Genomic DNA, 57,671 nt, shown 5'->3' with positions numbered 1-57,671 from the left:
TTCAGTCACAAAATTATACCAGTCAGTTATACTATGTTCTTCACTATCTTTCAGGTAGTCAAAAAACAATCCGCCAATTCCTCTGGCTTCATCACGATGTGCATTCCAAAAATACTCATCGCATTTTTTCTTGTATTCAGGATAAAATTTAGGATGGTGTTTATCGCAGGCATTTTTCGATGTTTGATGAAAATGAATCGCATCTTCCTCAAAAAGATAATAAGGTGTAAGATCCTGCCCGCCGCCAAACCACTGGTCTAGCGTGTTTCCTTCTTTATCGTACATTTCAAAATAACGCCAATTGGCATGGACGGTAGGGACCATAGGATTTTTAGGATGAATCACTAAACTTAATCCGCAGGCAAAAAAGTTAACATCGCCAACATTAAAATATTTTTGCATCGCAGGATTTAAAGGCCCATGAACTGCTGAAATATTAACGCCACCTTTTTCAAAAATATTTCCGTTTTCGATCACTCGCGTACGGCCACCGCCACCTTCTTTACGTTTCCAAAGGTCTTCTTTAAACTTTGCTTTTCCGTCAATTTGCTCCAGTTTCGAAGTTATTGTGTCCTGGAGATCCTGTATATATTGATAAAATTGGTCTTTCATGCTAATCATTTATCCAACTTCTAGCTTCATTAATTTTTTGTGTGAGACTAAACGAAAAAGTGCGACTTACCTCTTGTGCGGTTTTATAAATTAGAAGCGTTTTTTGTGCAAGATCGGCTTGTTTTTCTTCAGCTTCTAACTCGATACTTTTAAGAAGAATATCACCAAGCGCTTCGTAATGCGAAAACTCTAAGTCAAGATTCGCTAAAATTTCCATTAATTTTTCTTCAGGAAGATTTTCGATCTCATCTAAGCCAATGCTAAGTGCCTCTTTTAGTTTTCGGTCTAAATTAAGCCGAATTTCCTCCCATTCTTCAGGAATATGGCCCATTTCCATGATCGATCGCAGCTGCTCGTCGATGCGCTCTTTTTCTTCGTCCCTGTAATTTTTGTTCAGCATAATCTTAGGTTATTCCTCTATAAAAACAAGTTGATTTTTATCGAATTTCGATAGCTCTGGTTCTGTAATTTTTACTGCGGAAATCATTAAATCCTGAAGTCTTTCAACGGCATTTTCTTTAGGATTATTGCTGAAGATATTCCGTCCCACATCATTATTATGAAGATCCATTGCTCGCGCTAAGGCTTTATTTGGAGCCATTCGCTCATGCAGATCAGTGATTTTCTTTGCCCAGATTATCGATTCTTCAACCGAATTATTTTTCTGAAAAACTTTTTCAGCAATTAGAAAGTTCCAGTAGGCGTGCCTAAAAGCGTTTTCCCGATTATCCTGATAATGTTTTTTCCCAAAAAGCCTGTCGCAAAGCTTTAATGTTTCTCTGGTAGCGCGATAGGTTGGGAAAATATAAAATGGTTGGGGCAGGAATAACTTCAGCAGAATAAAGATCTCTTTAAAATTAAGCTGCCGTATTCTTGCCCCAATTGCCATTATCTAGGCTTGTATTCTTTCACCGCGTCTACAAATGCCTGCGCATTTCTAACCGGAATATCTGGTAAAATGCCGTGTCCCAAATTGGCGATATAACGATCTTTACCAAATTCGTCGATCATTTGGGTGGTCATTTTCTTAATTTCCTGTGGGGTAGAGTATAATCTTGAAGGATCAAAATTTCCCTGAAGCGTTATTTGTCCACCACTTAAATATCTTGCGTTAATAGCAGAGCACGTCCAGTCTACACCCAAAGCAGCAGCGCCAGATTGTGACATTTCCTTTAGCGCAAACCAACAACCCTTACCATAAGCGATTACCGGAATCTCATCTTTTAAAGCATCGATAATCTGCTGAATATATTTCCAGGAATAAGTTTGATAATCTGTTGGAGAAAGTAAACCTCCCCACGAATCAAAGATCTGTATCGCATCGACACCAGCTTTTACTTTACCTTTAAGGTAAGCAATGGTAGTATCGGTAATTTTTTGAAGTAATACCTGTGCCGCATCTGGGCGTTTAAAACAAAATTCTTTTGCTTTATCAAAATTCTTAGAGCCCTGTCCCTGCACCAGGTAACATAAGATCGTCCACGGTGAACCTGCAAATCCAATTAACGGAACTTCATCATTAAGGCGTTCTTTGGTTAATTTTATAGCGTCGTATACGTAACCTAACTCCTCGTACACATCTGGAACAATTATGTCGTTAACATCAAGCGGACTGCGAACCGGGTTTGGTAAAAAAGGACCAACACCGGGTCTCATCTCAATTTCTACGTTCATTGCCTGTGGTACCACCAAAATATCACTAAATAAAATGGCAGCATCTGTACCAACCTGCTCTATCGGCATCGTCGTAATTTCTGCAGCAAGTTCTGGCGTGCGACAACGTGTAAAGAAATCGTATTTTTCTTTTAGCTTCATAAAATCTGGTAAGTAGCGACCTGCCTGGCGCATCATCCAAACTGGTGGGCGTTCTACCGTTTCTCCTTTTAAAGCTCTTAAGAAAAGATCGTTTTTAATCATGTTTTTGTTGTTTATCTTCAATGTATTCCCCACTATAAAGAGGGTAAGATTTTCCCTCATCGAGGGATTTAAATTTAACCTTTATTCTTCAAATTAAGCCTGAAGCTATTGTTTATTATATTTCTTCACTACCTGAACAATTACATTTTCAATGCTTGGCTGGGTAGCTGTTATTATGTTTTTGGTATATTTTTTTACTGAATTTTCAGTGGTTGTTCCAATGCAAAATGCAGTAGCTTCTCCTATTTTATTTTTGCTAAAATAACTTTCTACACCACTTGGGCTAAAGAATAAAACACCTTCAAATTCCTGCTTAAATTCGGCAAAATTAAGGCTTGTTTTATACACCTGAATTTCTTTAAAAAATACTCCTTTTTGCTTTAGCTGAAGTGGTAGCTCGTCTCTACGTTTATTTCCGCAGAAAAAAATAAAATGCTTATTTTGATGATTTCCGATAATTTTTTCAGCTAATATTGAAGCATTATCGGCAACTTCAGCAATTTCAACGTCATTTTCTTTTAGCAAGGCTGCAGTTTTAGATCCTACCACAAATGCCTTCTCGATCTTTACTTTATCCTGAATAGCTTTAAACGCATTTTTACTCGTGATAATGGCATTTTCCGCCAGGTCGATATTCGATGAAAATGGGATAAATTCTATATTTATAGCGTTGTATTCCACTAAACCAATTTTAGCACCAAGCAATAATTGCTTTTGCGAAACGCTAAGTTTTTTTGTGGAAAGTACAGTGGCCATAAGCCTTAGTTTAAAACTTCCTTGATTTGTTTCATCAGTTCAGCGCCACCTTTGGCAAGAATTTCTTCAGCACAAAATTTTCCAAATCCGGTAACATTATCGGCAGCGATTCTTTTTTCTACTTCGATCTTTTGCGAACCATCCAAGCTAAAAAGAGCACCCTTAAAATGTAGAATATCGTCATTATCGATCTTTGCTAAAGCCCCGATAGGTGCGGTACAACCACCTTCTAAAGTCCGTAAAAATTCACGTTCTACATGAACTTCAAGATCTGTTTGATAATGATTTAATGCGCCAAGAGCTGTTCTGGTAAATTCATCTTTCTCTAAAGCCACAACCAGCATGGCACCCTGCGCTGGTGCAGGAATCATCCAGTCGAGATCGATAAAATTTTCAGGTTTTATTTCGATTCTTTCTAATCCGGCAGCGGCAAAAATGGCTCCGTTCCAATCATTATCTTCAAGCTTTTGCATTCGCGTATTAACATTTCCGCGAAGATCTACCACATTATGATTTGGATAGCGATTAAGCCATTGCGATTTTCTACGTAAACTTCCGGTAGCGATTGTTCCTTCAGCCTCTAAAAAGTCGGTACCTTTATGAATAAGAATATCCTGCGTATTTGCACGTTTTAGAACGGCCGCTTCTACAATTCCTTTGGGTAAAGCCGTTGGAACATCTTTCATAGAATGAACCGCGATGTCTACTTTGCCAGTAAGCATGGCAACATCAAGCGTTTTGGTGAAAATCCCGGTGATGCCCATTTCGTAAAGCGGAACATCCAAATTTAGATCTCCGGTAGATTTTACGGGAACAAGTTCGGTTTGATGCCCTAATTTTTCAAGTGCAGATTGTACAGTTTTTGCCTGCCACAAGGCCAGTTCGCTGTCTCGTGTTCCTATGCGTATCACTTTATTCATCGTACTTGTTCTTCTAACTGAAAGACTTTTTGGATAAGTTCTAAGCTTTCGTCTGTAGTGTTGCTGTCTTCTTTAAGATGATTGGCGAAATGCTTCATGATCTTTTGAATAATCCTGTTGCTTACAATTTCGGCCTGCTCATCGTTAAAATCAGCTATTTTTTTACGCTGAAAATCAAGTTCAGCGTCTTTCATCATTCGTAGTTTTTTCTTCAGTGCTTTAATGGTTGGCGCAAATTTGCGAGTTTCCAGCCATTTGTTGAATTCACTTTCTACTTCAACAATAATTGCTTCAGCTTCAGGAATAAATTTTCTACGACGTTGAAGGGTTTCATCAGTAATCTGAGAAAGGTGGTCTAAATGAACCAATCTTACATTGTCCAGTTCTTCAACATCCTCAGCAACATTTTTAGGGATAGAAAGATCCAGGATCAACAAATCCTTTTTACAATAAATAAGTTCTTTACTAATCGTTGGATTTTGTGCTCCTGTAGCTACGATAAGAACATCTGTATTTCTAATTTCAGCCTGTAGATCGGCGTAGTCTTTAACTGTTAAACTAAATTTTCCAGCAATTTTTTCAGCCTTATCTTTAGTTCGGTTAATTAGAGTGATGTGCTTATTTTGAGTGTGTTTAATAAGATTTTCGCAGGTATTTCGGCCAATTTTACCTGTTCCGAAGAGCAAGATATTCTTATTAGAAATATCTTCTACATTTTTTAATATATACTGAACGGAAGCAAAAGAAACAGAAGTTGCTCCTGAAGAGATCTCGGTTTCATTCTTAATACGTTTACTGGCCTGGATCACAGCATTTACCAAACGCTCTGTAAAGGCATTGGATAATCCTATTTTTTTAGACTGGGCAAAAGCAATTCGTAACTGACTAATAATCTCGAAGTCACCAAGAATCTGGCTATCTAAGCCAGTTCCTACTCTAAACATATGAGAGATCGCCTGTTTGTTTTTGTAAACATAGGCTACTTTCTCAAATTCTTCTACCGTACCGTGGGTGTGCTCACATAATAGTTTGATGAGCTGAAATGGATGTGCAGCAAAGCCATAAACCTCTGTACGATTACACGTTGAGGTTGCCAAAACTCCGTCTATACCTTCTTTCTTCGCCTGCTCTAACAACCTGGTTTTAGCTTCTTCATTTAGACTAAAATGTCCTCTAATTTCAGCATCTGCTTTTTTATAGCTAAGACCAATGATGTAAAAATGTCTTCCTTTAGAAATCGAACTTTCCATGAACTTTTAGGGATTGCGAGGCAAAATTAAAATATTGTTAACGTAAAAAATAACGCTCAAAGTACTATTTGTGTCGCTAACAGGGATTTTAGTATATTTATGGTCGTAAATGCTTGAAATAGCATAGTTTTGTAGTAATGATGAACGCTAAGAACGTATTAGTTTAGATTGTTTCTAAATAAATAAACGAAATTTTAAATGATGGAAGAGGGAAAAAATATCGCTGTAAGTCTTACTGAGGAGACTAAAGTAGAAGAAGGTTTTCATATTTTAAAGTTTCAGAACGAAACCTCTGATAAACAGATTGTTGAACGTGAAGTAGATACTAGTTTTATTCAGTTTCACTTTAATGTTAAGGGAGAAAGTAAATTCTTATTTAACGAAGGTCGATACGAACTTCCGTTGGCTGAAGAGAAATCACTCATTTTATATAATCCGCAGCGAAATTTACCGCTAAATCTGGTTTTAGGACCTAAATCCTGGTTGATTTCACTGGTTATTTCGATCAAGAAATTCCATGCGTTATTTTCTGAAGAAGCTAATTATATCTCTTTTTTAAGCACAGAAAATAAGGATAAAAAATACTATAAAGATACACCAATATCACCTTCTATGGCGATCGTTCTAAACCAGGTGATGAATTTTAATCTTACGCCAACCATAAAAAGTCTGTACTTTAAAGCGAAAGCTTACGAATTACTAAGTCTTTATTTTAATAGAGCAGAGGATGCTAATGTAGAGCAATGCCCGTTTTTAAGTGATGAAGAAAATATCCTGAAAATTAGGAGAGCAAAGGATATCGTCATCGCCAGGATGGCCGAGCCACCATCTTTACAAGAACTTTCAGACGAGATAAACCTGAGTTTAAAGAAATTGAAAGAAGGCTTTAAGCAGATCTATGGTGATTCGGTTTACAGTTTTCTATTTGATTACAAAATGGAATATGCTCGCAAATTATTGGATACTGGCGAATACAATGTGAACGAAGTCGGTTTAAAAGTAGGTTACAGCACCGCTAGTCATTTTATTGCAGCTTTTAAAAAGAAATTTGGCACTACGCCAAAAAAATATTTAATGTCTTTACCGGCAACGCATTAATTAAGAAAATAGACTTTTTTCAATTTGAAAAGGCGGTGATGTGTCGATCAGATAATTGAGAGTCAGAATATAAAAAATCAGGATGAAAAATTAAATTTTGAATTTTAGCTGAAAGCTGATAATTGTTCGCTTAAAGCTTTTATAATCCGTCAACTTCAATACAAAATGAAACTTCAAAAACTCTTTTTTCTGCTCTTAGTTTTCAGTGTTACGCTGGTAAATGCACAGGAAAAATTATCGATTTTCTATAAAACAGCTGGTTTTAAGCATGAATCTATTCCAACGGGAATTGCTGCTTTAGAAGAAATTGCAGAAGAAAATAATTGGACGATCAGTGCGACAGACGATGCAGAAAAATTTGTTTCAGAATTATCGAATATCGATGCAGTGATTTTCCTAAGTACAACTGGCGATGTTTTTACTGAAGATCAGCAGGAAAAATTCAGAAAATATATTGATAATGGCGGTAATTTCTTCGGAATTCATGCCGCTTCAGATACCGAATACGATTGGCCGTGGTACGGAAAATTTATTGGTGCTTATTTTGAAAGTCATCCGCATATCCAGGAAGCTGAAGTTGTTGTAGAAATGCAAGATCATCCTACAGTTGCTCATTTACCCAAAGTTTGGAAGCGTACAGACGAGTGGTATAACTTCAAAAATATAAATCCGAATCTCCAGGTGTTGCTTCAGCTAAACGAGACATCATATGAAGGTGGCAAAAATGGCGAATTTCACCCGCACGCATGGTTTCAGGAATTTGAAGATGGCGGAAAAATGATCTATACGGGTGGGGGGCACACTGCAGCATCTTATAACGAGCCGCTTTTTAGAGAACATTTAGTGAAATGTATTCAGTTCCTATTAAAATAAAATTCTTCCAAAAACATCGAATATCAGCATTGTGTGATATTTCATCTAAATTTTTTAGAACTCAATAGTTTTAAGGCTTCATCTAAGGAGCAAAATTTTAGCTATTGTTTAATAAAAAAGTATAATACTAATTTATAGTTGAACAAATTTATAGACTTAACTTTGTAATGCAAAAAAGAGAAAGACATGAGCAAAGGCGTACTTTTAGTTAATCTGGGATCCCCCGATAGCACAGATCCAAAGGACGTAAAAAAATATCTTGGTGAATTTTTAATGGACGAGCGGGTAATCGATGTGCCTTACGTGTTCCGTTCGCTGTTGGTAAAAGGAATTATCCTGAATACCCGACCAAAAAAATCTGCCGAGGCTTACCAAAAAATCTGGTGGGAAGAAGGTTCGCCATTAATTGTTCTTTCTGAAAGGTTGCAGGAAAAAGTAGACGAGATGACCTCGGTGCCAATTGCTTTGGCCATGCGCTACGGTACGCCAAGTATTTACGATGGTTTAAAAGAACTTAAAGAAAAAGGAGTAGACGAAGTGTTGCTTTTTCCGTTGTATCCACAATTTGCAATGGCAACAACCGAAACTATTTTGGTACTGGCTGAACAGTTACGCCAAAAGCATTTCCCTGAGATGAAATTTACTTCGGTTCCGGCATTTTATAATCATCCAGATTATATTCGTGTTTTAGGAAATAGCATTCAGGAGCGATTACAAAATCTCGATTTTGAGCATCTGTTGTTCTCCTATCACGGAGTTCCGGAGCGCCATATCAGAAAAAGTGATATCACAAATTCGCATTGTAAGATCGATGGTAGTTGTTGCCAAACAGCTTCTTCTGCACACCAATTTTGTTACCGTCATCAATGCTACGAAACCACAAGACTAGTAGCTGAATATTTAAATCTAAAAGAAGGAACTTACAGCGTAAGTTTTCAATCCAGATTAGGATTCGATCCATGGTTAAAACCTTATACCGATAGAACGATAGAGCGTTTTGGAAAACAAGGCATCAAAAAAATGGCCATTGTTACCCCTGCTTTTGTTTCAGACTGTTTAGAAACTTTGGAAGAAATTGCGATGGAAGGAGAAGAAATTTTCCACGAAGTTGGCGGAAAAGAATTTACTGTAGTTCCTTGCTTAAATGATCGTGAAGACTGGGTTAAAATGCTGTCTCGCTGGGTAGACGAGTGGGCGCATCAAAAACCCGTTGAAGCATAATGGCAAAAGTAAGCTCTGAAGCGCTAGGAAATGAATCCATAGGTAAACTTTTAATTCGCCAGGCATTACCCGCATCTGTTGGGATTTTGGTAATGTCACTTAATATCCTTGTAGATACCATTTTTGTTGGAAACTGGATTGGTTCTACTGCGATAGCCGCCATCAACGTTGTTTTGCCTATTTCATTTTTTATTGCTGCTTTAGGGATGAGTATCGGGATTGGAGGTTCTTCAATTATTTCCCGTGCACTTGGTGCAGATAACGATAAAAAAGCACGTAAAACCTTTGGTAATCAAATTACACTAACACTTTTGTTATGTGTTAGTTTGGTGATTTTGGGCCTTATTTTTATCAATGAGCTTATTCCTGCTTTTGGTGGGAAAGGTGATATTTTTGAACCTGCAAAGATCTATTACCGCATTGTCCTTTACGGAGTGCCAATTTTGGCGCTTAACATGATGGGGAATAATGTGATTAGAGCTGAAGGAAAACCAAATTTCGCCATGATCTCGATGATTATTCCTTCCGTAGGAAATATTATAGGCGATTACCTTTTTATAAATGTAATGGATCTTGGAATGTATGGCGCTGCCTGGGCAACTACAGGATCTTATATGGTTTGTTTTCTATATATTTTCTGGTTTTTTGTCTTCTCTGGTAAATCTGAGTTAAAGATCGATATTAGTCATTTTAGGTTAGATTTTCCTATTCTTCGTGAGATTGGTTCTCTGGGATTTGTAACGCTTGCACGACAGGCGGTGGTTAGCATTATTTATTTATTAATGAATAATATTCTTTTCGATCTTGGTGGTGAAGACGGAGTTGCAGTTTATGCGATCATTGGGAGAATGCTGATGTTTGCTTTATTTCCAGTTTTGGGGATTACACAAGGATTTTTACCGATTGCCGGCTATAATTACGGCGCTCAAAAGTATGGCAGAGTTCGCAGTTCTATCAATAAAGCGATCTTATATGCCTGTTTAATGGGATGCGTGGTTTTTGGTTTGATTATGGGGTTTTCAAAAGAAATTGCAATGATCTTTACCCAAAATGAAGCTATTATCGAGCGTACACCTGGCGCTATGCGTTGGGTTTTTGCAGCGACACCAATTATTGCCTTACAACTTATTGGCGCGGCATATTTTCAGGCGATAGGAAAAGCAGTTCCGGCTTTATTATTAACACTTTCAAGACAGGGATTTTTCTTTATTCCGCTTATTTTAATTTTACCGAATTACTACGGAGAATTAGGCGTTTGGATAAGTTTCCCGATTGCCGATGTACTTTCGACCATTGTTACCGGTTATTTTGTAAATCGTGAAATCAGGCATAATTTAGAACACGATTAAGAGAAATCATTTTAATTTGCATATTAAATAGCAGACTTTGGAATACTATAATTACATAAAATCGCTTCATCTTATTTTTGTGATCACCTGGTTTGCCGGGCTTTTTTATATTCCGCGCTTATTTATTTACCAAATTGAAGCTTTCGATAAACCCGAACCAGATAAGTCGATATTAGTAACACAGCTAAAACTTATGGCTAAGCGTTTGTGGTTTATTATCACCTGGCCATCGGCAATCTTAGCAACTTTATTCGCTATAATTTTATTGATCATGCAACCTGTTTGGTTGCAACAAGGTTGGATGCACGTAAAGCTTGGTTTTGTGATCCTACTAATTGCTTATCATTTAAAAACACATCATATTTTTAAACAACTTCAGGTAGATAAAGTAAAATATACTTCAGGGCAAATGCGTCTATGGAACGAAGGATCTACCGTGATCCTTTTTTCAGTAATATTCTTGGTAATTGTTAGAAATGCGCTGAATTGGATCTACGGAGTAATAGGAATTTTTGCATTGGGAATTCTACTAATGCTCGGAATCAAATTATATAAAAAGATACGCTCTAAAAACCCCAATGCGTAATTGGTGTGATAATTGATTCTTTTCTGAAAAAAGAATTTAGTCTGAAATCATCGAATATCAACTCAATGATTTTGATTAATTTGCGGTAACTGGCAATTTATGAAGCTTTTAAAATTATCCTTACGTACGCGTATCTTTATTTCCATGATCCTTTTGGTGCTGGGAGCTTCTATTTTGATTGCCGGGGTTACTGTTTACCAATACAAGCTGGAGGCTGAAGCTTATCACCGTGAACGACTGGAACGAAAAGAAACAGCGATACGTGAGAATATAAATTTTGTGCTGGCCAGTACTACCTACATGGTAAACACTGAAAATATTCCTTCTATTTTTAAACAAAATCAAAAGATCTACGAGATGTCTCAGGTTCATGAGATGCAGATCAATATTTATGATCTTGAAGGAAGATTATTGATAAGTTCTAAAGAGAATTTTTTTAAAGACACTACAGATTACCAGATCGATAAACCGATTTTAGCCAAATTAGATGCTTCTTCTAATCGGCGATATTTACTGAAAGGGGAAACGAATGGCGAGAAATTTCAGTCGTCTTACACCTATATTACAGATCAGCGTTTTAAACCTTTGGCGATCTTGTATTTGCCCTATCTTCAGGATGATAGTGTACTAAATCGAGACCTTAACGATTTCTTGATGCGTCTTGGCGAAGTGTATCTTTTTATGCTGGCTTTGGCGATTATTCTGTCTTATTTCCTTTCAAAATATATTACCAAGTCACTAAAAATAATTTCAGAAAAAATTAATCAAACCCGGCTTGATAAACGAAACCAAAAGATTGAACTCAGTAACGCTTCCGAAGAGATCTATGCATTAATTTCAGCATATAATTCTATGATCGACGAGTTGGAAGAAAGTGCGGTAAAGCTGGCCACTGGAGAGCGAGAACAGGCCTGGAGAGAAATGGCAAAGCAGGTAGCACACGAAATTAAAAATCCGCTTACCCCAATGCGATTAAGTGTGCAGAGTTTTGAGCGTAGGTTCGATCGTCATGATCCCGAAATTGAACATAAAGTCAATGAATTTTGTGACACCTTGATCAACCAGATCGATACGATGAGTTCGATCGCTTCAGCATTTTCAAACTTTGCAAAAATGCCGGCGCAGCAAAACGAAACCTTAAATGTGCCTAAGATCACCAAACTGGCGCTCGATATTTTCAATGAAAATTATATCGTATTTAATTCAGAAAAAGAAGAAATTTTAGCCAAATTCGATCGTACGCAACTCATCCGGGTAGTGACCAATCTGGTAAAAAATGCTATCCAGGCGATGGATGAAACCGAAGATCCAAAGATCGTGGTGAGCATCGACGAAGAGCCGGATAATGTATGTATTAGTGTTTGTGATAATGGGCAGGGAATTACAGAAGAAAATCGTGAAAAGATCTTTGAGCCTAAATTTACTACCAAAAGCAGCGGAATGGGATTAGGGCTCGCCATGGTTAAAAACATCGTAGAAACTTATAAAGGAAGTATAAATTTCACCTCAAAACCAGGCAAAGGAACTATCTTTAAAGTCCGTTTTCCTAAATAACCTGATCGCTGGTTTTTGGGAAGACAGGTTCAAAATGCTACCTTTAATAAAAAATTGAATAGATCATAATTAGGTGTGGTCACCCTGAACTTGATTCAGGGTCTCATCACAATAGTTCGGTTTTCAATACAGTATGAGATTCCGGATCAAGTCCGGAATGACGAACACAACCAATTATTACAAATTACGGACAATCAAAAATAAAAAACCAACACGATGAGGTACCAAAATATTTTAGTTGAAGAAGAGAACGAGATCCTTTACATTACTATCGATCGTCCTTCTAAACTCAACGCTTTAAATAAAGACACGATACAGGAACTGCACGAAGCTTTTTCTGAAGCTAAAGATGATGAAGATGTAAAAGTGATTATTTTGACCGGAAGTGGTGAAAAGGCGTTTGTTGCCGGCGCCGATATTAGTGAGTTTGCCGATTTTTCTCCGGAAGAAGGAAAGCAGTTAGCGGCTGAAGGTCAGGCGAAATTGTTTGATTTTGTGGCAAATTTTCCAAAACCGGTAATTGCAGCGGTAAACGGTTTTGCGTTAGGCGGCGGATTGGAATTAGCGATGGCAGCACATTTTAGAGTAGCTTCTGAAAATGCTAAAATGGGATTGCCAGAAGTTTCTTTGGGTGTTATTCCGGGGTATGGCGGTACACAGCGGTTGACGCAAATCGTAGGTAAAGGTCGCGCTATGGAAATGATCATGACGGCCGGAATGATCGATGCCAATCAGGCTTTGCAATATAATTTAGTGAACCATGTAACCACTCAGGAAGAGCTTTTAGAATTTACTGAAAAGCTAGCCGGGAAGATCCTTAAAAATTCTTTGGTGGCTATTGAAGGAGCGATAAAAGCGATTAATGCGAGCTATGAAAAAGGCGTTAACGGATTTGAAGTTGAAATCAACGAATTTGGAAATGCTTTTGGAACCGAAGATTTTAAAGAAGGAACTTCAGCTTTTTTGAATAAACGAAAAGCAGAATTTCCCGGGAAATAGAAACTGACCCTTATCGATAAATTTGGATTTACGCGATAATAGAGATTGAATAATTCGAGCCTTGCCTCGATATAAAATACATCATCAAAAAGTGCCTCATGGATTTATCTTGAGGTATTTTTTTGGAAATAAATTAGGATAATTTCCTCATAAGTGGAAAAATTCCATAATTTTGTGAAATGTCCAAATCTCAAGAGTATATAAAAGGTAGAGGAGCACAGAGCAATGTGCCTAATCGTTTTGATGCAAATAGTCACGAGTTTAGAGATGATTTTCTGAATTATTGCGCTGCAGAAGGTGATGATTTTCAGGAAAGCAAAACCACCATCATCGATACTTTTCCTAAAACCATTGTAAATAAAGTAGAAAGTCCAGATGTTGGGATGAGTTATTCTCTAAATCCCTATCAGGGTTGTGAGCATGGTTGCATTTATTGCTACGCCAGGAATTCTCACGAATATTGGGGTTTTAGTCCTGGGCTGGATTTCGAACAGAAAATTTTGGTAAAGCAAAATGCAGTTGAATTGCTCGAAAAGAAACTCCGCAGCAAAAATTGGCAGGCAGCTCCGATCGTTTTATCGGGAAATACAGATTGTTATCAGCCGGTAGAAAAGCGATTGGAAATTACCAGAAAATTGCTTCAGACATTTTTGAAATATCGGCACCCGGTGGGTATCATTACCAAAAATTCCCTGGTGCTTCGGGATCTTGATATTTTAGAAGAATTGCATAAAGACCGATTAGTTCACGTAAATATTTCGATCACCAGTTTAAAGGAAGAAACACGAAGAATTTTAGAACCGCGTACAGCAAGTATCAAAAAACGATTGGAAACTGTCGAGAATCTTTCAGCAAAAGGAATTCCGGTTAATGTGATGATGGCACCAATAATTCCGTCAGTTAACAGTCACGAAATTATGCCGCTGGTGAAAGAAATTGCAAATCGTGGTGCATTGAGTGTAGGTTATACCATTGTAAGATTAAATGGCGCAATAGGTACTATTTTTACAGATTGGATCAATAAAACCATGCCCGATAGAGCTAGTAAAGTGCTTCATCAAATTGAAAGTGTTCACGGCGGAAGTTTAAACGATAGCCGATTTGGAACTCGAATGAAAGGAGAGGGAGAATTCGCAGACCAGGTAAAGCAGCAGTTTAAAATTGCTAGAAATTTATACCTGAAAGATCGTGAGCGGCCAACATTAAACTGTGGTTTACACGAGATCTATAAGGACGGGCAGATGAAGTTGTTTTAATAATGCGCTGAAAATATTTTAATTAGAGTTTCGTTATTTATTGGAAAGCCTTTTCATTCAGACTTAAACCATCAATCAAAAATTATGAAACTCAATTCCTTTGGCGAAGAATTGCTGAAATATGTAATTCTGTTTTTCTTTATTTATTCGGTTCTTTATATTTTTCCTTTTCCGCTAAACTCATTTACTCCTCTGTATTTTTTTGAAAGGATATTTCATCAAAATACTTGGCATGTTATTGTTCCATGGTTCGCTGAGACTTTTCTTAATAATCCAGATGCTAATCATGTTCAAAACACAGGAAGTGGAGACACCTTGTACGACTTTGTGAGATGTTTATTGATCGGGATTCTAAGTTTTATACTTTGTACAGTAATTTTCTTACTCTTCCGAAGTAAAATAAATTCAAAGAGACTCATTTATATTGGAGGACAATACATTCGTTATTACCTAATATTTGTATTATTGACTTACGGAATCATTAAAGTCTTTAAACTTCAGTTTGGAGAGCCATATTTAATAAGGCTTGTAACTCCTTTTGGCGAAATGTCACCAATGGGGCTGGCCTGGAATTATATGGGGTTTTCTAAAACCTACACGGTATTTGCAGGCTGGTCTGAAACTATTGCTGCCATTCTGCTTATATTTAAACGAACCAGAACATTAGGTGCCGTTTTAAGTTTTGGGGTGATGTTGAATGTTTTTATGATGAATATTTCTTATGATATTCCTGTAAAACAATTTTCATTGCATTTATGTGTTTTTTCAGCCTTTTTGATTTTGATCGACGGCAAAAGATTACTGAATGTTTTTATCCTTAATCGTGATGTTTCTAAAATCGAATATGTAAAACCATTTTTGAAAAAATGGAAAAATCATACGCTTCAAATTGCTAAGTTTTTATTCATCATTGTGTTTGTTGTTTTAAAACTGATTTCTACAATACGTAGACAAGATATGTATGGTGACCTTGGTCCTAAACATGAGTTATACGGAATTTATGAATTAAATGAATTTCAGCTGAATCATAAGAAAAGACCGGCTCGATTAGATGATAGTTTGCAATTTAAGCGACTTATTTTTGATCGGCCACAGCTGATGTATCTTCAAAAAATGAATGATGAAGGTGTTTATTACGTGGCAGAAACAGATACCGTTGCCCAAAAGATCTATTTAAAGGAACGTGATTCTAGTAAAGTTGGGTTTTTTGATTACAAAATGAAACCGGAATCGAATGTTTATGAGTTTGAAGGTATTTTTAAAGGCGATAGTATCTATTTTAAAACCGAAAGAAAAGGGCGTGAAGATTTCTTGCTGAACAACAGAGGTTTTCATTGGATCTCTAAATATCCTTTTAATCGATAAGTCTATTTTTCTCGAAATTGTAGTTTTTTTAGATAGATTTTTTAGTGTTTTTGATATGTTGAAGTTTAAACTTTAGCAGGAATTTAGCGAATTCTGGTTTCAGGAGTTTTAATTTTAGAAACAAGATAATTTGAAGATGTGCTAAATTATTTTGAATTCTAAATGCTGAATTTTGAATAAGCCGATAGCTGATAGCTTAAGGCTGAAAGCTCAACCGAAAACTGTAAACAAAAACAAAAACATGCCCGAACTTCCTGAAGTTTCATATCAGAAAAAATATGCAGATGCTACGATTCTACACAAAAAGATAATTGCTGTTGAAACCGGAGATAAAAAGATCTATCAATCCCCGAAATCTGATTTTGAAAAGCACCTTAAAAACAACGAATTTGAGTCTTCAACTCGGCTGGGAAAATATTTATTTCTGAAACTAAAGAAAACCGGAGTGCTGGTGATGCATTTTGGAATGACCGGAAAACTGGATTTTTATCAGCATGATGAAACACCAAAATACACGCAATTAAAACTAATTTTTGAAGACGATTCTAAGCTTGCGTTTACTTGTCCGCGTAAATTCGCAAAGCTATATCTAGCTGAAAGTGTTGAAAAATTTCAGGAATCTCACAGTCTTGGCATACATGCTTTAGCAATTTCAGAAAAACAGTTTTTGGACATCTGTGATGGTAGAAGCGGCACGATTAAAGGCTTGTTGATGAATCAAAGTTTAATTGCCGGGATAGGAAATATGTATGCCGATGAGGTGTTATTTCAAACTAAAACTCATCCTAAAACCAAGGTAAATAATTTAACCCAAAAACAACTAAAATCGATTTTCGATAAAATAGGGGAAGTTTTAGAAGTGGTAAAAGAAGCAAGAATTGAAGGAAAACGAGTTCCTGAATCTTACTTAACCCGATTAAGAAAAGAAGGCGAAGGCGCCGATTGCCCACGAAATAATGGTAAGATCGAACAAACAAAAGTTTCTGGAAGAACCACTTATTTCTGTCCGGTTTGCCAAGAGGAAGTTTAAATCAGTTTTGCTAAAATAATGCACGATTCTCTGCGAACTGTGACTGCCAACTGCGACTACCAACTGCTTTCTAAAACTATTTACTTCAGTCCATTCCATTCTGCGTAAAACTGATCTAAAAACTGCTCCATAAATTCATGGCGTTTTTGTGCAATTTCAGCACCTGTTTTAGTGTTCATACGATCTTTTAGCAATAATAATTTTTCGTAAAAGTGATTAATGGTTGGCGCGTTCGAAGCTTTATATTCCTCTTTGGTCATATTCAGTTTTGGCTCGATTTCGGGATCGTAAATCGCTCGGTTTTTAAATCCGCCATAATTAAATGTCCTCGCAATTCCTATCGCACCAATGGCGTCCAAACGATCGGCATCCTGAACAATATCAAGTTCGGCCGAATGAAATTTCTGTTCAATATTTCCGCCTTTAAAAGAGATATTCTGAATGATCTTTACCACATGCTCAATAACTTCCGAAGGTACATGCTGAGATTCGAGAAATTCAGCGGCTATTTTTGGCCCTATGGTCTCATCACCGTTGTGAAATTTTGAGTCGGCAATATCATGCAACAAAGCGCCCAATTGCACAATAAAATCATCTGCATCTTCAGTTTTTGCAATTAACTTAGCATTGTTTAAAACCCGCTCGATATGAAACCAGTCGTGACCACCTTCAGCATTTTCTAAAGTTTCTTTTACAAACTGAATCGTGTTTTCGATGATCAATTCATTTTGAGTCATATTTTATCGAATATCAGTAATTATAGTACGTTCAACTATTGCTACCAGGCTTTCTGGATCTGTAGAGTCGATTTCAATAGGTTCGTGTACTTTCATTCGCATGGTAACGCCGATATCTAAAGGGAAATTTCCGTAGCGAAAAAGCTTCCAGCTGTTGTTAATGGTAATAGGCACCACCAGGGCGTGTGGCATTTGTTTAAAAAGCATTTGCATACCGCTGGCAGCAAATTTTTTAGGTTTTCCGGTTCGGCTTCTGGTTCCCTCAGGAAAGATCACAGCAGATCGATTGGTTTTCTTTAAATATTTGGCGAATTTGGCCATTTTAAGCAGACTTTCCCTTCGGTTTTTACGATCGATAAGTACCGAGCCGCCATGTCTTAAATTGAAAGAAATACTAGGTATTCCTTTTCCCAGTTCTTTTTTACTTACGAATTTTGGATGATGTTTTCGCATATACCAAACAATAGGAGGGATGTCGTACATTCCTTGATGATTGGCCACAAAAATACAGGGACGCTCTACCGGAATTTGATGTTCGTTTTCTATCACAAAGCGTGTTCCCAGTAAATTAAGGCAACGCAAAAGAAAGAAATTGAAAATATCAACACTTTTTTTATGTGCCTGGTAACCGCCTAATTTTAAAGAGATCCATTGGATAGGATGAAAAATTAGAAGGTTTAGGAAGAAGAAAAAATAAAATATGACCGTTAACGGATATGATAAAACTTTTTTCATTGCTCAAATTAAAGCTACAAAAATAAGTTTTTAAAGGAAATAGCCGCGTAATTCTTATTCGATCATTTTGGCGCATTGGTTATTCAGGCATCCGGTGATAAAAAGCGGACTAACAATCGAACAGTCAGATATTATTCCGAATTTAATATTATATTCCTCTTCAAGCTTTGTATAATCTTCGATCATTTCTTTCAGAAGATCCACATCTATAGCGGTTGAAAAAACTACGTATCCCTGTGGCCCGCCGCAAGCTTTACTTCCGTAGGCTAAATAATCGCAATCTGTATCTTCATTGCAATTTCCAGAACTCGCAAAATTAGTTATAGCTTCTATTTGTTCCTGAAGTTGCATTTCATAAGCAGCTTTGCTTTCAGTCGTATCATCATTGGCGCAGGAGAGTAGGCCGAAAATCGTTAATATGAGCAAGATTTTTTTCTTCATATTAATAAGATACAAATCATCTAAATAGGTTGCTTTTAGAGCATAAAAAAACCGACAAGCAATTTGTCGGTTTTGGATATTTTAAATTGAATGCTACTTAGCAGAATTCGTCGTAAGCACTGGTAAGATTTTCAGCAATCATCTCAGCAGGACGTCCTTCGATGTGGTGACGCTCTAACATGTGTACTAACTCACCATCTTTAAATAAAGCCATAGAAGGCGAAGATGGAGGGAAAGGCACCATAAATCCACGAGCAACATCAGTAGCTTCGCGATCTACACCTGCAAAAACGGTTACTAAGTTATCTGGAGTTTTTGCGTTTTGCAAAGACATTCTGGCACCAGGACGAGCATTTGCTGCAGCACATCCGCAAACCGAATTTACTACAACAAGCGTAGTTCCTTCTTTTTTCATTGCCGCTTCTACATCTTCTACGGTATGTAATTCTTCAAAACCTATGCTTGTAAGATCTTCACGCATTGGCTTTACTAAATCTGCTGGATACATATATTGTAATTTATATTAGACTTTATTAGTTCACAAAGATATTAAATTAAGTTCAGCTGAATGAAAATCAGCTTTCAAACCTAATTTTCTCTAAAGTTGTCGTGGGTAAATCTATAGCCTTACAATAAAAGCCGTTAGTTTTGTAAATGTTATCTTTGCTAAAAATTTGCAATCTATGATAAAGTGGCTTTTAGCTGTTTTAGGTTATATGTACATGCGTTACCCGGGAGCCATTTTAGGTTTTATTATCGGGACACTCTTAGATAACTGGAATCGTAGCAGCGGTGGTTTTCTTCAGTCGATGATGGGAGGAAAGCAGTCTTCTACGGTAAGTCCGGGAGATTTCGAGCTTAATTTATTATCCCTTTGTGCGTTGGTAATCAAGGCAGATGGGAAGGTTTCACAAACCGAACTAGATTATGTACGGTCTTATTTTGTGCGTGCCTACGGGAAAGAACGCGCTAATGCAACTTTTAGAACCTTTAACGATGTTATTAAAAATCGTGAATTATCGGCCTCCCGAATTTCACAGTATTTAGCCAGCCGCACTCAATATCCAACCCGTTTACAGATTACGCACTTTTTATTTGGAATCGCGCAGGCCGATGGATCGGTAAGTACTTCAGAGGCGAATATGATTCAGCAAATCGCCAGTTATCTTAGGATTGGCGCTAAAGATTTTGAAAGTATCAAGGCGATGTTCTTTAAACAAACGCCAGATAATGCCTATAAAATACTCGAGATCGATAAATCTGCTTCAGATAGCGATGTGAAAAAAGCATATCGTAAAATGGTAAAGAAATACCATCCCGATAAGTTAGAACATATGGACGAAGCTTATAAAAAAGGCGCTCGCGAGAAATTCGATAAAGTGCAGGAGGCCTACGAAACCATCCAAAAAGAACGCGGCTTCTAACACGCATTGCGTGTCTTGTAGTATACCCTTCAAATTTTCCAAAAATAGTTGATAATTTGGCGTTGCCTGCGGCCGGGCTTTACACTACAATCTTTTGCTCGTGCCTCACAAAAGGATTTTCGCTGCAATCCCTAACGCAAAAAAAATCTTTTTCACGCAACTATTTTATTATATTGGTATCTATCTGTCAAAGAGGTCTTTATGAAAACTACTTTACGTTATTTATTTTTACTTGTATTCTTGGTAGGCTGTTCGGGAGATGATTCCCGAGATGATGTGGGAACTGAATGTGATGATTTGATATTTGACCAGTTTATTTATCCGGAATTTTTTTTACGCTTTGTAGATGCTTCCGGAGTAAATCTTCTTGAAAATGGGAGTATTGATCCGGAAACCATCGTGATCGAAGATGATTCTGGAGATCCAGTTTCGGTTTTTTATACACCTGAAGATGAAAATTATAGTGAAGCCCTGTATTATTCCTTGATAGTAACTATGCCAAGAGACTCAGAAACACTTCAAGGTCATATTAGTATAGATGGATTCGAAAGTATCGAGGTGACTTTTCGGGCTGAACAAGTTGGATCACCTTGTTTTTATTATAAAGTTCCGATAGGGGCATCAGCAAATGGAGAGGATTTGGAGCAGATTGAACTTCCTGATGGAGCGGGGCTGATTGTTATTTTGCCTTTAGTAGAACAAGAATAGTTGCTTAGGTCTAGCCAATTTCAATTTTTATGAGTTATTAATTACTCAAATTCGCAATTTCCTTTCATGGATTTGACGAACTTAATTTCAGTTATTCAATTGTGACGCAAGAATTTTACAATTTCAGTATCTTGTTTATAATCATTTTTTTATGAAATTATTTTTAAGGTTGTTATGTGTTTCTATTCTTTTTATAGGATGTTCAAACGATGATGATGAAGCAATTGACTGTAATTTGGTAGATATAGCGCTTCCAGCGCTGCATTTAAGACTGGTAGATAATACTGGTGAAAATCTTCTCGAATCAGGTAGTGTTGATCCTGAAACTATTACAATAGAAGCAGATTTTGGAGATGCTAGTTTTGTTTATATACCTGAAATTGAAAATGCAGACCCCAATTCAGTCAGCAGTATTATTCAGCATTCTTTAGCCGTATCTCTTCCTACTAGTTTAGAAAATTTTCAATATCAAATTAATGTTGCGGGATATGAAACTGTCAATTTAGATATTCTGGCAGAAGAAAATGAAGAACCATGTAGCGATTTAAGTATTCCGGTAGGAGCATCAGTAAATGGGCAAGCTTTAGAAAAGATTGAAATTTCTGAAATTGAAATGCTTATAGTACTGCCTTTAGTAGCAAGAGAATAGTTAATTATAGCTTATCAACTCCAACATTTTTTTAGTCGTTAGATACTCAAATTCGCGATTTTCGACATTAAATTTTTTATCTAAAATTAGAATTGCCGGTAAGCTAAATTCATGCTTTTCTCTGCTTGCCAATAATAGCGGAATCTGATGAATGCCATTTCTCATACTTTCTGCCTGCTGATTATAGAATTTCTGACCTTCAAAAGTGATCGTATCGGTACTTTCAGCATTCATTTTTACTGCGTAATAATCGGAGTTTAATTTTTTGATAATTTCAGGATCTTTAAATGCATTTCGATCCATTTTTTTGCAATACACACACCAGTCGGTATAAAAATAAATAAAGGTTTTCTTTGGTTTTAGTTCCAATGAGTCTTCTAATTGTTCAAAATCGATCCAGTTTATCGTATCACCTTTTTGAGCATAACCGAATACTGGTAATACTAAAAATAGAATTAATATTTGAAGATTTTTGATCATGTTTTTTTGTGTTGAGCTGTTAGCGATCAGCTCTTAGCTTTCAGCAAAAATTGTTTTTTAAATTGTACAATCTTGTCGCCTGATTCTTGTGTCTATTTTCTAACATCTAACATCTAACATCTAACAGCGTAAGCGGTCTAAATTCTAACTTCTAAAGGTCATGCAAATTCCCAAACTTAATTCCGAAGAAAAAAGTACGGGGTTGTGACGGGCCATAAACATAATCTGAATCTCTTGTCGCACCGGTATCAAAATCATCCTGATAGGCGTTAAAAAGATTCTGAACTCCGCCATAAATATTCATCTGAAAACTTTCAGTAATATCGATATGCTGATTTAGTTTTAGATTAAAATCGTAGAAAGAATCAGTTTCATTCAATCGTAAAAATCCGCTGTCGCTAATTACCAAAGGAACGCTCATCGGGCCAGTGTAAGTTCCGGTAAGATCGAGACTGGTTTCTTCAAAGATCGAAATATTGGTATTCAGGTAGCCATAAACATTGGGATTTCGAACAAATTCAGAAATAATAATATCGCTTTCATTAGGATTACTGGCATCCGCTTCAAACAAAACTTGCCCTTCTTTATAATTGGAGTTCTGAATCGTTCCCCCCATTTGGAAACTAAATTTTGAAGATGGAGAAATACCAATTTCAAAATTCATTCCGCTAACAAAAGCGCCGCTTCCATTTCTTACTTCTTCCAATATCGAGCCATTAGATAAACTTGCGCCGGTACTCACCGTAGTAAAAGGATTCTGAAGTTCGGTATGAAAACCTTCCAGCAAAAAATTGGTTTGTAATTTGTTGAAATTCTTCGAGTAATTTACAGACGCAGTATAAGCATTAGAATATTCGGTTTCCAGATCATTCGATAAGATCACAAATTGTGGTTCACCACCCACCGAAGAAATATGCATATCTTCATTGAACGCCTGCGGAGCTCTAAATCCGCGTGCATAACCGCCTCTAAACTGCCAGTCGTCGGAAACTTTATATCTTAAAGTTAAGCGCGGACTCACAACCGTTTGTTCAATATCTGATTCTCTTTGGATATCCTGAATTGTATAATCGCCATTAATCACTACATGATCTAAACGCCCACCGATAAGCGCCGTGAATTTTTCTGTAGGTTTCCATTCATATTGAGCAAAAGCGCCAATTGAATTCACTTTTTGATCGATTGTACGCTGGTAACCGGGAATTTGATCTTCGGTATCGCTCAAATTATATTCGGTTCCCACGGTTAAAATATCATTGCTATTTTTAAAATTTCGGGTGAATTGCCCACCAACTAAAAGAGCAAGATCATCGGTATTTCCGTAGGCATTCGCCGCAGTGATCGAGTCCTGCTTTGTTCGGCCACCGCCCAATCCGCCATAAAAACTTTTACGATCGGTATGCTGGCCAGAGCTGTAGATCGAAAAATTATTGCTTCGGTCTTTATTGTGAAATTCGTAGGTAATTCCACCAATTATGGTGTTGTGATCTAATTCTTCAGTGATATCGGTAAGGTGAGGAGCAAGGTTCAATCGGTCGCCACCACGTCGATATTCTTCCAAAGCGGTAAGATCTAAAGTGATTTTGCTATTTTCATTCGGTTTTAAAAAAGCTTTAGCGCCCAGGCTGGTGTTGCTAAGTTCGGTAAGTTCAGAAAACCCGTCTTTATTCGCATCGTAACTATTGCGATCGCGTTTCATCCCAAAAACGGTGATTCCGCTAGTCAATTCTTCATTCACTACAGAGGCATTAATATTTAAGGTTCGATCTGGAATTTTACCATCAATAAAGCCAAGATTCGATGAAATTTGCCATGAATTTAAAACAGGATCTTTGGTGATAATATTTATCGTTCCGGCAATCGCATTCGATCCATATAAAGCAGAGCCGCCACTTCTCACAACCTCGATACGGTCTAGAATAGAAGTAGGGATTTGTTCTAAACCGTACACACTATTTAAGGCGGAAAATACGGCCCTGCTATTTATCAAAACCTGTGTGTAGCTGCCGTCTAGCCCATTTAATCGCACTTGCGTGAAACCACAGTTTTGGCAATTTGTTTCTACCCGAACTCCGGGTTGATAGTTTAAACTTTCTGCTACCGAGATTGACTGTGTGGCGTTAAATAATTTTGGGCTGAGCACATTTACAACCACCGGGGCTTCTTTTACATTTACCCGATTTCTGGTCGCACTGATCACAACCTGATCTAAGCCTAACTGATCTTCTTCAAGCTGAATAATTAATTGCCGATTTTGGATAATTTCAGGAGTGATTTTTACAATTTTGGTTTTGTAACCAATCGCCTGAATTTTTAAAGAGGTTTCTGCGGAAGTTTTTATGCTGAATTTCCCTTCTCGATCTGCTGAAGTTCCTTGTGATTGCCCAATTACCGAAATATTTGCGAAAGCCACTACTCCAGAATTACTGCTTATTTTTCCATTGATTTTTGCCGCTTCCTGTGCGGTAGCGATAGTAGAAAAAAGGAAAAATAGGAGCCTAAAGATCTTCATTTCAGTAAATTTCAGGTGTTTGAATATTATTTTTAGACAAATCTAAAAATTTGTTTTTAAATAAAAAAATGTATTTTTGTGTATAATTAAAATTGAAATGACGCTTTCCGAAGAAAATTATTTAAAATCGATCTTTCATTTAGAGAAGAAATATGCTCGCGGTGTCAGCACCAATGCGCTTGCCGAGGAAATGGAAACTAAAGCTTCATCGGTCACCGATATGATCAAAAAGCTTTCAGAAAAAAATCTGGTAAACTATAAAAAGTATCAGGGCGTAAAACTGAGTGAAAAAGGAAATTCGATTGCGGTGCAAATCATTAGAAAACATCGCTTGTGGGAATATTTCCTGGTAGAAAAACTCGATTTTAACTGGGATGAGGTTCATGATATTGCCGAGCAGTTAGAGCACATAAAATCTGATGAATTAATAGCGAAACTCGATAAATTTCTTGATTATCCAAAGCGTGATCCTCACGGTGATCCTATCCCAGATGCCGAGGGTAATTTTGCGAATCTCGAAAAAAAGATTTTAGCCGAATTTAACGAAGGTGACCAAGGAATTTGCGTGGGAGTTAAAGATTCTTCTGCAGCATTTTTGCAGTATTTAGATCGAAATAAGATCAAATTAGGGAAATCGATCACCATTTTAGAAAAAGAACAATTCGATGGTTCGATGATCTTAAAAATGAATAATAAAGAGCTTACCATCTCTAAAGTGGCTGCTAATAATATTTACTTAAAGCCTATATCTTTAGAATAATAAACTGAACTATGTTAGATACAATTGTTGCCTATTTTGAAACTTTAGATCCTGTATTAGCTGCGTTTTACGCAACGCTTTTTACCTGGGGATTAACAGCACTTGGTGCGGCATTGGTTTTTTTCTTCAAGAAAATGAACCGAATGCTATTTGACGGAATGTTAGGTTTTACAGGCGGAGTAATGGTGGCTGCCAGTTTTTGGAGTTTACTGGCTCCAGGGATAGATATGAGCCCCGGCGAAGGTTTTGAAAAAACTATTCCTGCAGTTGTTGGCTTTGCCTTGGGTGCACTTTTTATTTTTGGTTTAGATAAGGTTTTGCCTCATTTACATGTAAATTTTAATACTAATGAAAAAGAAGGAATTAAAACTCCCTGGCATAAGTCGATATTGTTGGTTTTAGCGATCACTTTGCATAATATTCCAGAAGGCCTTGCCGTTGGTGTTTTATTTGGCGGTGCAGCAGCCGGTTTTGAAGGTGCAAGTATTGCTGGGGCGGTAGCTTTAGCGATAGGGATTGGTTTACAAAATTTCCCCGAAGGTTTTGCGGTGGCGATGCCTTTAAGAGGGCAGGGATTTAGCCGATTAAAAAGTTTTAATTACGGGCAATTATCAGCAATAGTAGAACCTATGGCTGCCGTTCTTGGTGCCTGGGCGGTAATGACTTTTCAGCCAATTTTACCCTATGCACTTGCTTTTGCTGCGGGAGCAATGATCTTTGTAGTTGTCGAAGAAGTAGTACCAGAATCTCAACAAAGTAAATATACAGATGTAAGTACTTTAGGATTTATTGGTGGTTTTATGGTAATGATGACGCTGGATGTTGGTCTTGGGTAAAGTAGGGATTAATTACTTTTGCAACATTGTTTAAAAGACTTCGTCCTTTAAAAAAGGACGATCATGAAGAGAATATTACTTGTTTTAATTTTTATAGTTAATGGAGTAAGCCTGTCTGCTCAAACTGAGGTAGTCAGGCTTCAATCTTTTTTGAAAGTAGGGGAACAGTTAGATTGTGGAAAATACAGTATTGTTTTTAAAGAAGTACTTGTAGATTCTCGTTGCCCTAAAAATGTGACCTGTATAAGAGCTGGTAACGCCAGACTTCTTTTTGAAGTTAAAGATGATAAGGGAAGATCATTGAGAGAAGTTGAGATTTATATAAGTGATAAAATAAACCTCTATTTTAAACAATATCAGCCGTTAAAAGATGTAGATCTAAAAGTAACAGGATTAGCTCCTTACCCTGAAAATCCTTTCAAAATTGAACAATCTGAGTATAAAGTAGCTATTCAGCTAGATGAACTGCTGAACTAGTGGCTGCAACCACAGTCGCTCATTCCGCAGGCCTTTTCTTTATCTACTTTCTTCTTAAGAAATGCCGGTTTCCAGATAAATTTGGTAATCAAATATCCTACCGCTGTTAGAAAGGTTATAAAGACTAAAATGTGTTGTATAAGTTCCATAGTATTTAAGTCGAAATTCTATAAAATTCTTACCAATTTATTTTAAAAACTGAAATGCAATTAAGGCAACTACATATGCAAAAACACTCATGATCACTAATTGTAATATTGGCCATTTCCAGCTATTAGTTTCTTTTTGTACAATTGCCAATGTACTCATGCACTGCATAGCAAAAGCATAGAAAAGCAACAAGCTTACTCCGCTTGCCAGTGTAAATAATGGCCCGCCAAGAACCGGGTTGGTTTCAGCTGCCATTCTATTTTTAATGGTTTCTTCTTCGTCGCTACCAACACTATAGATCGTCGCTAGAGTTCCTACAAAAACTTCACGTGCCGCAAACGAGCTAATGATCGCAATACCAATCTTCCAATCATAACCCAAAGGCGCTACAACAGGTTCTATACCACGTCCCATTATTCCGATATACGAATGCTTCAGTTTATAACTGGCGATTTCCTGCTCTAATTCTTCCGTAGAAATACTTTGTTCAGTATAATTTTCACGAATAATTTCTTCAGCATTATTAAAGTCGTCTCCAGGGCCATAACTAGCTAATACCCATAAAATGATCGAAATTGCAAGAATTATCTTACCGGCGCCAAATACAAAAGACTTTGTTTTTTCTACTACATTAATCCCAATGTTTTTAAGCAGTGGAAGTTTGTAGTTTGGCATTTCGATCACAAAATAACTTTTGTTCTTAATCTTTAGGATCCCATTTAAAATCCAAGCCGATAAAATAGCAATTCCAAAGCCCAGTAGATATAGAAACATAAGCATTAAGCCCTGTAGGTTAAAACCTAGAAAAGTTTCGTCTGGGATCACTAATGCAATAATGATAAGATAAACAGGTAACCTGGCCGAGCAGGTAGTGAATGGTACTACTAAGATCGTGATTAAACGTTCTTTCCAGTTTTCGATATTTCTGGTTGCCATTACTGCTGGAATTGCGCAGGCAGTTCCTGAAACTAAGGGTACTACACTTTTTCCGCTAAGGCCAAAACGACGCATAATTCTGTCCATTAAAAATACCACCCGACTCATATAGCCGGTTTCTTCAAGAATGGAGATGAAAAGGAATAAAAATGCAATCTGCGGAATAAAAATTACGATTCCGCCTAATCCTGGTATAATTCCTTCAGCAATTAAATTGGTAAAGACGCCTTCTGGTAAATTTGCTTTGGTAAGCTCACTTAACGAAGCAAAAGTGCTGTCGATAAGATCCATAGGATAACTAGACCAGTCGTAAATTGCCTGGAATATGAGCAGCAGGATTGCAAAGAAAATGGCGTAACCCCAAATTTTATGCGTTAAAACGCGATCTAATCTAGATCTTAAATCTTTTGCAGCATTAGTATCTATGCGAAGTGCTTCTTTTAAAACCCCGTTGATAAACTGGTATCTATGAATAGTTTCTTTTTGCTGAAGTCTTTTAAGTTCTGATGTAGATTTGGTGTTAAAACTATGAGTTTTATCAATCTCATTTCGGTTAATGTTACCAAAGTTTACATCCTGAGTAATTACCAACCAAAGCTTATAAATAGATTGTTTAGGAAAAGCCTTTCTTAAATTGCCAAAATAATCAGGATCGATAACCGAAGCATTTACACAAGGCTCTGTAGAAATATTACGATGATTAATTATGAGCTCTTTAAGTTTGTCTATACCCGTACGTTTTCTAGCGCTAACAAGTGCAATTTTGGTTTTTAGACGTTCTTCAAGAATATCAATATCCAGAGAAATACCTTTACGCTCCATACGATCGGCCATATTAATAACCAATATTGTAGGAATTCCAAGGTCTTTTATCTGGGTAAAAAGTAACAGGTTTCTTTTAAGATTTTCAACATCACTCACAACAACCGCAACATCTGGATAATCTTTATCGTTTTTATTCAACAATAATTCGATCACCACATTTTCGTCTAAAGACGATGCGTTAAGACTGTATGTTCCGGGAAGATCAATAATATGCGCCTTGAGTCCGCGTGGGAGCTTACAAAGGCCTTCTTTTTTCTCTACGGTAATTCCCGGATAGTTACCAACTTTTTGGTTTAATCCTGTTAGTTGATTAAATACTGAAGTTTTACCGGTATTGGGGTTTCCAATTAGCGCTACGTTAATCTGTTTGCCGGTCATTTGATAAGCTCTATTTCGATTTGTAAAGCAGTTTCTTTTCTGATGGCTAAATGGCTTCCGTTGATGTTAAGGTACATAGGATCTTTAAAGGGAGCGGTTTGAACCAGTTCTACTTCGTTACCGGGGAGACATCCCATTTCCAGGAGTTTTAATGGTACATGATCTGCAGAAAATTCCTTGATGATTCCGCGTTCGCCTCGCTTTAATTGAGCTACTGTTACCTTCAAATTTATTTAGATTGAATTTAAACAACGCAAAAATAGTGGAATTTGCACAAGTATAAAAGTTTAGATGTTAAAATGTAGGCTTTTACTCTTTGTATTCCTGCTTTAACACTTCAAGGTCTTGCATAAGCTCTTCGATGGCTTCAGGATTGGTGCCGTCATAAAAACCACGTATTTGGCGATTTTTATCTACAAGCACAAAATTTTCGGTATGTACCATATCGTATTTTCCGCCGTCACCTTCGCTTTTTGCTGCGAGATAAGATTTTCTAGCCAGGTCGTAAATTTGCTTTTTATCTCCGGTAACCAGGTTCCATTTACTATCAATCACTCCTTTTTCTTCAGCATAACGCTTTAATTGGGCTACCGTATCTATTCTAGGCATCACGGTATGGGAAAGTAGCAGAACATCTGGATCGTTTTTAATTCTTTCCTGAATTTTCACCATATGATCGGTCATAATGGGACAAATCGTCATGCAGGTAGTAAAAAAGAAATCGGCAATATAAATTTTATCCTCATAATTGGCGTTGGTAATCGTATCGCCATTTTGATTTACAAGCTTAAAATCGGCAATTTTATGGTACTTTCTAACGTATTGCATAGTGGTATCTACCAATTCAGTATTTACCATATCTGGCTGGTAAATTGCTAGTTTTCTTTCGGGTTTCAGTAAAGAATAAATAGACCACATGATAATTATACACAGTGTCCCAAAAGTGATTAGAAAGATTTTGTACTTGGAAAGAAATTTACGCATAGCAAATTTTTATGCAAAATTACAGCCTAGCAGCTAATTTGCCACAATAAAAGCCTTAAAATTTTGGCAGGATAAATGCTAGTTAACTTGCAAACTTTTCTAGGTCTTATTAAAAGACTACTTTTGTGCGATTTAAAAATTGAATATTAGCGAATGGATCCATTTATAGTTAAAGCAATTCAACTTCTTCTTAGTTTGTCATTGCTTATTGTGTTGCATGAGTTTGGACATTTTATACCTGCAAAATTATTTAAAACCCGAGTTGAAAAATTCTTTCTCTTCTTTGATGTAAAGTTTGCGCTTTTTAAGAAAAAGATCGGAGATACCGTTTACGGAATTGGATGGCTTCCTTTAGGAGGTTATGTAAAGATCTCTGGAATGATCGACGAGAGCATGGATAAAGAGCAGATGGCTCAGCCACCACAGGAATGGGAATTTAGAAGCAAACCGGCCTGGCAGCGTTTAATTATTATGTTAGGTGGTGTAACAGTAAATCTGGTTTTAGGATTTCTACTTTTTATGATGATCCTTTTTGTTTGGGGAACTAATTATGTTGGTCCAGATGAAATGCCAGAAGGTTTTGCAATCGTAGACGAATTTAAAGAGTTTGGATTTGAAGATGGAGACCGCGTTTTACAAATTAATGGAGAAGATCTACAAAATAGTTTAGATATTAACCGTAAGCTATTTATGCGAGACGTAAATACGGTTACTGTTTTACATCAAAATGGAGCTGAAGAAACGATAAGTATTCCTGAAAATATCGGCGAGCAGATGTTCGAAGAAGGTATTATGCAGCCATTTATCCCTATACAGCGCCCAATTTTAGACAGTATTGCACCTGAAACTGCGGCGAGTCTAGCCGGTTTACAAAAAGGAGACAGCATTATTTCGATTAACGATCAGGAGATTGGCTACTGGCACGAAATGACTAAAAACACCAGAGCAAATAAGAGTACTGAAATGGAGATCGTTTTTGAGCGTGATGGTGAAATTAAAAGCGTAATGGCCACTCCAGATGAAGACGGTATTTTAGGTGTTACACCAAGAAGAGACTTCGAGGTAAAAACTCAGGAATACGGCTTTGCTGAAAGTATTACTGAAGGTTTTAAAGATGGGTACTGGACGCTTAGAGATTACGTGTATCAATTTAAATATGTATTCACCAAAAAAGGAGCAACCCAGGTTGGTGGTTTTGGAGCGATAGGAGGGATGTTCCCAGATGCGTGGAACTGGCAGGCGTTTTGGCATACAACAGCGCTAATTTCTATCATTTTAGCTTTTATGAACATCTTACCAATACCAGCTTTAGATGGTGGGCATGTAATGTTCTTGCTTTACGAAATAATTACCGGAAGAAAACCAAACGAGAAATTTATGGAATACGCTCAGATGGTAGGATTCTTTATCTTAATTGCTTTGGTGCTTTATGCGAATGGAAACGATATTTATAGAGCGATATTCGATAAATAAGACCTAAAATATTTATAAAAACAAAGCCCGAAATTCGATAATTTCGGGCTTTGTTTTTTGCTGAAAGCTGAAACCTGAGAGCTGCTAGCTTAAAGCTTAATTATTCAATCGCACGTTCAGGATAATCGGTAATAATACCGTCTACATTCATCTTTTTAACTTTGTCGATATCGACTTGTTCATTAACCGTCCACGGAATAACCTTCATTCCGGTTTTTTGAATTTTAGCCACTTTTATAGAATCTAAAAGTTTGTAATGCGGACTATAAATTGCCGGTTTAAAGCTTATCTTCTCCATATTTTCATCAAATTCTCCGCGACCTACCAAATACGCTAATTTTACTTCAGGATAAGAGCGATGCATTTCTTCTAAAATATTCACGTCAAAAGATTGAATATTGATCTTAGAAACAATCTCTTTTTCTTCTAAGATCTCCATTACGGCTTTAACAAATTCGGCAGGTTTTGGCTGTGATTTTTCGTATTCAGCTTCATCAGATTTTATTTCGATATTATAGCGTACAGGATCAAGATTCTTCGATTTTACATAGTTTTCTATACTATCGATGGTTTCGGTAAGTAAAGGTTTGTAGGTTTTAAATTGTCGCTGTTCAGGAAAAGATGTGTTGCCTTTACTGCCAATATCAAACTTTTTAATACTGTCGTAAGTCATAGTGAAAAGATTGTAGCTCTTTTCTTCCTGTTTTGAGATCGTATCACCAGAGGGAGAAAGCACATAGGCTGAAGACATAAATGCTTCGTGACTTACCACAATTTTCTTGTCCTTAGACATCACAACATCCATCTCTACCACATCAATTCCTTTATCAATTGAAGCAAGAAATCCCGGAATGCTATTTTCTGGGGAATGCCCACGTTCACCGCGATGTCCCTGTACTTCGATTTTCGATGTTTCTGAAGTGATTTTTTCTTCGGAAGTATTTTCTTCTTTTTGGTTTTCTTTACAACTGAAGCTTACGAAGGCAATAAAAAGAAGGCTTATTTTAACGAATTTCATAAATTATGAGTTTGAGAAATTTTCAGTAAGAATAATAGTCCGCCGTAGAGATGTAAACACGACGGACTAAAACTAACTAAAAAATCAAAGTGCATTTTCTAATGTATACGATGAGGTTGCATTATATATTTTACCAAACATATCTTTGGCCTGTACCTCGATCGTATGTTTTCCGGTTTCTAAATTGGTAGGAATATTTCCTCGCCATAAGTGAGTACTTTTAATAGGGTTGGAAGATCGTCTTCCCGGTATTAATTCTTCAGTAAGATCCCATTCGTTAACTAAAAGCTCGTAAGATGGATCTGTACTTTCAGTAAATTGCATAGGTTGCCATTCGCCTTCATCGATTCGGTATAAAACTTCGTCACCTTTACTACCCATAAAAAAGTTCACGAATATTCCCGCCTGTGTTCTTCTGCCTTTAGCTACTACTTTAGGAACAAAAACTTTCATTTGAAATTCTTCATTTTCACCTGCTACTTTATAGTCGGTTTCATAAGAATTTCCGTCAAAATGAATAAATGCATATCCTTTTGGCGTGCCATCTCTCATTACTGAAATCGGGATTCCGTCTTCATTTAGTTTTCCTGAATACCAGTCTCCGGATGTAGTCCCAACATTATATTCGTGATGAGGTTTATCTCGGTTAAAACCTTGCTCTCTTCCGAAGAAGTCCTGGCGTTGTATGTGGGTATGTGCTGAAAGTGATAAGGTATGTGGGAATTCACTTAAAATTGAAAATAAACGTTCGCGATCTTCGTCTCTAAAAGTATTGTTACCTTCTGGCTCAAAAAGTGGAATATGCCAGGCCAAAACCACTAACTTATCTTTAGAGACAAGCTTAAGATCATTTTCGATAAAATCAAGCTGATCTTTTCTAAACCCTCCAAGGTAGCCTTTCATGTCTCGAGGATCCGGGTAAAGAATATCGTCCATAACTATAAAATGAACTTTGCCATAATTAAAAGCGTAATTGGCAGGGCCAAAATAAGCTTCGTAGGTTTCATCGGATAAATGATCTTCTGTAGCGTCAAAATTCATATCGTGATTTCCCATGAGGTTATACCAAGGGATTCCCACTTTTTTCACCGCCTTGATGTATGGGTTAAAAAGAGCGAGGTCGTTGCCTACTAAATCTCCTAAGCTTAAACCAAAAGGGATATCTTTAATTCCTTCAACTTCAGCAACAATTCCTTGAGCGAAATATTCGATTTCCTGTAAATTATAAGGTTGTGGATCTCCAAAAATAAGGGCAGTAAATTTTTCCTTTTCTTCAGAAGGAATTAGTCCGAAGTCTAGTGATTTTGGTAATTTTCCGGTCGGTTTTACGCCCGCAAATTCAGATTCGGGAGAACCATTGGGCTTATGGATGTAATAGAATTGCGGAAGATTATTTTCGTTAGTTTTTACTGTATATCCTGAAGGTTTAATTACAAAAATAATATTGTCGTTACTAACCGGGATTTCATATTTTCCGTTGGTATCGGTAATTATAACCTCCTGACCATTAGAAACCGAAACATTGGCAATTCCCGGTTCGTTGTGGTCTTTTTTGCCATTTTGGTTTTTATCTTCAAAAACATATCCGTTTGCTTTGGTTTGGGCAAAACCAGATAAGCATAAAAGAAAAGTAACTAAGCTTAAAATTTTTCTTTTCATCTTGTAAATTTTTGTTTTTATAAGTTTAATTATCCCACCAAACTTTTGTGTTAATATCATCATTACCGCCAAGCAGTTCTACCCCCTGTGCGTAGCCCTCTGGATTTTCGATAGCAAGATCCGTAGGATAATATAATCTTGAAGGAATTACAGCTTCGTTAAACATAGCCTCTGTAGTTGGTAATTCAGGGTAGCCTGTTCTTCGATATTCAAACCATTGCTGGTAGTCTGTAAAATACAAAGCATAATATTTTTGAAGCATAATACGCTCTAAACTTCCATTATAAGCAGCTTCCGGATTTTCAAAATAATTAGCAGGAATTGCTTCAACCTCTAACTGTTCCATTGCGGCTATAACGCCATTTTGATAATGTATTTTGGCATCTTCATTAATGTAACCTCTTTGCGCCAACTCCGCTTTAATAAACTCAACTTCGGCATAAGTAAGAATGAATATTTGCATTGGATTGGTAACCTGCTCAATATTAAAAGTAGAAGCATTATAGGTGAATTGAGACTCAGGGCCATCATAGGCACTAGGGATTCCTTTGTAACCAATATTTATGGTGTTTTGATTTTCATCGGTTTCACTTGCCGTAGTGGCGATTATCGGTCTTCTTGGATCTTCCCAGTTATTTAGATTATCGATGAAAAATGAGGCGATTTTCACACTTAGTCTAAAATCCTGAGGGCGTCCCCATGGGCTTACATTTGGTTCTACACCCGTTACCTGCAGAATGGCAGATTCTTCTGTAGATTCAAATACAGGATAAACTTCCGGGCTATTTACCATATTGGCTAATTGCTGAAAAGAATCTGGCTGTCGATTGGAGATCCTTAGCAGTAAACGCATGTGTAGTGAATTAGTAAATTTTTGCCAGCGGGTTACATCATTTTGAAATAGAATATCTTCAAGATATACCATGTCTCTTGAAGTATCGTATAACGAATTGGCGGTTTCCAGATCTGCTAAAATCTTGGTATAGATTTCTTCCTGAGTATCAAATTCTGGATAAAGAATTCCTTCTTCGGCCATAACAGCTTCCGTCATTGGTACCGGGCCAAAAAGATCGGTAAGGTTCGCATAAACCATCGCGTTTAAGGTAAGTGCGATGGCCTGGTAGTTTACATCTTCATTGGTAATGGCAGCGGTCTGCATTTCCTTAATGTTTTTTAACCATCTGTAATAGTTATTCCATGAAGAGTTACCTATTCCCATACTTACATCATATCGATGTAGGCCACCTGAAACACTGGGATATGGCAGGGAAACTTGCATAAGATCGAAAGTAATGGCATTAGCACGACCGGCATTATGGCTTGCTAGACTATATATGATTGGGTTTAGTAAAGTTGCCGGGCTAATTTCTTCAATCCTGTTAGGGTCTGAGTTGGTTTCTTCGAAATCGCTGGTGCAGGCAGTAAAAGCGATTACTGCAAGCAGATTTAGCAAAATAGATTTTATCTTGTTCATCATTTTTCTATGATTATAAGCTTAGTTTTAAGTTAACTCCATAGGTTGCGGGAGAAGGCATTTGGCCTATTTCTACTCCGGGCATAATTCGGTTTCCGTTAAGAGCAGCTGTTTCTGGATCGTAAATTGGAAAGTCTGTAATCATGGCAACATTTCTTCCAAAAGTAGAAAGAGACATCGATTGGATTCCACTGTTTCCAAGCCACTTTTTAGGGAAGCTATATTGCAGGCTTATTTCGCGTAATTTTAAGTACGAAGCCTCAAAAGAATTTGATTCTACATTAGCTCTTCTGTAATATCTATTGTACCATTCCTGTACAGCAACTTCAGTAGTATTTGGAGAATATGAGCCATCTTCATTTAAAACAACTCCATCTCCAACTATGGTCATATTATCGCGACCTTCATAAGTAAACTCTAGTTTTCCCTGTTGGGTAAGTTTATGATGTGTTTGTGAGTAAATAATCCCACCATATTGACCATCTAAAGTGAAGCTAAAGTCGAAATTTCCTAAAGTAATTTGATTGTAGAGACCTGCTCTCCAATCTGGCATTGCATCACCAACATAACGAATATCACCAGAATCTGGATAGGCTGGTAAACCGCCATTATCATATACGATCTGTCCATCTGGTGATCGCACAAATTTATATCCGTATATAGCCGTAGGTGATCCGCCAACTCTGGCAATTAATGAAGCCTGACCACCCTGATCGATGATGTATTGATTTTCGATATTATCTGGTAAATTGAATACTTCTCCCTTGTTTTTAGACCAGGTTAGGGTAGAGGACCATTTAAACTTATCTTTATCTATAATTTTTCCCGTTAGTGTTAATTCTATTCCTCGATTTCTTACTTTTCCGGCATTAAGAATGGCAGAGCTATATCCCGTATCCCAATTTAGTGGTACTGCAATAATTTGATTTTCAGTAGATATTTGGTATAGGGTTGCATCAAGACTAATTCGGTTATTTAGCAATCTAGCTTCAAATCCGGTCTCATAACTCGTTGAAATTTCGGGTTTAAAATCACGATTGTAAAGGGTTGTTGGAACTGTAGCTGAACTTGAGAAATTATTCTGACTATAATACTTCCTGGTTTGGTAAGGGCTTGTGTCATTACCAACCTGAGCATAAGAAAATCTATATTTTAAGTATTCAATTCCTTTTCCCGAGAAGTTGAAAATGTCAGATAAAATAAAACTGGTGTTTGCTGAAGGGTAAAAGAAAGACCAGTTTTCTCGCGGTAATGTGCTGGACCAATCATTTCTACCTGTAATATCTAGAAAAATCTGATCTTTATAAGACCATTTCATCAAACCGTATAAGCTGTTTACCTCTTTGTTTTGATCTGAAGTGTATAGTGTGGGGGCATTTTTACCATTAGAAAGTTTGTAAACATCAGGTACTACCAATCCCGTAACAGAGGCATTGTTTAATCTTCTCTTTTCAGTTCTATTATTACCGCCTACACTTGCAGAAAGCGTAAAGTCTTTAAACGTATTTTCATAGCCTAAAAGGAAATCTGTATTTAACTCCTGTTTGAAAACATCCTGAGTTTGATAATATCCTTGAGCATAGCGATTTATACTGTATGGCCTTTTTTGCTCTCTTTCCTGGTTATAAGTATTAATTGCTGTTCTAAGCAATAAGTTGAAATGCGGAGCCAGCTTGATATTAGCATTTAAATTTCCAACAATTTGATGACTATTCAGCGTATTTAAAGATTCGTACGCAATTAAATAAGGATTATCTATATACGAGCTGAATGGCTGAATTTGCTGAATATTCTCCTGTCCTTCCTGCCAGATTGGTCGATACAAATCCAAATCTACATTAGGGTTTTGAAAAATCATAAAATACGAGATAGAGCCATTGTTATAACCCGTACTTGGTAAATTATCACTCCACTGATTGTTATAGTTCACAACTGCACCTAAACTAATTTTTTCTGAAATATTGTATTTAGAGTTTAACGAAGCGGTTATTCTTTCGTAGCCGGTATTTGGCATTATCCATTCATTTTTTGTGTGAGCTAAGGAAGCTCTCATCGAACCATTTTCACCACCACCTTGAATAGAAACGTTATTTTGTGTAGTTACACCAGTACGCCAAAAGGCTTTTCTGTTATCTTTATAAGGGCGCCAGGTTTGTCGCTCTAAAGATTGTCCCTCAACTTCCGGATCATATTGAAAATATTCCTGTCCGTTAAATTCAGGTCCCCAGGCACTACTGGTTCCTCCTGTATTTCCACCATCTTCAGAACTTCCGTAAGAATAATAAAGATCACCATTTTCATTAGTGTAATTATTTCCCTGTCCATAGCGATATTGATAATCTGGCCATCTTTGAATATGATCAAAAGACGTGATAGAGTTAATGGTAATCCCTAAGCCTTTACTTTTTCTACCGGATTTGGTGGTAATCATTAAAACTCCATTTGCTGCACGACTGCCGTATAAAGCTGCTGCTCCAGGACCTTTTAAAACAGAAACATTTTCAATATCATCAAAATTGAGGTTAGAAATTCCGTTTCCATAATCGATAGGAGAATCTTCGCCCATATAAGCGCTACCGGATCCAGAGGTCGTCATTTCAGTATTTATAGGCACACCATCTACTACTATAAGGGCGTAGTTTCCGTTGAGGTCGAAAGAACTATTTCCTCTTAATGTAATTTGCTGAGAGTTAATAGGTCCAGATCCTGCAGAGCTAATATTCATCCCCGCAACCTTTCCTTTTAAACCGGAACTCCAGTTTGTAGGAGCTGTTTGAGATAAACTTTCCGAATCTACAGTGGCTTGTGAAAAACCTAATTGCTTTTCTTCTCGTTTTATTCCCAAAGCGGTAACAACGACCTCGTTTAAAGCATTCGCATTTTCCTGAAGTTTAACCTCTAATGACTGTCCTGGGCTTGCTGTAATTTCCTGAGTTTTAAAACCCATAAAAGAAATCTCTAATATTGCCTGGCTACCAGAAATACTAATGCTAAAATTGCCATCAAAGTCTGTGGTTACTCCATTAGAAGTACCTTTTTCGATAATCGTTGCTCCTGGTAAGGGTAAATTTTCATGGTCTATTACCTTACCTGTGATCCTTTGTTGCGGGACTTTTTTTAATACGCTAATTGTTTTATTGATTTGCTGAAATTTTAGTCCGGTACGCGAACTTATAAGCGTAAGAATTGTAGAAAGGCGTTGTTTTTCTCCGTCGAAATCAAATCTTTCCTGTGATTTGGTAACAGTTTCATCAAAAACAAAAGTGAATTCTGTTTTAGATTCGATTTCAGAAAAAATAGCTGATAAATCTGCATTCTTGATTGATAGGGCAATTAAGACCTCATTTAAATTTTGATTTTTGATAGAAGCATCTATACTTCCCGTAACTAGCAGAAAACTTAATAGCAGATAATAAGTACATAGTTTTCTGAAAAATTGTAGTTTCGTGTTCATTACAATTGACTATAGATTATTTATTTGTAGTTGATAACTTTTAGACCCACCGCTGTGGCAGCAGTAGTGGGTTTTGTTTTTCGTTTAGTTTGAATTTGATCTTATAATTATTTGTTTATTATTTATAGAATCTATTTTAAGGTTCTTAATAAGAGCAAGGCTCTTTAGAACATTAGAGAGTTTTTCATCATTAAATTTTCCGGTGATTTTTAGCTGTTTTAAGCCGTCATTCGCAAATTGAATATCTACATCGTACCAGTTTTCGATAATTTTAGCTGTATTTTCTAAACTTGTATTTTTTAGAATAATCATCTTTCTTGTCCAGGCGTTAAAATCTTCGCTGTTTTCTTTGCTAATTTTAGGCTTTAGATCACCTTTAAAAGAAGCCTGCTGATTTTTGGTAAGAATTATTTTATTATTTGGGGTGCTTAAAGATGTAACTTCAACCTTACCGGTATTTACACTTACCATTGCCAGTTGATCTTTATAGTTTTTAATATTAAAAGATGTTCCTAAAACTCTTGTTTTCAAATCCTTGGTTCTTACCGTAAATGGACGGGATTCGTCTCTAGAGACATTAAAGAAAGCTTCCCCCTCTAGTTCTATAGCGCGATCTTCATTAAAGTTATTTTTGTAGGAGATACTACTGTTTCCGTTTAGAAATATTATAGAGCCATCATCCATTTTAATTTCTTTCTTTTCTCCTTTTTCAGCTATAATGGTTGTGTAATTATTGCTGAAAATGCCAGTGAAAAAAGCCAGCATTAATAGACTTATAAAACCAGCTGCAATGCCAATGTACTTTCTTGCTGAATTTTTTTTGTGCTGCTGTACATTCAGCTTTTTTTGAATATTTATCAGTAGTTTGTCTCCTTTTTCAGAAGTAATAGGAACTAACACATTCTTATTGGCTTCCTGCATTTTGGAAAAGAAAATATACATAGATAAACGATCATGGCTACTCCCTTTTTTCTGTGCATACTTTTGTGCTAACTTTTTAAATTCTTCTATTTTCAATGCTTAATTTTTACTTGATTTTCCTGCAATTTTTGATTTTAAAAACGATTTGTTGAAAAGGCGCTTCTGTAAGTAAGTCACAAAAAAGGATAAACACACGTAAAGGAAAAAACAGCCTTAAACTTTTGTTAACAAATGAGTGTTCAGGTTAACCTTTAATAAATATTGTGATAATGAGGGAGATTTGGTAAAAGTTGCTGTTGCTTTTCAAAAATTTAATAGCATTACTTATATGAGTTTCTACCGTTCTGGGAGAGAGATCTAATTTTACAGCAATTTCAGCATTAGAGAGTTGTTCATACCTGCTCAGTTTAAATACATCTCTACATTTTGGAGGTAGTTTTTCAATAAGAATTTCAATTTGTTGTTCAAACTCCTGAAATTCGATGTTTTTGGATGCTGTTGTTGGATAAGGAATTTCTGTGATAATTTTTTCGTGAAGTTCTGTAAATTTTAAATCCCTAATATGGTTGGCTATTCGATATTTTACAGCTCTAAAAAGATAGCCTTCTAAATGAATAATTTCAGTATCTGCTAGTTTTTCCCACAGACTAATAAAAACTTCCTGTACAATATCTTCACAAATTAGCTCATCTTGATATATTCTATAGGCATAGGTGTAGAGGCGCTTCCAATATTTATCAAATATTGCCTGGAAAGCATCTGGGTCTTTATCTTTAAATAGGCGATAAAGTTCTGAGTCGGTTAATGAAGAAAGTTGATTTTTCATTTGTTTCTAGTATAACAAATGAAAACATTCCTTAATCTTAAGTGATTGTATTTTGTTTAAGATTAGGTTAAGTAACTATTAAAGAGTTTATATTATTAACGAATATTCCTTTTAAAAGATTTAAAAACTTCGGAACTATTCCTTATAATCCGGAAACATAAATGCTTCAATTTCTTCTGAAGTGAATTCAGGATTCGCTCCTTCTCTTGAAGCAACTAATGCGCCAATCGCACAGGCGTAATTCAATGCTTTTTGGGGTTCTTCTTTCCGCAGTAATTTAGAAATCAAAGAACCTAAAAAACTGTCGCCGGCTCCCACAGTATCTGCAACTTTAATTTTGTAGCCGCTATTGTAAAACAATTTTCCTTCAGTAAAAAGCACTGCACCGTGACTGCCTTTAGTAATGCAAATCGTTTTGGCGTTGGTGATCTTGGCCATATAACTAAGATTTTGTTCTAGGGAATTAAAAGGAGAATCGAACATGGCAGCGATCTCGTAAAGCTCGTCATCATTAAATTTGATAAAATCGGCTTTTAAAATTAGATCTTCCAGAATCTCTTTTTCGTAATGCGGTGGTCTTAAATTAATGTCGAAAACAGCGAATTTAGCATGTTTAAGTAATTCAGTTAAAGTTGCCCTGCTTTTTTGATCGCGACATACTAAACTTCCGAAGAGAAAAGCATCGGTAGTTTTTACCTTGTCGATCATTTCTTCTGAAATTTCAATTTTATCCCATGCCGCAGGATGTTCGATCGTGTAAGAAGCAGATCCGCTATCGTCAAGTTTTACAGTGACCACACCTGTTTGGAAATCTGGAGTTTCAGCAACCAGAGAATGATCTATATTTCTCGATTTTAGATATTCCAGAAGGTTTTTTCCTTTTTCATCCTTACCAACGCTACTAATCATACTTGTATTTATCCCATTGGCGCTAAGTCGAGAAGCCACATTTAATGGCGCTCCCCCAATTTTTTCTGAATTTGGAAAAATATCATATAAAACCTCTCCAAAACAAACGGCGTTTAAATGTTGTGACATACTAATTCCAGATTTCGTTTGCTGCAGTTAAAATTAACGGAAGACCATCTGTAACCATAATCGTATGCTCGTGTTGCGTCACATAACCGCCTTTATTTCCAATAAGTGTCCAGCCATCTTTTTGCTCTACGGCTATCGTAGATTTTGTAGCAATAAAAGTTTCTATAGCTACTGTTGTATTTTTCTTGAAGCGTTCGCGGTTGCTTTTAATTCTATAGTTAAGGATATTTTCAGGTTTTTCATGTAAACTTCTGCCAACTCCGTGTCCCGCTAGATTGCGTATAACTTTAAAACCAGATTTTTTGGCTTCGGTCTCCATCAAATAACCAATATCAGCAATTTTAACGCCGCCTTTAATTTGGTTAATCGCTTTTTGCAATATCGCTTTAGAAGCATCTACCAGGGGCTGGTGATTGTTAATATCTTTCCCAATAATAAAAGAACCGCCATTATCTGCCCAAAATCCATTTAATTCTGCAGAAACATCAATATTTATTAAATCACCTTCTTTAAGGATTTTACTTGCTGAAGGAATCCCATGAGCTGCTTCGTTATTTACGCTAATACAGGTATAGCCAGGAAATCCATAAGTTTCGAATGGAGCAGATTTTGCACCATAGCTCTTAAGGATTTCACCACCATAATCATCTAGTTCTTTGGTAGAAATGCCCACTTTAGTGAATTCTCGCATTAATTTTAGCGTGGTTGCAACAACTTCGCTAATCTTTTTCATTCCGTTTAATTCTGCTTCTGTGCTTATAGACATGGATTCTTTTTTTTGAGTATAAATTTAATCGAAATTAAATTCGTTGGCTTCAATATCGATTACGGGAACACCTTCGTTGATCTTTAAACTAGTATAAGGCTGCTTCGGAAAAAAAGTTTCGGTCATCACTGTTTTTCCGTCGTCATAAAAAATTTCGATGCTCATATTATCTAAAATAAGGTTCACTTTTAACGAATCTGAAGTTGCGATTCTTCTTCCGGTAGATACGGTTGAAGCAAACTCTCTCCCGAAGTCGGTGATCCCAGATTTAGATCGATCGATATAAAACTCATTTTCTTTCTTTTTAAAACCGAATTCAAATTGATCTCCGCTTTCGTTACTCAACGTTAAATGAACATCTTTAGTGATCTTTGGGATTAAAAATGAAACCTGAGCTTTGGTAAGATCCAATTCTTTTTTGTCGATTATAGCGTGGTCATCATCGGTTAGTTTCCATTTAGTGATAATTTCTCCCACATATTTTTCAAGTTCTTTAACCGGAGTAGAGGAGATGATATACCTGTCGTTTTCTTTTTTAAGTTGAAGTTCACGTGCGATCGTCATGGCGCTTCTCCAGGTTTCTGTAGGCACTTCCTGGGCATAAAGCCAGTTAGACATCCATCCCATAAACAACGTTCTGCCATCTTCTTTTGGAACATTAGACCAGGTTACCCCGGCATAATTATCTTTTCCAAAATCCAACCAGTAAGGATGATCGATGTTTTTTCCGTAAAGATCGGCTTCTGGGGTAAAGTTTTTCCCGTCCCAATCGCCAACAAAATATTGCGTAGCCGAGCCTCCATTGTATCCACCGGGATTAGTGCTCTGTATTAAAACCCATTTGGTTTCGTCGCTATTTTCGACTTTCATAGGAAAGAAATCCGGGCATTCCCAAACACCATCTTGAGCTGCATAATTTTCGCCGAATTCAGATACCTTTTTCCAGTCTTTTAAGTTTGCTGAAGTATAAAAATAGGCTCGATCTCTGGCTGAAAGCACCATTAGCCACTGCTTGTTTTCTTCGTCCCAGATCATTTTAGGGTCTCTAAAATCCTGCAATTCTGGATTTTCGATTACGGGGTTGGCGTCATATTTTGTCCAGGTTTTTCCTTCATCCAAACTATAAGCAATAGCTTGCGATTGATAATCGATACGTCCCTCGTCAGCGCCTTTTGGGTCGTGATAAGTAAACATGGCGATTACAGGCGGCGTTGTGCCATCACCAAAACCAGAAGTATTATCATGATCTACTACTGCACTTCCGCTAAAAATATATCCTTTTTCATCGGGGAAAAGAGCGATCTCCTGTTCTTCCCAGGTGATCATGTCTTTACTCGTAGCATGTCCCCAATGCATTGGCCCCCACTTGTTACCATCAGGATAATACTGAAAGAACAAATGATAGGTTCCGTTTAGATAAAACATCCCGTTAGGATCGTTCATCCAATGCTCCTTAGGCGAAAAATGAAAAGAAGGTCTGAAATCTTCATCGGTTTGAATTGATACCGTTTCGGTTTCACGAGTTTGTTGATCCTGATTCTTGTTTTTACAGGATGCGAATACTAAAAGTGCGATAAGAGCTGCAGGTCTCAAAATTTTCATAGAATCTCAAAATTAATATTAAAAGGCAGCTGGTGGTTAAGATTCTATAAAAATAGGGAAAATTTTAGCGATTTTCCTAAGGATGTTTAGCAGAAAGGATTCACAGGATTAGGTTTATATTTTTCAAGCTGAACAAAATGGATCCTTGAATGCAAACAAAAAAGCCGCACTAAAAATAGTGCGGCTTTTTGCTCCCCCTCTTGGGCTCGAACCAAGGACCCTCTGATTAACAGTCAGATGCTCTAACCAACTGAGCTAAGGAGGAATATATCAATATGTTTTCAGCATTCTCGGCAGCTGAATTTGCCCTAAAAATTTTTTGCTCCCCCTCTTGGGCTCGAACCAAGGACCCTCTGATTAACAGTCAGATGCTCTAACCAACTGAGCTAAGGAGGAATTTGCAATCAATTTTGCGGATGCAAATATAATGGAATTTTTAATTATCACTAAATATTATTAAAAAAAATGAAGCTGTATTTTAAATAAAATTGAAATGTAGAAATACCGGTACGCTATAAAGCTGAAAATCTACTCTTTATAAACTTAATAAATTAGGTAAATATTTTGATCTCGAATCCTAATTTGACCATAAACGATTGAAAGATTCAACTTCGGATTAAATGGAGGCCAGATTTTTCAGCTACTCCGAAGATGAATTGGTTGATGTACTTTTTAATACAATTTTCGTACAGGGAAAAGCCTCAAAACATTTGCAAAGCCTTAAATTTGTATTGTTCAGCAATAAAATTAGATAAAGTTTTGCTGAAATTCAATGAACTAATTCTACTAGAAATTAGAAAATAGTTCAAATCTCGATAAGCGAGTTACAAAACCAAGATTTTATGTTCGATTTTACGGCAACTTATACCGATCAATATCAGCTTGCGATGTCGCAGGTATATTTTAAAAACGGAAAGCGCGATACCAAAGCAGTTTTCGATTATTATTTTAGAAAAATCCCTTACGGAAGTGGTTTTGCCATTTTTGCCGGTTTAGAAGATTTACTCGAAATTATCACCAATCTTAGGTTTAGTAAGAAAGATATCGAGTTTTTAAAGCAGTACGATTTTGAAGATGACTTTCTGGAATATCTATCGAATTTTAAATTTTCAGGAAATATTTATTCGGTACAGGAAGGAGATGTGGTTTTTCCAACCCGACCTGTTTTACAGGTAGAAGCGAATTTGATCGAAGCCCAGATCATCGAAACGATATTGCTAAACTTACTGAATTTTCAGACTCTTATTGCCACAAAAGCGAGCCGAATGCGATTGGTTTCTGGTGAGCGTGTATTGCTCGATTTTGGATTGCGAAGAGCACAAGGGCCAGGCGGTTATTATGCTTCAAGAGCTGCGATGATCGGTGGCTTTAATGGTACCAGTAATGTAATTGCCGGGCGAGATCTTGATATTCCGGTTTCAGGAACTATGGCGCACTCATTTATCCAAAGCTATGATGACGAGTTAACGGCATTTCGTGAATTTGCTAAAGGGCGTCCAAAAGGATGTGTACTTTTAGTAGATACCTATGATACTTTAAAAAGTGGTGTTCCAAACGCGATAATCGTGGCTAAAGAAATGGAAGAGCGCGGCCAAAAATTAATGGCTATTCGTTTGGATAGTGGCGATTTGGCTTACCTTGGGAAAAAGGCAAGAAAGCAATTAGATGATGCCGGTTTAGACTATGTTAAAATTGCTGCTTCTAATCAATTAGATGAGTTTGTAATTAAAAGTTTGCAGGAACAGGATGCGCCGATTGATGTTTACGGTGTGGGCACAAACCTTGTGATTGGGAAACCAGATGCTGCTTTAGACGGAGTTTATAAACTTACATTTTCAGACGGGCAGCCAAGAATTAAAATTTCAGAAAGTTTGATAAAAACCACTTTGCCGCATCGTAAGCAGGTGTACAGAATGAAAGATAAAAATGGCGAATGTGTTGGGGTAGATGTAATTGCAATGGAGAATGAAAATGATGCGGAGCTTTCTAAAGTTTTTCACCCTTCAGAGCCGTATAAATTTTTAGATATTTCGGCTTATCAAAAAGAGCCATTATTGCAACCGGTGATGGAAAATGGTGAAATGAAGATCAAGAAAAGAACACTTGCTGAAATTGCTGAATACAGCAAATCAAGATTGGCCGAATTACCGTATGAATATAAGCGATTCAACAATCCGCATATTTATAAAGTAAGTATTTCAGAGAAATTGAAAGCTGAAAGAGACCGACTAATTAGTGAACATAAAATGTAAAACGCTATGAAAGCTTTACTTCTTATAGACGTTCAGAACGATTTTATGCCCGGTGGCGCTTTAGCAGTTCCAGAAGGCGATCAAATTGTGCCGATAATCAATAAAATTCAGCATAAATTCGATTTAGTACTTGCCACTCAGGATTGGCATCCGGCAGGGCACGCTAGTTTTGCCAGCACTCATGGGAAAGATCTTTATGAAATTATCGATCTAAACGGAATCGACCAGGTGATGTGGCCAGATCACTGTGTGCAGGGAACCAAGGGAGCAGATTTTCACGCTGAGCTAAAATTGGATAAAATTGAAGCTATTTTTAGAAAAGGAACAAATCCTGAAATTGATAGTTACAGCGGTTTTTACGATAATGCACATTTAAAATCTACCGGTTTAAGCGGTTATTTGAAGGAAAAAGGGGTAACCGAGCTTTATTTTGCAGGTTTAGCAGGTGATTTTTGCGTGGCTTTTAGTGTAAAGGATGCTTTAGCTGAAGGTTTTACTTCTTTTTTGATTGAAGATGCTACGCGAGCTATCGATGCTGAAGGTTTTGAAAAAGCAAAAGCTGAAATTGTAGAAAAAGCAGGAAAGATTTTAAATGCTGATGAGGTATAAGATACTTTTAATATTCATTATTTGTTTAGGGCTTTTCAGTTGTAAAAGAGATACTTCTGAAGAGGTAAGTACTGAAGTAATTCCTGAAGATCCTTACCTAGTTCCTTCAGATAGTATTCCAGAGCGAACTTCAGCTTCAGCATTAAACCTGGATGAATATCAATTGTTTATTGATACCACAAAAACATCTGTTTTTTATCGAAACTTAGATTCAGTAATCACTTCCGAAGTAAAGAAACATCAAAATGCATTGTTTAAGCTGGTTGAGCTTAAAAAGTACAAAGATCAGTTTTTATTTTATGAACCTTGTAAAGGTGAAATTCCACGATATTATATTTCTAAAGAAGCTATCGATATTTACGGAAATCATAAAAGTGAGAATTTTGAGCTTAAAGATTTTATGCTGAATGCAGGAAACCAGGTTTTATTTAAAGATAAAACAGATCGCAGCTTAAGTCTTAAAGAGGTAAATGAGGAAGTAATCCAACTAAAATATGGAGATTCACTTCAGGTTTATGTCACTAAAATCGAGAATGCTTCTAAATTTGAGATGCTGGTAAATAACTGCCTTGGTAAAAAGGTGAGAGAATTCGATAAATTTCAGGAATAGATTTTAGAAATTCAGGTAATGGATATATCCTACATTTATCCAGATTGCCCAATCGTTCGACTGGTTTTGTGGTCCCTGTACATCTAAACCTTCAATATAATCGTTGCCGTAATACTGCCATTTAACTTCAGCTACTAAATCGCTGTTTCTACCAAGGCGATAGCGCGTACCGCCACCAAAAAGCACATTATAAGTAAAACCGCTGTCTAAATTTAATCCATCCTGAAATGCTGGGAATAATACTCTTGGATTATCTACAGGCCCAAGATCACTGTAGGCATCTGGGATATAATAAACTGCATGCACTCCTACAGTGATGTAGGGTGAAAAACGTTCAGCAAAAATTAAAAACTCCCTAATTTGGGTAAAATGCCACTCTAACTGTGTACCAAATTCGAAAATATTGGTTTCACCATGCATGGCTCTAAGCATTTCTCCACGCGGATTGTTTTGATAGGAAATAGGACCATAATGATCTAAATACGAATGAAAATAATCGATCTCTGTACGAACTCTAAAAAAATCTTTAAAGTAGTTGGTACGATAATTATTCCCGGTATAAACAAAGTTCATGTAGTGCTGAAATCCTACACCAAAACCAAGGTTTTGATAGAAGTTTCTAAACTCTCCTCGTTCCCCATAATCTGTTGTAATCGCTGCAGGACCAGCTGTTACACCAATTTCGTGTAATACCTGGCTGTTTGCATTTTGCGATAAAATGCATATAAAACCGATTAAAAAATATAGACAAAATCGCTTCAACACAGGTGTTTATAGGATGTTTTGGCAAATATATAAAAAGAAGATAAGCTAAATTTTAAATTGAAATTTTCTTTTTTTTAATGAAATTCAACAGAAAGTTAATATTGTATGAAAATCTAAAATTTTATCGCTAATTTTTATATATCTCATATATTTGCACCGCGAAAAAACATTTTTTTTAAACAAACTTAAGCGACGCCTTATGGAAAAAAATATAAAGGATTTCTTGGATAAAGTGTCTCAAAGAAATCAAAACGAACCAGAATTTTTACAAGCGGTTCACGAAGTTGCTGAAACGATAATTCCTTTTATAGAGAAAAATAAAAAGTACCAAAACGCCAAGTTACTAGAGCGTATGGTAGAGCCAGAGCGTGTGATCATGTTTAGAGTATCATGGTTGGATGACGAAGGTAATATTCAAATAAACCGTGGATATCGTATCCAGATGAACTCGGCTATCGGACCATACAAAGGTGGTTTACGTTTTCATCCATCAGTAAACCTTAGTATTCTTAAGTTCCTGGCTTTCGAGCAAACTTTTAAGAATAGTCTTACAACGCTTCCAATGGGTGGAGGTAAAGGAGGATCAGATTTTGATCCTAAAGGAAAGTCTGATAACGAAGTAATGCGTTTTTGCCAAAGCTTTATGACAGAGCTTAGCAAACATATTGGTCATAACACAGATGTTCCTGCCGGTGATATTGGAGTAGGAGCTAGAGAAGTTGGATATATGTTTGGTCAGTACAAAAGGTTGCAAAACGAATTTACCGGAATTTTAACCGGAAAAGGATTGTCTTACGGTGGTTCTTTAATTCGTCCTGAAGCTACAGGTTACGGTAACGTATATTTTGCACAGAACATGTTAAAAACCAAAGGTGAATCTTTAGAAGGTAAAACTGTGGTGATTTCTGGTTCTGGTAACGTAGCGCAATATGCGGCTCAAAAAGCGATCGAGCTTGGAGCAAAAGTAGTGACCATGTCAGATTCTGCCGGATACGTTCATGACGAAGATGGTATTGATGAAGAGAAACTACAATTCATCATGGAACTTAAGAACGAAAAACGTGGTAGAATTAAAGAGTATACAGAGAAATATACCAATGCAAAGTTCTATGCAAATACAACTCCGTGGGAAGTGAAATGTGATGTTGCATTACCTTGCGCTACTCAAAACGAGTTGAAAGAAGAAGATGCTAAGAAATTAGTAGATAATGGATGTATGTGCGTTGGTGAAGGTGCTAATATGCCTTGTACGCCAGAGTCTATAGAAATTTTCCGTGAGGCGAAGATCTTATTCTCTCCTGGTAAAGCATCTAATGCGGGTGGCGTAGCTACTTCAGGATTAGAGATGACGCAAAACTCTTTACGTTACAACTGGACTGCTGAAGAAGTAGACAACAAACTTCACCAGATCATGAACGATATTCATGATAAATGCGTAGAGTATGGTAAAGACGAAAATGGATATGTAGATTATGTAAAAGGTGCGAATATTGCCGGTTTCGTAAAAGTAGCCGATGCAATGTTAGCTCAGGGTGTGGTATAATTATCAGCCCATATAAATATCAAAAAGCCGCTTTTAAAAGCGGCTTTTTTTATACCTTCCCGTGCCAGAATGATTACGGAATTTCGATGATAGTTACGACCAAAGCAATTGTTATAAGTGCGCTAAAATACGGGGAAGCAGATCTTATTGTGAACCTATATTCTTTAGAAAGTGGTTTGCGCACCTATATGCTACGCGGAATTCTAAAATCGAAAAAGGGAAAGTTTAAAGCCAGCCAGTTTCAGTTGTTAACGCAACTCGATATTGTGGCGAGTCATAAGAATAAAGGTACTTTAGAATATCTAAAAGATGCCAAGGTAATAAACACCTATACTTCACTGCACACCAACATGATCAAAGCCAGTATGGTGATGTTTATTGCTGAAATTTTAAAAAGTGCGATTAGAGAAGAAGAAGCCAATCCTGCCATGTATCATTTTCTAGAAACTGCTTTTAGCTGGATGGATCTTCATGATAAGATCGCTAATTTCCATATTATGTTTTTGCTGAAGTTATCTGGGTTTTTAGGCTTTCAGCCAGACGATCTAAATACAGAGCAGCCGTTTTTCAATTTGCTGGAAGGAACTTTTGAGCCTGTTAAAACCAACGAATATTGCGTAGAAGGCGAAAATCTTGATATTTTGCGAGCATTTTTAAATGTGAGCTTTAACGACATGCAGCAGATAAAATTAACCGGCCAGCAACGATCTGATTTTTTAAAAATGTTGCTGCTGTATTACGAATTGCATATCGAAGGCTTTAGAAAACCAAAATCCCTAACTGTCCTCAACGAAATCTTTAATTAATGCGTTTTTTAGTCATTTTCTTCTTTATTTTTTTAAGCGGAAATCTATTTTCTCAGCACATCATTGTTCTCGATAAAGCTACCGAAGAACCTTTAAGCGATGTCATTATTTTTAATGCTGAAAAGACCAAAACCAGCCTGAGTAATTTTGAAGGACGCGCCGATATATCAAAATTCGATATTTCTGAAGTACTTTTTTTTCAGCATGTTTCGCATCAATTATTCGAGATTAGAAAATCTGAGATCAAAGACCAGATCGTTTATCTTCAGGAAGACCAGAATAAGCTGGATCAGGTAGTGCTTTCCGTAGCAAAATTTCAGCTTCAAAAAGACGAAATTCCGCAGAAAATTGTAAGTATAGACCGGGGAGATGTTATTCAAAATAGCCCGCAAACTTCCGCAGATCTTTTAGAAAGTACAGGGCAGGTTTTTGTACAAAAAAGTCAGTTAGGCGGCGGTAGCCCCATGATTCGTGGTTTTGCGACCAATCGCGTTTTAATTTCTGTAGATGGCGTGCGAATGAATACCGCAATTTTCAGAAGTGGAAACCTGCAAAATGTAATTAATATCGATCCTTTAGCGATCGAAAGGTCTGAAGTGATTTTAGGTCCCGGTTCCGTGGTTTATGGTAGTGATGCAATTGGCGGCGTGATGAATTTTTATACGCTAAAACCTCGATTTTCGTTTGGTGCAGAAACTTCTGTAAGCGGTAATTTCTACGGAAGATATTCCTCGGCAAATAACGAGCAAACTTTACATGCCGATGTGAATTTAGGAAGGCGAAATTGGGCATTTCAGACCTCGGTTTCGTATTCAGATTTTGGTGATCTTAAAATGGGAGAACATGGGCCCGATTCTTATCTAAGGCCAGAATATGTGACGCAGGAAAATGGTGAAGATGTGGTCGAGCAGAATGATGATCCGTTAATTCAAAAACCAACGGGATATACGCAGCTTAGCCTGCTTGAAAAAGTAAAATACATGCCCAATGAAACTTGGAATTTCAATCTTGGGCTTATTTACAGCGAAACTTCAGACTATCCAAGATACGATCGTTTGTACCGCAGAAGAAATGGGCAGTTGCGGGCAGCCGAATGGTATTATGGGCCGCAGCGATGGTTTTTAGGTGATTTTAAGATCAATAAAAAAGGCAACGGCGAACTTTACGATAAGGCGCAATTTACGCTGGCTTATCAGTTTTTTGAAGAAAGTCGCCACGATCGCGATTTTGGTTCAGAAATTTTATTTAATACTGAAGAAAATGTGGGCGCTTATTCAGCGAATCTTGATTTCGAAAAAGCTTTTGAAGGGAGCAAATTGTTTTACGGACTCGAATATGTGAATAACCAGGTGAATTCTGAAGGTTTTCAGGAAAATATAAACTCGGGAGCACAGCAGCAAACTGCTTCGCGATACCCAGATAATTCCAGCTGGCAATCTTTGGCAGCGTATGCAACCTATCAATGGCAAATTCAGGACGATCTAAATTTCCAGTCGGGTTTGCGATATAATCACATATTATTAGATGCGAAATTCGATGAAAATCTATACGATTTTCCGTTTAGCGATGCCGATATCAATACCGGTGCATTAACTGCCAGCGCAGGGATTAACTGGAAACAAAACCGGTTTTTACAATGGTGCGTAAATGCATCTACAGCCTTTAGAGCACCAAATATCGACGATGTAGGGAAAATTTTTGATTCTGAACCAGGATCTGTGGTTGTCCCAAATCCTGATTTAAAACCAGAATATGCTTATAATGCTGAAATTGGAGTAAACTGGTTACCGGCTGAAAATATTCGCTTTGGTTTTGCAGGTTTTTATACCTGGTTAGAAGATGCGATGGTTCGTCGCGATTTTAATTTGAACGGGCAAACAGAGATCGATTACCAGGGTGAAACAAGCAACATCCAGGCCATCCAAAATGCATCGAATGCTTATGTTTATGGATTTGAAGGAAATGTTGAGGTCGATTTTTCAGTCGCTTTACGTTTTGCGTCAAAAATCGCGATCACTGAAGGCGAAGAAGAATTAGATGATGGCTCTGTAGCGCCTTTACGACATGCGGCGCCACTTTTTGGAAACACTCATTTAATCTGGCATAAAAAGAAAGTGAAACTCGATCTTTTTTCTGAATACAACGGAGAGATTAGTTATAACGACCTGGCAACTTCAGAGCAGGGGAAAGCCTATTTGTATGCGATCGATGCAAACGGAAACCCATATTCGCCATCCTGGTATACTTTAAATTTAACCGGGCAGTACGATTTAGATGAAAACTGGTTGCTCACTGCTTCCGTAGAAAATATTACAGATCAGCGTTACCGCACCTACAGTTCTGGAATTGCCGCTGCAGGCCGAAATTTGATCATTTCAGCACGTTTTAAATTTTAGGGGACTTATACCCGAAGTTATTCTCAAGGAATTGACTATATTGAAATGGCTTAAAAATGCTAATGAACGTCCGCAATAAGTCATAGGGAGTGTGGTCACCCTGAACTCGATTCAGGGTCTCATCACAATAGGTTGTTTTTCAATATTACATGAGATTCCGGATCAAGCCCGCCTGCCGGACCTGCCCGCCTGACGGCAGTCAGGCGGGCAGGTCCGGAATGACGATAAAAACGAATTATTAAAAATTACGGATAATCAAAAAATGCTTTTGTTCTGTTAATCACTTCAGCGCAATCAGGCGTTTGTTTGAAAATGAACTTTCGAAGCATTGCGATAGTAATTGGGACGAGCGCATTTAACCTTTATCATCAATTAAACCTTACTTTCCATGAAAAAACTACTTGTTTTAATGATTTTCGCTTTAGGGAATTTTACGCTAAATGCCCAGGTAGCGCGTGTAAAATTGGCTAAGGATACTTCAGAAAATCCGGTATTTGTGATCAACGATCAAATCATCGCGGGAAGCAGTATATTAAAAAGTATTCCAGAAGAATATTTTTCTGAAATGAAGCTTTTTAAAGATAAAACTATCGGTTCTAAAATGTTATTTGTAGATCAGCAAAACCCGGGAATTGTGACTTTAGAAATTCAGAAGGAGTTTGAAGCAAAATCGCAATCTGAAATAAATAATTTCTTCGGCCTGGATAGTGAAACAGATCTTTATGTGAATGGATATTTAGTTGAAGACAAAGATCTAAGATTATATGCTAGCAGTATTGCTAAGGTTGAAGTTTTAGAAAAAGATTATTTAAGGCTGAAAACAGCGGTGTTGAATATTTCGCTAAACTGATTTTAATAGCATTTAATGAATACGAATATTAGGGGATTTTCACCTTATTTTTTATTTATTATCTGATTTTAAGTAGACTACATGTTGTCTTGGAATTATTAATCTTAAGATTATGAAAAATTTATTGCTAATATTTTCGATTTTTGGATTTTGCTTTAGTGCTTTTGCGCAAAATCTTGAAATAAATTATAAAGTTGATTATACCGAGAAGTACAAAGACCTTTCAAGAATAGAAAATCATCTTGCACGATCCTATTTGAGGGATGAAATTAATGCAATGCCTTTTGTGAACCTTAGTTTATTAATCAAAGAAAAGGCTTCATTATTTTATGCTGAAAAATCAATAAACTCAGATAATAAGAAAATGAGAGGCTATTCTGCGGCATTGAGGCATTCTGGAGGGAGGGATGTTTTTTATAAAGATGATTCATTGAAGCTTGTATTGGATGAATTTGCAGGTAAAAAATGCATTGTCTTGGCAGATAAAAAGAAGTATAACTCTTGGGAAATCACTAAAGAACATAAAATGATCCTAGGCTATAAATGTTTTAAAGCTACAATGGAATATGAAAGTTACGATAAGTATATGGAGCCGTTATGGATACCTGTAGAAGCCTGGTTTACCCCAGAGATTTCTGTTTCTACAGGGCCATTAGATTTTGATGGGCTGCCAGGCTTAATTTTGGAAGTTACGAAAGATAATATGATTACATATTTCGCAACTAAAATAGAAAGTAGAGAAGATTTAACTCTAGAAATTCCATCAGGGAAAAACACGATTACTTATCAAGAGAAAGATAGTATTGTTAAAAAGAAACTTTTAGAAATTAAGAAGAGAAGTGAAATGTATGGAACAGAATTTTAGTCTATACCGTTAATTCCTTTCTGTTTTAACTAATCGTTTAGTTTTATTTGTTATCTTGGTTTTTCATCTATCAAAAATCTATGTTTCGGCCACTATTTTATCACTTTATTATATTCCTTTCGTTGAGTTTCTATGCTCAAACTGGTACGATTTGTCATTACAAGATCGTAGAATTTAAGGAGTTCGAAATTAAAAAGCCAGATGATGAAAGCCATCGATACGCCGTTAAAACACTGAATCAAGCTAGGGAAGCAAGTTTAGAGTTTGATTTTGTATTACAGTTTAACGATTCAGTTTCTTCGTTTAAGCTGGTTGATCGAATGGATAATGATGTCAACATGCCGGGATCTGCAAAGATTGGGCATGCAATGATAGGCAGCGGTGAGTTTTACCAAAACACAAAAAGTGGTATTTGGCTAAAAACTTCGGAAACTACCGGAAAAAAATATACGGTTCAGGATTCTATAGATTTCGACTGGATAGTTACTAAAGAGACCAAAATCATAAACAGATTTACCTGTTTTAAAGCTGAGCTTCCAGAAAATGGCACTATCAAGGAGGTTTGGTTCACGCCACAGATCCCTGCATCTTTTGGGCCTTTGGGTTTTGGTGGTTTGCCGGGTTTAATTGTTGAAGTGAAAAGAGGAACCTTTGTGCTTTCTTTAGTCGAAATTAGCACAAACCAACCTGTAAATATTAAAAAACCAGATTTTGGCAAAATAATTTCCGCAGAAAAATATAACAAGATGCTGGATGATATGCGCGGTACCTTTTTTAAACAAGATTAAGATGAAGTATGTTTTCAGTTTTTTAACCGGTTACGCCCAGGATGCTGGAATCGACACCTTTAAAAATGACGGATCAATTTATATTCTGAATCAGCAGCAGTGCAAAAGGGATAATTAGGAAATTTAGCTTTTTTAAGCAATTCGAAAATTTTAAACGATGAGAGCGAATTTAGTTGTTTTATTATGTGTTTTAGGCTTTTCAATAGGCGTGAGTGCACAATCTTCGATAGAAAATAACAATGTTTTTTACCTAAATGTTTTTATAAATGCGAATAAAACTATTTATGTAGAGGAAGAAAAAACTTTGTTTCAAGATGTACAAAATCAGGTTACAAAGATGCTGCGCAAGCAGCCTTTTAAAGTAGATCAACAAATTATATTCAGAATTTTTGGCGATAATGATCTTGATATGGGCTATATCATCGATGTTAATGCTGAAATGAGAAAAGCAATTCAAGAAAATATAAAAACCGAACGCTACCTTTTAGAAGCAAAAAAGTTAAATATCGATGGGCAAAATTGGTTTCAGAAAATAGACCTAAAAGCACTAAAAAAAAGAGAACTTTAGATCGCTTCGCTTTTAGATATTAGAGAATAGAAAATAGCCATGATTAATACCGAATTTCGAACTAGAAAGAAATAAGAAAACCTATACCGCAGTAAGCATTGAAGATAGAGAGAGTGTTGAAATAGAAAAACCAAGTAAAGGTAAGCAGGTCACGCAGGCAGATTTTGAAGAGATTGGCGCTAAAGTGATGAAGAATTTAGGAAGTAATTAATGATTTGTATTATAGGGTTTTAGGGTATTTTCCCCTATTTTAGGCCAGGACGTTAATTTTAACAGTTTTGATTTGTCCCCCCCCGACAAAAAGGTGTAGGTTTATGTTATTCAACGATTTATTGCGCAACTTATCGATTGATGTTTCTATTAATCTTTAAATTTTTAATTATGAAATTTTTTAAAACTATTGCTTTTAGTTCAGTTTTTGTACTGGGCTTGATAGCACACCTAACTCACAGTTAAAAGCTGAAAACAGTCAAGAATCAGAAAATCTTGGTGAACCAATTCCTTGTACTACTATATTCACATTATGTGATTTCGGAAATCCTAATGATCATCAGGGATTTTTGGAGTGCATGGATAGAAACGGATGCGGCGGCTTTTAAATCTTGATAGATTAATCAAACGTCCTTACAATCGGAACTTATTGAATGTAAGGACGTTTTAACCTTTTAAAATTAAATATGAGTAAAAAGCTATTCATTTTCATTATAGTCCTTTACAGTAGTATTACTTATGCTCAAAAAACTACGGCTATAGTTGAATATAAAGCAGTTATAAATGAAACTTATGTTGATAGTTTCTTGACTGACCTAGAAAATAAAGAAGATGTTCCGAAACATATTAAAGATGGTGTGAAGAAAATGTATAAGGAAGCAATACCTGATGAATATATATTAAATATAAAGAATGGAGAATCTTATTTTTATTATGAACCAAAATTAGATATAGAAACATCTACCTATAATGTGGGTAGCAAAGCAGGAAAAAACGCTTATTTTACAAATAAAAAAAATGATATTTTCGAATATAGCCCTTCTCTTGGGAACATAATTCTTAAAAAATTAGACTGGAAAATAACAAAGGATAGCAAAAAAATTGGGGAATATACTTGCTTTAAAGCCACGGCAACGGAAAAACTTTTTAGCAGGCAGGGTTTTTTCTATAATAGAGAAGTTACTGCATGGTTTACACCGGTAATTCCTTTGAGTTTTGGGCCTAAATATTATAATGGATTACCTGGATTGGTATTGCGAATAGAGAGGGATCTATTTACAATTACTGCAACAAGTATAAATTTGAATCCAGAAGATAAAAAGATTAAAATTAAGAAATTAAAGGACAATGATAAGGTGATTACTCAAGAGGAATCTTATAAAATGATAAGTGACTATACTGAATCTATAAAGGAGAATAAATAATATAATCATCTTTTATAATTAGAGGTTTAATCAAGTAATTTAAATGATAATCATTTGATTTTAAAATTGTTTTTATTCAACGTTGCATTTCTTTTAGTTATTTGTACATGTTATTCCCAAGTTTCTCAGATAGGCACTGTTAAAGACTCTGTTAA

The 57,671-nt window shown here is 36.5% G+C and carries 55 protein-coding genes and 2 tRNA genes (1 of these 57 running past the window's edge); 28 read left to right on the top strand and 29 right to left on the bottom strand.

The window, feature by feature from the left end; all coding sequences use genetic code 11:
- The 7 genes from hemF to hemA all read right to left on the bottom strand — a co-directional run.
- Positions 1 to 612, bottom strand: the 5' portion of a protein-coding gene (gene hemF, locus IIF7_RS11875) for an oxygen-dependent coproporphyrinogen oxidase (protein WP_084841915.1). 291 nt of this gene lie to the left of the window's left edge; 612 of the gene's 903 nt are visible here — the first part of the coding sequence; the start codon lies at positions 610 to 612; its stop codon lies beyond the left edge, outside the window.
- A gap of 1 nt (position 613) precedes the next feature.
- Positions 614 to 1,012: a hypothetical protein gene (locus IIF7_RS11870; RefSeq protein WP_084841914.1), complete on the bottom strand. Its 399-nt coding sequence runs from the start codon at positions 1,010 to 1,012 to the stop codon at positions 614 to 616.
- Between the two features lie 9 nt (positions 1,013 to 1,021).
- Positions 1,022 to 1,501, bottom strand: coding sequence for a DUF6973 domain-containing protein (locus IIF7_RS11865; RefSeq protein WP_084841913.1), 480 nt, complete (start codon positions 1,499 to 1,501; stop codon positions 1,022 to 1,024).
- Positions 1,501 to 2,529 carry a uroporphyrinogen decarboxylase gene (hemE, locus tag IIF7_RS11860; RefSeq protein WP_084841912.1) on the bottom strand — a complete coding sequence of 343 codons (1,029 nt, stop codon included), beginning with the start codon at positions 2,527 to 2,529 and terminating at the stop codon, positions 1,501 to 1,503. The genes IIF7_RS11865 and hemE overlap by 1 nt, the downstream gene beginning before the upstream one ends.
- Before the next feature lie 105 nt (positions 2,530 to 2,634).
- Complete coding sequence (locus IIF7_RS11855; RefSeq protein ID WP_084841911.1) at positions 2,635 to 3,285, bottom strand: uroporphyrinogen-III synthase; 651 nt, start codon at positions 3,283 to 3,285, stop codon at positions 2,635 to 2,637.
- Between the two features lie 5 nt (positions 3,286 to 3,290).
- A complete protein-coding gene (hemC, locus tag IIF7_RS11850; protein WP_084841910.1) occupies positions 3,291 to 4,205 on the bottom strand; it encodes a hydroxymethylbilane synthase in 915 nt (304 codons plus the stop codon).
- On the bottom strand, positions 4,202 to 5,455 hold the full coding sequence (gene hemA, locus IIF7_RS11845) for a glutamyl-tRNA reductase (protein ID WP_084841909.1): 1,254 nt from the start codon (positions 5,453 to 5,455) through the stop codon (positions 4,202 to 4,204). The genes hemC and hemA overlap by 4 nt, the downstream gene beginning before the upstream one ends.
- Before the next feature lie 201 nt (positions 5,456 to 5,656).
- Between hemA and IIF7_RS11840 the strand changes: the two genes are divergently transcribed.
- The 10 genes from IIF7_RS11840 (at position 5,657) to IIF7_RS11795 (ending at position 16,786) form a co-directional block, all read left to right on the top strand.
- Positions 5,657 to 6,553, top strand: a complete 897-nt coding sequence (locus IIF7_RS11840; RefSeq protein ID WP_139801322.1) for a helix-turn-helix domain-containing protein — start codon at positions 5,657 to 5,659, stop codon at positions 6,551 to 6,553.
- Positions 6,554 to 6,718: 165 nt separating this feature from the next.
- Positions 6,719 to 7,426, top strand: coding sequence for a ThuA domain-containing protein (locus IIF7_RS11835; protein WP_245801623.1), 708 nt, complete (start codon positions 6,719 to 6,721; stop codon positions 7,424 to 7,426).
- 186 nt (positions 7,427 to 7,612) lie between these two features.
- The gene (gene hemH, locus IIF7_RS11830; RefSeq protein ID WP_084841907.1) at positions 7,613 to 8,647 is read left to right on the top strand and encodes a ferrochelatase; all 1,035 of its coding nucleotides are present in this window, start codon (positions 7,613 to 7,615) and stop codon (positions 8,645 to 8,647) included.
- The gene (locus IIF7_RS11825; RefSeq protein ID WP_084841906.1) at positions 8,647 to 9,996 is read left to right on the top strand and encodes an MATE family efflux transporter; all 1,350 of its coding nucleotides are present in this window, start codon (positions 8,647 to 8,649) and stop codon (positions 9,994 to 9,996) included. Before hemH ends, IIF7_RS11825 begins: the two co-directional genes overlap by 1 nt.
- A gap of 37 nt (positions 9,997 to 10,033) precedes the next feature.
- Positions 10,034 to 10,582, top strand: coding sequence for a CopD family protein (locus IIF7_RS11820; protein ID WP_084841905.1), 549 nt, complete (start codon positions 10,034 to 10,036; stop codon positions 10,580 to 10,582).
- 99 nt (positions 10,583 to 10,681) lie between these two features.
- The gene (locus IIF7_RS11815; protein ID WP_084841904.1) at positions 10,682 to 12,136 is read left to right on the top strand and encodes a sensor histidine kinase; all 1,455 of its coding nucleotides are present in this window, start codon (positions 10,682 to 10,684) and stop codon (positions 12,134 to 12,136) included.
- A 216-nt stretch (positions 12,137 to 12,352) separates the two neighbouring features.
- A complete protein-coding gene (locus IIF7_RS11810) occupies positions 12,353 to 13,135 on the top strand; it encodes an enoyl-CoA hydratase/isomerase family protein (protein ID WP_084841903.1) in 783 nt (260 codons plus the stop codon).
- 179 nt (positions 13,136 to 13,314) lie between these two features.
- A complete protein-coding gene (locus IIF7_RS11805) occupies positions 13,315 to 14,391 on the top strand; it encodes a PA0069 family radical SAM protein (RefSeq protein WP_084841902.1) in 1,077 nt (358 codons plus the stop codon).
- Positions 14,392 to 14,475: 84 nt separating this feature from the next.
- On the top strand, positions 14,476 to 15,756 hold the full coding sequence (locus IIF7_RS11800) for a hypothetical protein (protein WP_084841901.1): 1,281 nt from the start codon (positions 14,476 to 14,478) through the stop codon (positions 15,754 to 15,756).
- Positions 15,757 to 15,928: 172 nt separating this feature from the next.
- Positions 15,929 to 16,786, top strand: coding sequence for a DNA-formamidopyrimidine glycosylase family protein (locus tag IIF7_RS11795; RefSeq protein ID WP_245801622.1), 858 nt, complete (start codon positions 15,929 to 15,931; stop codon positions 16,784 to 16,786).
- 80 nt (positions 16,787 to 16,866) lie between these two features.
- On the opposite strand, the gene IIF7_RS11790 is transcribed toward IIF7_RS11795, so the two are convergent.
- The 4 genes from IIF7_RS11790 to IIF7_RS11775 form a co-directional block, all read right to left on the bottom strand.
- Positions 16,867 to 17,523 carry an HD domain-containing protein gene (locus IIF7_RS11790; RefSeq protein ID WP_084841900.1) on the bottom strand — a complete coding sequence of 219 codons (657 nt, stop codon included), beginning with the start codon at positions 17,521 to 17,523 and terminating at the stop codon, positions 16,867 to 16,869.
- A gap of 3 nt (positions 17,524 to 17,526) precedes the next feature.
- Positions 17,527 to 18,258, bottom strand: a complete 732-nt coding sequence (locus IIF7_RS11785) for a lysophospholipid acyltransferase family protein (RefSeq protein WP_084841899.1) — start codon at positions 18,256 to 18,258, stop codon at positions 17,527 to 17,529.
- 54 nt (positions 18,259 to 18,312) lie between these two features.
- Entirely contained in the window at positions 18,313 to 18,699 is a 387-nt protein-coding gene (locus IIF7_RS11780; protein WP_084841898.1) for a hypothetical protein, read from the bottom strand.
- Positions 18,700 to 18,796: 97 nt separating this feature from the next.
- Entirely contained in the window at positions 18,797 to 19,207 is a 411-nt protein-coding gene (locus IIF7_RS11775; protein WP_084841897.1) for a BrxA/BrxB family bacilliredoxin, read from the bottom strand.
- Between the two features lie 175 nt (positions 19,208 to 19,382).
- On the opposite strand from IIF7_RS11775, the gene IIF7_RS11770 reads away from it, so the two are divergent.
- From IIF7_RS11770 to IIF7_RS11760, 3 genes are all read left to right on the top strand, one after another.
- A complete protein-coding gene (locus IIF7_RS11770) occupies positions 19,383 to 20,123 on the top strand; it encodes a TerB family tellurite resistance protein (RefSeq protein WP_084841896.1) in 741 nt (246 codons plus the stop codon).
- 201 nt (positions 20,124 to 20,324) lie between these two features.
- Complete coding sequence (locus tag IIF7_RS11765; RefSeq protein ID WP_084841895.1) at positions 20,325 to 20,831, top strand: hypothetical protein; 507 nt, start codon at positions 20,325 to 20,327, stop codon at positions 20,829 to 20,831.
- A gap of 151 nt (positions 20,832 to 20,982) precedes the next feature.
- Positions 20,983 to 21,480 carry a hypothetical protein gene (locus tag IIF7_RS11760; protein ID WP_084841894.1) on the top strand — a complete coding sequence of 166 codons (498 nt, stop codon included), beginning with the start codon at positions 20,983 to 20,985 and terminating at the stop codon, positions 21,478 to 21,480.
- Here IIF7_RS11760 and IIF7_RS11755 read toward each other — a convergent pair whose 3' ends face one another.
- Entirely contained in the window at positions 21,481 to 21,960 is a 480-nt protein-coding gene (locus tag IIF7_RS11755; RefSeq protein ID WP_084841893.1) for a thioredoxin family protein, read from the bottom strand.
- 151 nt (positions 21,961 to 22,111) lie between these two features.
- The gene (locus IIF7_RS11750) at positions 22,112 to 24,472 is read right to left on the bottom strand and encodes a TonB-dependent receptor (protein WP_084841892.1); all 2,361 of its coding nucleotides are present in this window, start codon (positions 24,470 to 24,472) and stop codon (positions 22,112 to 22,114) included.
- 97 nt (positions 24,473 to 24,569) lie between these two features.
- On the opposite strand from IIF7_RS11750, the gene IIF7_RS11745 reads away from it, so the two are divergent.
- From IIF7_RS11745 to IIF7_RS11735, 3 genes are all read left to right on the top strand, one after another.
- Positions 24,570 to 25,232, top strand: a complete 663-nt coding sequence (locus IIF7_RS11745) for a metal-dependent transcriptional regulator (protein WP_084841891.1) — start codon at positions 24,570 to 24,572, stop codon at positions 25,230 to 25,232.
- A gap of 11 nt (positions 25,233 to 25,243) precedes the next feature.
- Positions 25,244 to 26,068, top strand: a complete 825-nt coding sequence (locus IIF7_RS11740) for a ZIP family metal transporter (RefSeq protein ID WP_084841890.1) — start codon at positions 25,244 to 25,246, stop codon at positions 26,066 to 26,068.
- A gap of 63 nt (positions 26,069 to 26,131) precedes the next feature.
- Positions 26,132 to 26,545 carry a hypothetical protein gene (locus tag IIF7_RS11735; RefSeq protein ID WP_084841889.1) on the top strand — a complete coding sequence of 138 codons (414 nt, stop codon included), beginning with the start codon at positions 26,132 to 26,134 and terminating at the stop codon, positions 26,543 to 26,545.
- Here IIF7_RS11735 and IIF7_RS20850 read toward each other — a convergent pair.
- From IIF7_RS20850 to IIF7_RS11720, 4 genes are all read right to left on the bottom strand, one after another.
- The gene (locus IIF7_RS20850; RefSeq protein WP_176218947.1) at positions 26,542 to 26,694 is read right to left on the bottom strand and encodes a hypothetical protein; all 153 of its coding nucleotides are present in this window, start codon (positions 26,692 to 26,694) and stop codon (positions 26,542 to 26,544) included. The two genes, IIF7_RS11735 and IIF7_RS20850, sit on opposite strands and share 4 nt — an antisense overlap.
- A gap of 37 nt (positions 26,695 to 26,731) precedes the next feature.
- Positions 26,732 to 28,834, bottom strand: coding sequence for a ferrous iron transport protein B (gene feoB, locus IIF7_RS11730; protein ID WP_084841888.1), 2,103 nt, complete (start codon positions 28,832 to 28,834; stop codon positions 26,732 to 26,734).
- Positions 28,831 to 29,061, bottom strand: coding sequence for a FeoA family protein (locus tag IIF7_RS11725; protein WP_084841887.1), 231 nt, complete (start codon positions 29,059 to 29,061; stop codon positions 28,831 to 28,833). Before IIF7_RS11725 ends, feoB begins: the two co-directional genes overlap by 4 nt.
- Before the next feature lie 82 nt (positions 29,062 to 29,143).
- Positions 29,144 to 29,818 (bottom strand): SCO family protein, encoded by a 675-nt coding sequence (locus IIF7_RS11720; protein WP_084841886.1) that lies wholly within the window; start codon positions 29,816 to 29,818, stop codon positions 29,144 to 29,146.
- 153 nt (positions 29,819 to 29,971) lie between these two features.
- On the opposite strand from IIF7_RS11720, the gene rseP reads away from it, so the two are divergent.
- Positions 29,972 to 31,291 carry an RIP metalloprotease RseP gene (gene rseP, locus IIF7_RS11715; protein WP_084841885.1) on the top strand — a complete coding sequence of 440 codons (1,320 nt, stop codon included), beginning with the start codon at positions 29,972 to 29,974 and terminating at the stop codon, positions 31,289 to 31,291.
- Between the two features lie 100 nt (positions 31,292 to 31,391).
- On the opposite strand, the gene IIF7_RS11710 is transcribed toward rseP, so the two are convergent.
- The 11 genes from IIF7_RS11710 to IIF7_RS11660 form a co-directional block, all read right to left on the bottom strand.
- Entirely contained in the window at positions 31,392 to 32,309 is a 918-nt protein-coding gene (locus IIF7_RS11710) for a glycerophosphodiester phosphodiesterase family protein (protein ID WP_084841884.1), read from the bottom strand.
- Between the two features lie 84 nt (positions 32,310 to 32,393).
- Entirely contained in the window at positions 32,394 to 33,968 is a 1,575-nt protein-coding gene (locus tag IIF7_RS11705) for a calcineurin-like phosphoesterase C-terminal domain-containing protein (protein ID WP_084842033.1), read from the bottom strand.
- Between the two features lie 25 nt (positions 33,969 to 33,993).
- Positions 33,994 to 35,442, bottom strand: a complete 1,449-nt coding sequence (locus tag IIF7_RS11700) for a SusD/RagB family nutrient-binding outer membrane lipoprotein (RefSeq protein ID WP_176218949.1) — start codon at positions 35,440 to 35,442, stop codon at positions 33,994 to 33,996.
- A gap of 13 nt (positions 35,443 to 35,455) precedes the next feature.
- Positions 35,456 to 38,896 carry a SusC/RagA family TonB-linked outer membrane protein gene (locus IIF7_RS11695; RefSeq protein WP_084841882.1) on the bottom strand — a complete coding sequence of 1,147 codons (3,441 nt, stop codon included), beginning with the start codon at positions 38,894 to 38,896 and terminating at the stop codon, positions 35,456 to 35,458.
- Positions 38,897 to 38,980: 84 nt separating this feature from the next.
- Positions 38,981 to 39,913, bottom strand: a complete 933-nt coding sequence (locus IIF7_RS11690) for a FecR family protein (RefSeq protein WP_139801318.1) — start codon at positions 39,911 to 39,913, stop codon at positions 38,981 to 38,983.
- Between the two features lie 148 nt (positions 39,914 to 40,061).
- Complete coding sequence (locus tag IIF7_RS11685; RefSeq protein ID WP_084841881.1) at positions 40,062 to 40,643, bottom strand: RNA polymerase sigma-70 factor; 582 nt, start codon at positions 40,641 to 40,643, stop codon at positions 40,062 to 40,064.
- Between the two features lie 135 nt (positions 40,644 to 40,778).
- Positions 40,779 to 41,681, bottom strand: coding sequence for a carbohydrate kinase family protein (locus IIF7_RS11680; protein WP_084841880.1), 903 nt, complete (start codon positions 41,679 to 41,681; stop codon positions 40,779 to 40,781).
- 1 nt (position 41,682) lies between these two features.
- Complete coding sequence (map, locus tag IIF7_RS11675) at positions 41,683 to 42,447, bottom strand: type I methionyl aminopeptidase (RefSeq protein ID WP_084841879.1); 765 nt, start codon at positions 42,445 to 42,447, stop codon at positions 41,683 to 41,685.
- A gap of 24 nt (positions 42,448 to 42,471) precedes the next feature.
- Positions 42,472 to 44,049 carry a glycoside hydrolase family 32 protein gene (locus IIF7_RS11670; protein ID WP_084841878.1) on the bottom strand — a complete coding sequence of 526 codons (1,578 nt, stop codon included), beginning with the start codon at positions 44,047 to 44,049 and terminating at the stop codon, positions 42,472 to 42,474.
- Between the two features lie 191 nt (positions 44,050 to 44,240).
- A tRNA-Asn gene (locus tag IIF7_RS11665) sits at positions 44,241 to 44,314 on the bottom strand.
- Positions 44,315 to 44,371: 57 nt separating this feature from the next.
- Positions 44,372 to 44,445: transfer RNA gene (locus IIF7_RS11660), tRNA-Asn, on the bottom strand.
- Between the two features lie 446 nt (positions 44,446 to 44,891).
- On the opposite strand from IIF7_RS11660, the gene IIF7_RS11655 reads away from it, so the two are divergent.
- The 3 genes from IIF7_RS11655 to IIF7_RS11645 are packed head-to-tail and all read left to right on the top strand — an operon-like array spanning position 44,892 to position 47,520.
- Positions 44,892 to 46,301, top strand: coding sequence for a nicotinate phosphoribosyltransferase (locus tag IIF7_RS11655; protein ID WP_084841877.1), 1,410 nt, complete (start codon positions 44,892 to 44,894; stop codon positions 46,299 to 46,301).
- Positions 46,302 to 46,307: 6 nt separating this feature from the next.
- A complete protein-coding gene (gene pncA, locus IIF7_RS11650) occupies positions 46,308 to 46,910 on the top strand; it encodes a bifunctional nicotinamidase/pyrazinamidase (RefSeq protein ID WP_084841876.1) in 603 nt (200 codons plus the stop codon).
- Positions 46,900 to 47,520 (top strand): hypothetical protein, encoded by a 621-nt coding sequence (locus tag IIF7_RS11645; RefSeq protein WP_084841875.1) that lies wholly within the window; start codon positions 46,900 to 46,902, stop codon positions 47,518 to 47,520. Before pncA ends, IIF7_RS11645 begins: the two co-directional genes overlap by 11 nt.
- Before the next feature lie 3 nt (positions 47,521 to 47,523).
- On the opposite strand, the gene IIF7_RS11640 is transcribed toward IIF7_RS11645, so the two are convergent.
- On the bottom strand, positions 47,524 to 48,285 hold the full coding sequence (locus IIF7_RS11640) for a THC0290_0291 family protein (RefSeq protein ID WP_084841874.1): 762 nt from the start codon (positions 48,283 to 48,285) through the stop codon (positions 47,524 to 47,526).
- Positions 48,286 to 48,484: 199 nt separating this feature from the next.
- Between IIF7_RS11640 and gdhA the strand changes: the two genes are divergently transcribed.
- The 8 genes from gdhA to IIF7_RS11600 all read left to right on the top strand — a co-directional run bounded on the left by gdhA (position 48,485) and on the right by IIF7_RS11600 (position 57,516).
- On the top strand, positions 48,485 to 49,828 hold the full coding sequence (gene gdhA, locus IIF7_RS11635) for an NADP-specific glutamate dehydrogenase (RefSeq protein WP_084841873.1): 1,344 nt from the start codon (positions 48,485 to 48,487) through the stop codon (positions 49,826 to 49,828).
- Between the two features lie 86 nt (positions 49,829 to 49,914).
- Complete coding sequence (gene recO, locus IIF7_RS11630) at positions 49,915 to 50,634, top strand: DNA repair protein RecO (RefSeq protein ID WP_084841872.1); 720 nt, start codon at positions 49,915 to 49,917, stop codon at positions 50,632 to 50,634.
- Entirely contained in the window at positions 50,634 to 53,030 is a 2,397-nt protein-coding gene (locus tag IIF7_RS11625; RefSeq protein WP_084841871.1) for a TonB-dependent receptor plug domain-containing protein, read from the top strand. The genes recO and IIF7_RS11625 overlap by 1 nt, the downstream gene beginning before the upstream one ends.
- 388 nt (positions 53,031 to 53,418) lie before the next feature.
- On the top strand, positions 53,419 to 53,880 hold the full coding sequence (locus IIF7_RS11620) for a hypothetical protein (protein ID WP_084841870.1): 462 nt from the start codon (positions 53,419 to 53,421) through the stop codon (positions 53,878 to 53,880).
- Positions 53,881 to 53,992: 112 nt separating this feature from the next.
- A complete protein-coding gene (locus IIF7_RS11615; protein WP_084841869.1) occupies positions 53,993 to 54,745 on the top strand; it encodes a GLPGLI family protein in 753 nt (250 codons plus the stop codon).
- Between the two features lie 80 nt (positions 54,746 to 54,825).
- A complete protein-coding gene (locus IIF7_RS11610) occupies positions 54,826 to 55,533 on the top strand; it encodes a GLPGLI family protein (protein WP_084841868.1) in 708 nt (235 codons plus the stop codon).
- A 157-nt stretch (positions 55,534 to 55,690) separates the two neighbouring features.
- Positions 55,691 to 56,101: a hypothetical protein gene (locus tag IIF7_RS11605; RefSeq protein ID WP_084841867.1), complete on the top strand. Its 411-nt coding sequence runs from the start codon at positions 55,691 to 55,693 to the stop codon at positions 56,099 to 56,101.
- Positions 56,102 to 56,778: 677 nt separating this feature from the next.
- Positions 56,779 to 57,516, top strand: coding sequence for a GLPGLI family protein (locus tag IIF7_RS11600; protein WP_084841866.1), 738 nt, complete (start codon positions 56,779 to 56,781; stop codon positions 57,514 to 57,516).
- Positions 57,517 to 57,671 lie beyond the last annotated feature (155 nt).

It is taken from the genome of Zunongwangia atlantica 22II14-10F7, from assembly GCF_002094855.1.
Taxonomy (GTDB): domain Bacteria; phylum Bacteroidota; class Bacteroidia; order Flavobacteriales; family Flavobacteriaceae; genus Zunongwangia; species Zunongwangia atlantica.
This window is presented reverse-complemented; position numbering and strand designations above follow the sequence as displayed.

Excerpts from the sequence above, each read along its gene's own strand:
- recO (WP_084841872.1), top strand. The coding sequence starts at position 49,915 with ATGATAGTTACGACCAAAGCAATTGTTATAAGTGCGCTAAAATACGGG.
- IIF7_RS11835 (WP_245801623.1), top strand. The coding sequence starts at position 6,719 with ATGAAACTTCAAAAACTCTTTTTTCTGCTCTTAGTTTTCAGTGTTACG.
- IIF7_RS11870 (WP_084841914.1), bottom strand. The coding sequence starts at position 1,012 with ATGCTGAACAAAAATTACAGGGACGAAGAAAAAGAGCGCATCGACGAG.
- IIF7_RS11740 (WP_084841890.1), top strand. The coding sequence starts at position 25,244 with ATGTTAGATACAATTGTTGCCTATTTTGAAACTTTAGATCCTGTATTA.
- IIF7_RS11790 (WP_084841900.1), bottom strand. The coding sequence starts at position 17,523 with ATGACTCAAAATGAATTGATCATCGAAAACACGATTCAGTTTGTAAAA.
- hemE (WP_084841912.1), bottom strand. The coding sequence starts at position 2,529 with ATGATTAAAAACGATCTTTTCTTAAGAGCTTTAAAAGGAGAAACGGTA.
- hemH (WP_084841907.1), top strand. The coding sequence starts at position 7,613 with ATGAGCAAAGGCGTACTTTTAGTTAATCTGGGATCCCCCGATAGCACA.
- IIF7_RS11865 (WP_084841913.1), bottom strand. The coding sequence starts at position 1,501 with ATGGCAATTGGGGCAAGAATACGGCAGCTTAATTTTAAAGAGATCTTT.
- IIF7_RS11645 (WP_084841875.1), top strand. The coding sequence starts at position 46,900 with ATGAGGTATAAGATACTTTTAATATTCATTATTTGTTTAGGGCTTTTC.
- IIF7_RS11735 (WP_084841889.1), top strand. The coding sequence starts at position 26,132 with ATGAAGAGAATATTACTTGTTTTAATTTTTATAGTTAATGGAGTAAGC.
- IIF7_RS11695 (WP_084841882.1), bottom strand. The coding sequence starts at position 38,896 with ATGAACACGAAACTACAATTTTTCAGAAAACTATGTACTTATTATCTG.
- IIF7_RS11780 (WP_084841898.1), bottom strand. The coding sequence starts at position 18,699 with ATGAAGAAAAAAATCTTGCTCATATTAACGATTTTCGGCCTACTCTCC.
- IIF7_RS11815 (WP_084841904.1), top strand. The coding sequence starts at position 10,682 with ATGAAGCTTTTAAAATTATCCTTACGTACGCGTATCTTTATTTCCATG.
- IIF7_RS11775 (WP_084841897.1), bottom strand. The coding sequence starts at position 19,207 with ATGTATCCAGCAGATTTAGTAAAGCCAATGCGTGAAGATCTTACAAGC.
- IIF7_RS11825 (WP_084841906.1), top strand. The coding sequence starts at position 8,647 with ATGGCAAAAGTAAGCTCTGAAGCGCTAGGAAATGAATCCATAGGTAAA.
- IIF7_RS11810 (WP_084841903.1), top strand. The coding sequence starts at position 12,353 with ATGAGGTACCAAAATATTTTAGTTGAAGAAGAGAACGAGATCCTTTAC.
- IIF7_RS11745 (WP_084841891.1), top strand. The coding sequence starts at position 24,570 with ATGACGCTTTCCGAAGAAAATTATTTAAAATCGATCTTTCATTTAGAG.
- IIF7_RS11610 (WP_084841868.1), top strand. The coding sequence starts at position 54,826 with ATGTTTCGGCCACTATTTTATCACTTTATTATATTCCTTTCGTTGAGT.
- IIF7_RS20850 (WP_176218947.1), bottom strand. The coding sequence starts at position 26,694 with ATGGAACTTATACAACACATTTTAGTCTTTATAACCTTTCTAACAGCG.
- hemA (WP_084841909.1), bottom strand. The coding sequence starts at position 5,455 with ATGGAAAGTTCGATTTCTAAAGGAAGACATTTTTACATCATTGGTCTT.
- IIF7_RS11620 (WP_084841870.1), top strand. The coding sequence starts at position 53,419 with ATGAAAAAACTACTTGTTTTAATGATTTTCGCTTTAGGGAATTTTACG.
- IIF7_RS11605 (WP_084841867.1), top strand. The coding sequence starts at position 55,691 with ATGAGAGCGAATTTAGTTGTTTTATTATGTGTTTTAGGCTTTTCAATA.
- IIF7_RS11705 (WP_084842033.1), bottom strand. The coding sequence starts at position 33,968 with ATGAAAAGAAAAATTTTAAGCTTAGTTACTTTTCTTTTATGCTTATCT.
- IIF7_RS11720 (WP_084841886.1), bottom strand. The coding sequence starts at position 29,818 with ATGCGTAAATTTCTTTCCAAGTACAAAATCTTTCTAATCACTTTTGGG.
- IIF7_RS11855 (WP_084841911.1), bottom strand. The coding sequence starts at position 3,285 with ATGGCCACTGTACTTTCCACAAAAAAACTTAGCGTTTCGCAAAAGCAA.
- hemC (WP_084841910.1), bottom strand. The coding sequence starts at position 4,205 with ATGAATAAAGTGATACGCATAGGAACACGAGACAGCGAACTGGCCTTG.
- IIF7_RS11840 (WP_139801322.1), top strand. The coding sequence starts at position 5,657 with ATGGAAGAGGGAAAAAATATCGCTGTAAGTCTTACTGAGGAGACTAAA.
- map (WP_084841879.1), bottom strand. The coding sequence starts at position 42,447 with ATGTCTATAAGCACAGAAGCAGAATTAAACGGAATGAAAAAGATTAGC.
- gdhA (WP_084841873.1), top strand. The coding sequence starts at position 48,485 with ATGGAAAAAAATATAAAGGATTTCTTGGATAAAGTGTCTCAAAGAAAT.
- IIF7_RS11785 (WP_084841899.1), bottom strand. The coding sequence starts at position 18,258 with ATGAAAAAAGTTTTATCATATCCGTTAACGGTCATATTTTATTTTTTC.
- IIF7_RS11625 (WP_084841871.1), top strand. The coding sequence starts at position 50,634 with ATGCGTTTTTTAGTCATTTTCTTCTTTATTTTTTTAAGCGGAAATCTA.
- IIF7_RS11655 (WP_084841877.1), top strand. The coding sequence starts at position 44,892 with ATGTTCGATTTTACGGCAACTTATACCGATCAATATCAGCTTGCGATG.
- pncA (WP_084841876.1), top strand. The coding sequence starts at position 46,308 with ATGAAAGCTTTACTTCTTATAGACGTTCAGAACGATTTTATGCCCGGT.
- rseP (WP_084841885.1), top strand. The coding sequence starts at position 29,972 with ATGGATCCATTTATAGTTAAAGCAATTCAACTTCTTCTTAGTTTGTCA.
- IIF7_RS11680 (WP_084841880.1), bottom strand. The coding sequence starts at position 41,681 with ATGTCACAACATTTAAACGCCGTTTGTTTTGGAGAGGTTTTATATGAT.
- IIF7_RS11670 (WP_084841878.1), bottom strand. The coding sequence starts at position 44,049 with ATGAAAATTTTGAGACCTGCAGCTCTTATCGCACTTTTAGTATTCGCA.
- IIF7_RS11755 (WP_084841893.1), bottom strand. The coding sequence starts at position 21,960 with ATGATCAAAAATCTTCAAATATTAATTCTATTTTTAGTATTACCAGTA.
- IIF7_RS11760 (WP_084841894.1), top strand. The coding sequence starts at position 20,983 with ATGAAATTATTTTTAAGGTTGTTATGTGTTTCTATTCTTTTTATAGGA.
- IIF7_RS11700 (WP_176218949.1), bottom strand. The coding sequence starts at position 35,442 with ATGAACAAGATAAAATCTATTTTGCTAAATCTGCTTGCAGTAATCGCT.
- IIF7_RS11800 (WP_084841901.1), top strand. The coding sequence starts at position 14,476 with ATGAAACTCAATTCCTTTGGCGAAGAATTGCTGAAATATGTAATTCTG.
- IIF7_RS11710 (WP_084841884.1), bottom strand. The coding sequence starts at position 32,309 with ATGAAATTCGTTAAAATAAGCCTTCTTTTTATTGCCTTCGTAAGCTTC.
- IIF7_RS11615 (WP_084841869.1), top strand. The coding sequence starts at position 53,993 with ATGAAAAATTTATTGCTAATATTTTCGATTTTTGGATTTTGCTTTAGT.
- IIF7_RS11685 (WP_084841881.1), bottom strand. The coding sequence starts at position 40,643 with ATGAAAAATCAACTTTCTTCATTAACCGACTCAGAACTTTATCGCCTA.
- IIF7_RS11770 (WP_084841896.1), top strand. The coding sequence starts at position 19,383 with ATGATAAAGTGGCTTTTAGCTGTTTTAGGTTATATGTACATGCGTTAC.
- feoB (WP_084841888.1), bottom strand. The coding sequence starts at position 28,834 with ATGACCGGCAAACAGATTAACGTAGCGCTAATTGGAAACCCCAATACC.
- IIF7_RS11600 (WP_084841866.1), top strand. The coding sequence starts at position 56,779 with ATGAGTAAAAAGCTATTCATTTTCATTATAGTCCTTTACAGTAGTATT.
- IIF7_RS11765 (WP_084841895.1), top strand. The coding sequence starts at position 20,325 with ATGAAAACTACTTTACGTTATTTATTTTTACTTGTATTCTTGGTAGGC.
- IIF7_RS11750 (WP_084841892.1), bottom strand. The coding sequence starts at position 24,472 with ATGAAGATCTTTAGGCTCCTATTTTTCCTTTTTTCTACTATCGCTACC.
- IIF7_RS11805 (WP_084841902.1), top strand. The coding sequence starts at position 13,315 with ATGTCCAAATCTCAAGAGTATATAAAAGGTAGAGGAGCACAGAGCAAT.